Source organism: Latilactobacillus sp. VITA-14, from assembly GCF_046580785.1.
Lineage (GTDB): Bacteria > Bacillota > Bacilli > Lactobacillales > Lactobacillaceae > Latilactobacillus > Latilactobacillus curvatus.
On record NZ_JBJKTM010000007.1, the window covers coordinates 1 to 57,671 of the forward strand.

Genomic DNA, 57,671 nt, shown 5'->3' on the forward strand with positions numbered 1-57,671 from the left:
TTCATAAGAAATTGTTGACGGTGATCGGTTCAGCCGAACGCCCATTTGGATATTGGACAGCCCTAGTTCACAAAAGGTTTCAATTTTAATTCGTTCGGAATAGGTTATACTAGACAAAAGATCAGCTCCTAAAAGATGGGTTTGTGGTAAACACCATTTTAAAGGAAGCTGATCTTTTTTGTCCGAACAGCGTTCGGATTAATTTTACAATCTACCAACTACGCAAAACTGATTGTAATGGTGCCGTTTGGTCATCTTGTTTCAAGTCGTTTAATAATGCCTTAATCATTGTAATTGCTCGATGCCCACGTTCCTGTCCACCTGCATACCATTTCATATTCAATCGTCCCTTACTCTTAATCAACTGTTGAGACAATCATAACGCTTATCTACATCATTGACAAATAACTAAAAAGGAACTATAACTAGTGTGAATTATTGTTATTTGGAGGGGTATAAATGATAAGTCAATCAATTGCAAAAGAAAACATCCATACACTTTACAACAGTCTAATGGCGCATCCGGATAAATCAAATGCATTGTTAGATATTACCGATGTTTTACTACAGGTCTACCTCAAAATTGATACGGTTAAGAATCCCGAGGCACTCGTCAATCGCCTGGCCAATTACATCTATAGTGTTGGCTTTGGCAAGATTCATCTCACCAAGGATGAAGAACACCTATTGATTGATTTAGGCGCGTTTGGCCAACGTGCTGGTTGGAACGGCGTTTATCGCGGTGATTATACTGCCAAAGCCGATTTTTTCAGCTATGCCGATGAACATAAATATGCTAGAAATTAAAAGAATGTGACGGAAGTCTGGGATTTCCCGAGCACGCTTAGACGATTAGATTTGACCATCAGAAAAGGGATTGAGACAAACACAACGTTTGTCTCAATCCCTTTTTTAGGCAAGAATATTGCCAATCCCATGTAATCCTGCGCGGTTGATAATCGTAAATTCAGTCGGTTGTAAATCAGTTTGTTCAGTGACGATTGGATTCAACTGGTCAATCGTAAACGGCGAAGTAAACTGAAAGCCGTCACCGTACTGATTAAAATAAGTCACAGTATCCCCCAGCACGCTTTTCAATTGCTCAGAATCGATTGCCCGCGTCACTGTCATCAAATACGCACGATTATTATCGCCCGTCAAAGTGGTGCTCGTAAAAAATTTAAAATAGTCTTTCATACTCATCACTGATCCCCCCAATCTTTAATCAACGTTATTATAACGCTTTCAAAAAAGCAATTACAGTATCTTTCGTCAATTCCATTATAATCCACCATCATTGCAATTCATCTTCGGTAGCCCTACAATGTGGGGGATTCCTAAAAGGAGATTGGATTGATGAATACTTTATTTTATGTTTCTGGTGCTAGCTCACTTAGCGCACATATCTTACTTGAGAAGAGTCGGCTACCCTACACCGTTACGCCCGTTAACTTAGATACCCATACCACATCACTTGGTGATTATCATCAACTCAATCCGAAGAATTACATCCCAGCCTTACAAACTGAATCGGGCGATTTCATGACTGAATGCGCCGTTATTTTGGAATACATTAGTCACCAAAGTTCGCTGCCATTAATGGCGGACTATGCCACTGAACAGTACTGGCAACAACGCATGTGGTTGAATTACATCGCCACCGAATTGCATAAGAACTTCATCTCACCATTTCGTAAAGGCAATTGGCTCCCCAATACACCCGAAAGCCAAGATTTAGTCCGTTCACGGGTTTTCCCACGGCTCGCTTATATTGAAAAAGCGTTAGCGGGCCAGTCCTTCTTAGTTGCTAATCAATTCAGTGCTCCTGATGCTTATCTATTCGTCATGACCAATTGGTGTCGACGACTCGCATTTTCATTGACTGACTTCCCTAATCTGGACCGTTTTGATCAACACATGCGACAAGACCCAGCCATGCAATCCGTCCTCAAACAAGAAGGCAAACCACATTCATCGAAAGCTTAACCACCAAAAAAGGAATCAGCAGTCGCTGATTCCTTTTTTTGATGATTTACATCACATTAATCGTGACGTCAATATTGCCACGAGTTGCCTTTGAGTATGGGCAAATTTCGTCTGCTTTTTTGAGATACTTCATTGTTTCTTCTTCTGATAAACCTTCGATGTGACCGAAAAGATCAACACCAATATAATAATTGGCAGGGCCATCACTATAAAGGGAAACGGTCGCCTTAATCGTGGGTTCGCCTTTAATATGTTCTTGGTTAAGGACAACATCTAAGGCACTGTTAAAGCAAGAACTATAGCCGGCTGCAAAGAGTTGCTCTGGATTTGTACTCTTCCCTGATGGGTCTGTCCCTGGTGACTTGATTACATATTTCTTTGCTTGATCGGGTGAATAAACGAAGCCATTGCGGCCCCCTTCATTAATCATCGTTGTTTCATATTGTTTTGCCATTTAAGGTCCCTCTTTCTTTTATTGAATACCCTCACTTTAGCACAGCAAAATTCAGAACCATAATGATTTGTTTATACAAAAAGACGCCAGCCCAAAAATAGATTTTGGACTTGCGCCTTTCTTGTTAATCCTCAGGCTATAACTGGCTGATTATTCACACGCTATTTAATATAAGCCGTCTTGTAGCTCCATTGTGCGCCAGCTGTGTTATGCACAACGCCTTTGACCTTTGGATTCTTCAAGTATGCCGTATCATTTTGATAGAGTGGTGTAATCCCTTGGACTTTATTCATGACTTGCGCAGCTGTCACGAGGTCCGCCCAACGTTTGTCAGGATCGTTCGCATCGGCATTCATTGCGCGGTCAAGGGCAGCTTTGTATTCTGGATTGTCGAAGCCACCGGTATTACTTGCAGCCCCTGGTAACATGATTTCTAAAAACGAAATTGGGTCTTTGAAATCTGCCCCCCAACCTGCGAGTAATAAATCATAGTCGCCTTTTTTATCACGACTCGCTGAAACTTGGCTTGGCACGGTCTTTAATGTCAACTTGAATCCTGGTAAGACTTTTTCAAGTTGACCTTTGAGATATTGACCAACATATGACGCGTTGGCATCATCGGAATTAAGCGTTAAGGTGAGGGCAACTTTCTTTTGACCAGTCGATTTCAATGCTTCATGCCAATGTTTAAGCGCTAATTTTTGATTGTAATCCACGGTATCTGGCACGGCTTGTGATTTAGCAAAGTCCACCTTCTTAGGGGAATCGGCTAAGCCCACTGGCACGAAACCAGTAATATCGTTTTTCTTCGAACCGAATAGCCGGTTATTCAACGTCTTACGATTAATCGCTAACGAAATCGCCAATCTAAAGTCTTGGTTATTCAAAAGTGCTTTTTTCTGTTCATCTACTGATTTGAAGTTGTATTTAATGTAGTTCGTCAACGCATAAGGATATCTGTGGAATGCTTTATCATCCCGATAATTATCAATTTGTTGATTATCCAACTGGGTTAAATCCAGTTTCTTTTCCTGATAAAGATAAAGCGCGGTGCTGGTATTTTCTAACACGGTATAGTTGACTTGGTCTAATTTTACCTTTTTGCGATCCCAATATTGATTGTTCTTCACAAATTGCCACTTCTCACTCGTCCCATTCCAGTTAACTAACTTAAACGGACCAGAGTACACCATGTATTTCGCGTTTGTCGCATACTTCTTACCATATTTTTCAACCACTTTTTGATCCTGTGGGGCAAATAATGGATAAGCCATCAAGGTTTTCATGTAAGCCACAGGTGTGGATAATGTGACTTCCAACGTGTGCTCATCCACTGCCCGTATGCCGAGTTGGTCTGGTGCCATCTCACCTTTTGCAATCGCTGAGGCATTTTGGATATTACTGAAAAGGTTTGTATAAGGTGATTTGGTTTCTGGTTTCAATGTCCGTTGCCATGAATAGACAAAATCTTGCGCCCGAATCGGGTCACCATTACTGAACTTGGCATCACGCAGTTTAAATGTCCACGTCTTACCATCAGCTGAAACTGAACTCGATTTCGCTAAGCCTGGTTCAATTTTACCGTTCTCACCAAGCCGGAATAAACTTTCATAAATGTTCCCTGTTTGACCATATCCCGTTGAAGTCGAGATATCAATGGTATCTAGTGGTGCTTGCGCGCCAAGCTGAAGAACCTGTTTGGCTTGCACCCCCGAAACTTGGCATAATAAGAACACCCCGAATATAAAAATTGCACTAACACTAAGTTTTAAGAACTGCCGCCCTTTTTGCATGACACGCCTCCTTACATTTAATAAGTAGATTATACCAAATCATCAGTCAAAAGTTAAATAATAAGCCTAAAAAAGCGCCGACAAAATTAATTTTGCCGGCGCTTTTGGTTTAAACGTGCTCTGTAAGTCATACCCTTCCGGTTAACCCTAAACGTGCTTTTCAAACCACGTTCCTGCGTTTAGCGCTGTGAATCAAATCATCGACTGCGTCGCTAATTCGCTTCCCTGTGCTAATGCTCAAAAGTTGACCAGCTTGAACGCACTCTTATCCGAAACGTGCTTTCAAAAGCATACTGCTGTGCTTAGCTACACAAGTCAAATGATTGCTTTCAGCAATCATTCGTCTTGTTAGGCTAATGCTCGCAGTATACCCGCTTTTGACGCACTCTTTAGTTCATTATTTCAAACAATTGTTTTCTGAATTCTGGACCATACATGACTGCTCCGACTGGGATGGCGAAGTCTAGTGCTTCGTTAATTTTAGTCGTCCAGGTTGGTCCGAAGCCCCCCACAGAGTTCAATAAATTGAATGCCTTCTGCCTTCAATTGCTTAGCGACTTCAATAATTGAACCATCTTCTTTAGCGCGTGGATCGAACCCGACGGTAATCATCTCGCACGTTCCCATTGGATTACGGTTAATCACCGTATTTTATTCAGGTGAAAAGTCTGGTGAAAAATAGAAAAACGCCCATTTATGCAAATTTGCTAATGCCATTGTTTCGTCCTCCTTGTTTGCTTTCATCATAGAGAACAATCATGATAGAGGCAATTTTACTGCCTCTTACAGCCAGCCATTATGCCGTGCAATCTGAATTGCTTCAACGCGGTTGCTTGCATCCAATTTGCTTAAAATCGTCGACATGTAATTGCGAACCGTTCCATCCGATAAAAATAATGATTCGGCGGCTTGTTTCGTACTCAACCCATTAGCAATCGCACGCAATACTTCCGTTTCCCGCTCAGACAGTGGATTCTTCGTTTGCGTTGTCAGCCCAACAACTAATTCTGGCGCATAAACAACTTTGCCCTTCATGACCGAATGAATCGCCACAATCAAGTCATCACTCGGGCCATCTTTTAATAGATACCCTGCCACTTCGGTGCTGATAGCCTGCTTGAAATAACTCGGTTGGGCAAAAGTCGTCAGAATAATCACCTTAATCTGTGGCTGACGCGTATGTAGTTGGCGCGCAATCTCAAGCCCTGTCATGCCCGGCATCTCAATATCTAACAAAACAACATCTGGTTGGAGGGTTTCAATCTGATCAAGTGCGACTTGTCCATTGACGGCGGTTCCGACCATCGTCAAATCATCCTCTAAATCCAGAATGCCCGCTAAAGCGGTATTCAATAGTTGCTGGTCTTCTGCCAAATAAAGTTTAATCATGCCCTTCCCTCCATCTTAAGTGGCACCGTCATCGTCAACTGTGTGCCCCGGCGACCATCGACCATCAACTCTCCATCAATCGTTTCTAACCGTTCGCGCATGCCCACAATCCCATGACTCTTATATTGATCTTCGCTTCTCAATCCGCGACCATTATCTTCAATCTGCATCTGAAAAGTCGTTGCGGTTCGATTAAAAACCACGTAACACTCCGTTGCCTGACTGTAGCGAACTATATTGGTCACGGCTTCATGTAAACATTGCGCAAGCACTTGTTGATTTTGTTGTGGAATCCCTTCAAGTTGGTCTTCATTTTTAGTCAGCAGTAAAATGCCTGCAACGCTGAGATTCCGTTCTTGATTGATCAATTCCTCAGCAACGGTCACTTGGCGTAAACCAGCGACAATCTCACGCACTATTTTTAAATTCTGACGGGAGGCTTGTTCAATCTCGAGTAGTTGTTCGGGTACCGCGTCCGGTTTTTTCGCCAATAATTTACGTGCATATTCCGCTTTTAGCGTAATCATTGAAAATGACTGACCTAAATTATCGTGTAAATCCCGTGCAATTCGTTGCCGTTCGTTCTGCTTAATCATATCGGTTAATCGCTGATTGGTCTGCGTTAATTGGCGATTTTTCCGATTAAAACGCTGAATCGAGCTAGCCGCAAATGGTGAAAAGATGCAGAACAAGCCGTACACCATTAAGCCAATCAGATCATCGCGTCCCATATGACCACCATAATACCAATATAGGGTGACCGCTGGTATGATTAGTGACAACAGATAAGCGTAGTAATAGCGCCAGAAACTTCGGCGGCGCATGGGAATCGAACCAAACACCCAGGCAGTATAAATATTCAGATAAAACGCCTGGATAATGACTGCTAAAATCGCACTGGTCACCATTTGTAAGATAATCCAGAATGTGCGATACCGCGATGCGACATACCCATTGCGATAAGCCACCAAGAAAATCAGAATCAAGCCCATAATCGCTTGCTGCTTAACCGTTTGATACGGAAACGCATAACCAATTGGAAAGAGCAAGAAAATCAACCAAACATATGGAAATAAGCCATATTGGGGTGGCATGGCAATGTAGCGTTTAAAAAAATTCATGCATGCATCGCTCCTCTTTTATGATGGTTTAAGTATACGACAATTGCCAGTAATAACCCAGCCCAGAGCAACGTGATGCCATATTCACCCAAGTGTGCGGGTTGATGCGCAATCAGCGCTTGGCCAATATGATTAATCGGATAAACCGGCAAATGCTTGCCAATCACGCGAGCTGTTTTGGGCATTATTTCTGTTGGCCACCATAATCCCCCTAAAATTGCTAAGGGGAAAGCTAACAAATTAGACACCAGTTGAATCTGATTTTCATCTTTTAAAAATGAAATTAAACAAAGGGGGATGCTGGCAAACCACAACCAGCCCGCCGTTAATAACCAACTGGACCACACTAAATGAATTTGATTACTAATCCCAGCAACTATGAAAATGACGCCGATCGTTAAAGCATTGATTAAGCCTAAGTTCAACAACTTAGCCCCATAATAAGTCCGATGACTGGTTGGTGATAAATCAATTAAGGAAACCAAGCCATCCCGTGCGTCATTATAAAGTAATGTCGATAAAGTAAACGTGTTGCTGAGAACTAAACTATAGGTCGCCATACTGACCATGTATTGTCGATTGAATGCTGCATTCATCACACCCTGTTTCATTACTTTCGTAAACAAGAGATAAAACGCAATCGGCATTAAGAGTGAAAAAATAACAAAGCGTGGATTACGCCAATATGCGCGTTTAAAGTCTATTTTTGTTTGTACCATCATTGTTTGCATTTTTTAGTCCTCCATCATTTCGCTATAAATTTCATTTAATGAGCTTGCTTGAACCTGCACATCATGAACCTGGATCCCCATCATTGGTGCTAATTGACTTAAGATCGGATCGCTCTTGGTAACTTGCAACAGCACCTTGGCCCCAGTCTTCGTCACGCGGATCACGCCTGGCCATTTTGCAAAAGTAGCTGCTGGTAAATCAGTCGTAAAACGAATCTGCGTTCCTTTAAATTGTTGTTGTAATGTTGCCAAGTCACCATCGAATTGGAACTGGCCATCTTTCAATAATAAAATCCGGGTTGCAATGTGTTCAATTTCCTCTAAATAATGCGACGTGACAATAATCGTCTTGCCGGCTTCTTTTAACTGTTCAATTTGCTGCCAGAATTTTTGTCGGCTGCCAACATCCATTCCAACGGTCGGTTCATCCAAAAATAGCAAATCCGGATTGCCTGCCATGGCTAAAGCAAAGGAGAGGCGGCGTAATTGACCCCCTGAAAGTTGGGACACCATCTTATGAGCCTGTGCCTTCAAATCAGCTAGCGTTAATAATTCAGCGACTGACCGTGGCTGTTGATAATAACTGCAAACCAATTCTAATTCTTCGATGACACTGACCCGATCCAGTCGGACATTTCCTTGCATCATCGCACCCAATAAGTTGAAATGTTCTTTCTCCGTTGGCTTCTGACCTAAAATCCGAATCTCGCCAGCCGTTGGTTGGAGTCAGCCTAAAATTAAATTAATCAATGTTGACTTGCCGGCGCCGTTTGCACCCACTAAGCCAACAATCTCACCAGGTTGAACACTTAAGTCTACCTGATTTAAAACAACTTGTTGTTCGAATTGCATTGTCACTTGTTTAATTTCAATCATTGTCATCACCTCATTTAATAACCCTAGTATAGAAGTGATTCCGTTTTGTCGTTAGACGATTTTGTCATGACTTACAGATGACAAGTGTCATGTCTTTGGTGTTAAAATAAAGCTGATTCGTTTTAACTCGGAGGTTTTAATTATGACACCAAGCCAACCAGCAGCACCATCATTTTTTACGAACCGGTCTACCCAAGCCATCGCGCAAGATTTATTAGGAACTCACTTGCTTTATACCAGCCACCAAGGCACACTTGGCGGCCTCATTGTGGAAGCAGAAGCCTATGTCGGCACCGATGACACTGCCGCGCATGCTTACAATGGGCGCCGCACACCCTTTAGCGAGCCGCTCTATCATGAGCCTGGTACAATTTATATCTATCAATTACGCGGTTTCTTTCTATTTGATATCGTGACCCAAGCAGTGGATCAACCACAAGGCGTCTTGATTCGCGCCATCGAACCGACCCACGGCATTGAACAAATGCGCCTCAATCGCCCGAAACCTGGCGTCGAACTGACTAACGGCCCCGGTAAATTAATGGGCGCCCTCGGCATTCACGATAAACAACTGACTTTTCAAAATGTGGCGGACGCCCCTTTAATGATTGATTTAGCGCATCGTCGCCACCCCAAATCAATTGTCACCGCGCCACGAATCGGGGTCAATTATAAAGCAGCGAGTGGTCAACTTCCTTATCGCTATTATGTCGCTGGTAACCCGTATGTGAGTGGTCTGCCTAAGCGCCAGTGGGACTTAGAACAACATGGTTGGCAATTTTAGCGCCAATGTCAATTTTTAATTGAAAACGATTTCAACAATGCTATAATAATCTTGTGAATTAAATAATTAAGTTAGAAGGTCATTGCATAAAAATTAAAGCAGCTGTTGTTGAACAACAAGGCGCACCATTTGTCATTAAAGATAACATCGAACTCGCACCACTCCACCCAGACGACGTTCAAGTCCACATGGTGGCTAGTGGGATTTGTCACTCAGACGAAGCGCTTCGTAAAGGCGACGCCATTATTGGCTATCCAATCGTCCTCGGCCACGAAGGTTCCGGGATTATTGAAAAAGTCGGTTCAAACGTTCAAAGTTTAAAAGTTGGCGACCATGTCGTTCTCTCATTCTACGCATGTGGCATCTGTGAAAACTGTCTCAAAGGCGTTCCAACACAATACCTCAACTACGCAGAAAATAACTTATCCGGCGTGCGCCCTGATGGTAGTTCCCACTTTACTGAAAATGACCATCACGTTGCCGATATGTTCGATCAATCTTCATTCACAACCACAACCGTTATCCGCGAACGAAATGCGGTTAAAGTCCCTGACGATTTAGACTTACGCAAACTCGGACCACTCGGTTGTGGATACGTGACCGGTAGTGGCACTGTTTTAAATACTTTAAAACCAAAGCCTGGCGACACAATCGCCGTCTTCGGGACTGGTGCTGTTGGACTCGCAGCCATGATGGCCGGTAAAATTTCGGGCTGTACGAAAGTGATCGCTGTCGATATCATCGACGACCGGCTCGCACTCGCTAAAGAACTCGGTGCAACCGATACGATTAACAGTCGTCAAACAGACGACGTTGTCGCAGCAATCCAAGCCCTCACAAATGGGCGCGGCGTGAACTTCTGTGTCGATACCACGGGGATTACACCAGTCATGGAAGATTCAATTAAGGCGCTTTGCCAAGGTGGGGTGTCAGCAACAATTGCCGTAACCCCAAACCACATCGATCTTGATACTTGGAACGACTTATGTGTCAACGACAAATCCGTCGTCGGCGTCAACATGGGTGACTCCATTCCGCAAATCGACGTCCCTCGTTTAATCAAATTCTACCGTCAAGGCATGTTTCCCTTTGATAAAACCGAAAAATTTTATCAATTCGAAGACATCAACACTGCCAACGAAGCCTCTATTAAAGGTGAAACAATCAAACCCGTTTTGATTATTGACCCGGACTATCAATTCTAAGCAATCAAAAAGACCGCTTATTCAGCGGTCTTTTTTAATTTTTCTGACGCCAATAATGGCCAAGTGTTATCAACATCATCAAGACGATTATTCCTCTGAGTAACCAAAGACCCAATAGCGCGCCAAACACGATGGTAACTGCAGACACTAATGGCTTTTGGAAAATAAACGCAAACCCTAATATAATAATCAATACTGGCATGCAGTCCAGCTCCTTTTCTTTTTGAAAATTGCATGTTAAATTTAAAGCAATCATATGAAGTGAGGTGTTAGTAGTGCCAGCTATTCCCGATAATCTACTTGCCGCGACCATGGGGCGTAAACTCGCTACGGTTCGTCGTGCGCAAGGCTTGTCCCAACATCAATTAGCCCAGGATATTTGTTTGCAACCGATGATTAGTCATATTGAAAACGGCACTTATATTCCAAACGCCATTTTGTTAGCAAAACTCTGCGAACGGCTTAATATGCCGTTAGAACAAGCGCTGTTAAGTCATTATCCCGAAATTGATCAACAACCCGAATTTAATCAACAAATTAAACAACTGTGCAATGCACACGATTATCGCGGTATGTTAGATTATTTGGATACAACTGGCTTGGCCGAACACCTTGAACTGGCGACCGATTTACAGACCTACTACTACTATCATGGCATCGCAGTATTCCAAGAACTTCATACAACCACGGATAGTTTACGGGAACTACAAATGGCACTCGACTATACGTTTACACCGCGCCAACAAGTTTTAACGCCTACTGAGATTTTGATTCTCAGTAGTATCAGCTTTATTAAGAGTACGCCCCATACTAATCAAACTGACTTCGAACACGTCCTCGCAATTGTGAATGCAGGGCGGTTCACGCACTATGACGAGAACATTAATATCTTATTCTACCTGTATAGTCTGGCACTCTATCAAGATCACCACTTTCAAAAAGCTTTTGCCATCGCCAATCAAGGAATTGACTGGCTCAGCAATCATGATTCACACTACATGTTAGTTGACTTATTCTTGCTAGTCGCCTGTACAATAAAAAAAGAGCTACGACAAAAAATTGACTTTTGTCGTAGCTCTTTTTTGAAATTCTATATGGCTCATTCTACTGCGCTAATAATTGTCCAATTCTTGATTTAAATTCAGTTAAGAAACGCGGCGTATCAACTTGTACACAAACCGCCGTCCGCGTTGCTGGATCATCTAGGCGGGCATTATCCCCAATTGTTCGTCCACGTGACGGGCCTTCTATCTCAGTCTTCAAGTTCAATGGGAAAGTCGTGACTAAGCTAGGATCGATTGCAACAGCGACTGCTAAGGGATCATGTAAGGCACAGCCGTGTAAATGGGGAGAAGTGACTTCATAGGCTTTGATATAGTAATCAACCATATCGGCATAAGCTTTGGCTGCTGGTGTACCGAGTGCGCGCCATTCTGCCGTATCGGTGCGTGTAAAAAGTGTGCGCAACGTGACATCAAGGCCCACCATCGTCACCGGCAAACCACTCTTAAAGAGTAAGTCCGCTGCTTCAGGGTCTTGACTGATATTAGCTTCAGCAAATGGAGACACATTACCACAAACTGTTAAGGCGCCACCCATAATCACGATTTGACCAACTTTCTTCAAAGTTAGTAAATCTTTTTGAATCGCTAACGCTAAATTCGTCATCGGGCCAGTTGCCACGATGCTCAAGTCAGCCCCATACGCCTGACAAGCACGTAATATAAAATCAACGGCTGATTCAGTTGCCATTTCCGGATGGGGCTCTGTCAGATGAATCTCACCAACGCCGTCTTGACCATGAATTTCCGCACTAATTGGTAAGACGCTAAAATCATGCGTCGTCGTCGAATGCCCAGCCCCTAAATAAACTGGAATGTCTGGATGACCTAATAAATGTAAAATTTGTTGACTATTCACAACGCTTCGTTCAGTCAAAACGTTGCCGTATTCTGAGGTAATCCCGATTAAATCGACTTCTGATGATCCCAATGCATAAGCAATTGCTAACGCATCATCAATCCCAGTATCTAAATCCAAAATCATTTTTTGTGCCACGCCAAGCCCTCCTCAATAATCATGCAAAATAATGTACACCACAAGTGTACCCCATTATCGGGGACGGGTAAATTAATAATCTAAGGATTAAACTCAAAAAAGACAAGTAGATTATTCTACTCGCCCTTTTCGATGATTCAGTTTAGACCATTGATTTCATGATGCATTAAAATCGTTTGACCATCTGACTGAGTCTTATTTTGGAGCCGATCTAATAACAACTTAGCAACTGCCAATCCAATCGCTTCTGTTGGCGGTTGAATCGATAGGATTGGCAACTGTCCAAATTGATGTTCATCGGCATAATCATAGTGACCAAATAGTAAATCTTGGCCAATCCGAATACCATTTTCTGATAAATAAGTGAGCGCACCAAAGGCCATATTATCATTGCTGACAAATAAAGCTGTAATACCTTCGGCTAATAATGCTTGGGCACCGCGGTACCCGCTAGTCCGAGAATAGTCACCTTCAAAAACATGTAACTGTCTGTCTGGATAAGCTGCCATCGTCTGTTTAGCACCTGCCAGTCGTTCACGGGCAACATAATCATCCTGATTAGCGGCAATCATCCCAATATTCTGGTGTCCGAGATCAATAATTTGTTGCATCACTTGTGCCACACTTGCGCGATCATCTAATAAAATCGAATCAACATTGCGTAGCTGATTTGGGTTATTAATCGTCACAACCGGAATATCAAGTGCCGCTAGTCGTTCCATTCCTTGCCATTCTTCACCTGCTAAGAAAACAATTAAGCCATCAATCGAATGCGCCATTAAATAATCAATTTTTTGATCAATTAACGCTGGTTGGTCACTAAAACCACTCAATAATAAACTATACCCTTGTTGCTCAACGCGTTGTTCTATTCCAGAAACAACTTCCGCGCCAAATCGACTTGAAATACTATTCATCAATAAACCAATTGAAAAACTTTGATTGTTCTTCAATCCTTTAGCGATAATATTTTGTTTGTAATCGAGTTGCTCAATGGCCGCTGCAATCTTGGCTTGATTAGCTGCTTTAAGCTGTTGCCCATTCAGATACCGTGAAACAGTTCCGACCGAGACTCCGGCCAATTCAGCGACTTCTCTAACAGATGACATTCTTATTCCCCGCTTATATCGATAAAGTGATTTTCTCCGCTAAATCAGCAACCATAATAGTCGCTGCTTGCGCACGTTTCACCTGATTATCAATATCCATGTAATTAAAATCAGCAGCAGGTAGTTCGAAAGTAATGCTCTTTTCTTCACCTGGTTGGAAGGCATTCTTTTGGAAAGCTTTTAACAGCTTCGTTCGTTGAATAACTGCTCCACCAGTTAATTTGACAAATAATAAACTACTTTCTTGACCTACAAACTGTCCGTTATTTTTTACTTTAACAGTTACAACTAGTTTGTCAACCATTTGCTTAACCGCTAATTGTCGATAATCAAATTGGTCGTAACTAAGTCCGTAACCAAATGGATATAACGGTTGGCCAACCTCATCATAGTAATCATCTTGTTTAGCAGCATCGCGTTGATAGTAGTAAGCCGGTAGTTGCTGGGTATTGCGCGGGTAAGACACACTCAACTTACCACTTGGATTATTAAGTCCCACTAAAGTTTCAGCAATTGTGCGACCACCTTGTTGACCAGGAAACCAAGCAATCAATACAGCATCTGCAAGTTCATTTACCAGTGTTAAATCGTATGGCCGGCCTTGCACCATGACACATGCAATTGGCTTGCCTAGTGCTTTCAATTGCTTGAGCAGCACTTCTTGTTGGCCCCCCAGACTAAGTGATGCGACATCAACATTTTCACCAGAATCCATGTTGATGCCTTTTGAACTCACTGCCCCGTTACTTAGGAAGGCCATATCAAAATTACGTGCACTGGAACCACCTAATACAGGGATGATTAAATCGGCATCGCGCGCAAGCTCAACTGCTTTGGCAATTGCCTCTTCTTGATGAATTGAATTACGCACCTCACAGCCTAATGCATACACGACTTCCGACTCGGGAAACATTTCTTGAATCGCTTGATAAATTGTTTGCGCTTGACGCGCTGAACTTTATGCTGCTGTATAATCCCCCAAGAGATTATATAATTCATCAGCATTGGGGCCAACCACCGCAATCTTTTGTGGCTGATTCCGGATTGGTAAAAGCCCATTGTTCTTAACAAGCGTCATGCTTTCACGTGCCACTTGCAGATTCAGCGCATCAGATTTTCCAAGTAAGGCCGTCAATTGCACATTCGGGGCTTGTACATAGGGTTGTTCAAACAGACCCAACAGGAATTTCAACGCTAGTACTTGGCCAGCAGCATTATCTAAGGCAGCTTCGTCTACTAGGCCATTTTCAATGGCTTGATCAAGCGTTAGGAATGTCTGATCCCATAAACTTAGATCGACACCTGCATTTAAGGCTGCCGCCGCAGCTTCTGGTTGTGTTTCAAAGATTCCTGATAACCGATCAAGCGCAACACCATCTGCCATCACAATCCCTTGAAACCCATTTACATCCCGTAAATCTTGAGTCAACAACGGCTGATTGATATGACACGGTACCCCATCCACATCGTTATAAGCAGCCATCACACCTGCCGCATTCTTGACACTACTCAAAAGGGGTTCATAGACGTCTGAAAATTCACGTTGGCCAATTGTGACGGTGCCTGAATTATGGCCACCCAAGGCTTCACCTTGCGCAATACAGTGTTTCAATACAACACTAATGGCATCAGTCGTTCGCGGTTTAGCAGGTTGGTCTAAGAAAGCAACATCACTTTGAATTAAATCCCCTTGAAAACCCGCCACAACGGCTTCACTCATTCGCGCCGCTAAAATGGGATCTTCACCAAAACATTCTTCTGAACGGCCCCAACGTGGATCTTTGACCAAATCAAGCGTCGAAACAAGCGCTAGGTTAACGCCTTTAAGCGCTAGTTCTTGTGCCATCAAATGCGATGATTGCTGCATTAACCGCGTATTAAACATATTGCCGCGGCCAATATTAGTTGGATACGAGATTCCTTCAAGCCCTTGATGGCCATGAGGACATTCTTCAACAATTAATGCTGGAATCCCCCAGCGTGAATGCGCCATGACATATTCTTGAACTTTATTAGCAACTCGCCAACTATCCTGTGCACGAACGCCATTTTCAAAGTTCACTTTTGACCATGGATCTGCGCGAAATAAACCATAAAGTGCACCGACACCGCCGCCCCATTCAACATGCGCCTTGAATTTTTCTGTAAACGTTAATGACTGAGAATCTTCGAAAGTTTCCCATCCATAAAGATGTTGATTCACTTGACCAATTTTTTCCTGCGTACTCATGCGTGAAAGTAAATCAGTGACCCGCTCACGAATGGTCAGCGCTGCGTCTTGATATGGATACTGCATTTCAAAAACCTCATTCCTCAGTTAATATTTTGTTACTTGCAATGACAAATGGGAAGAATAAAAAGACATCTAAACCAATTAATAAGATGGTTAAAATCGCTGCTCAGTAATCACCGCCAGTTGCCAAGAAAGATTGAATAACAGGCGGTGTAATCCATGGTGCAGCCGCTACCGTTTTACTAATCAAACCTAAGCTTGTTGCAAAATAAGCAATCACTAAATTGATTGATGGCATGATGGCACATGGAATCATGAAGATTGGGTTCATAACAACTGGTAACCCGAACATAACAGGTTCTGTAATATTGAAGAAACAAGTTGTTAACCCTAATTTAGTAACTTGCCGTTGATCTTTCCGCCATGAAGCCCATAAGATGGCAATCACTAACGGTAAGATACAACCGCCCCCACCAATCAAGCCGAACGCATTTGTAAAAGGTTCTGTAATAATATTTGGAATCGCATGTCCTGCTGAAAAGGCCGCCATATTTTCTTGAATGGCTTGTAGCAATGGTGCTTGGCGAACTGGTGCTAAAATGCTAGAACCATGCATTCCAAAGACCCATAAGAAATCTGAGAAGAATTGTAAGAATAACGTCCCTGGTACAGATAATACAAACGATTTTAGTGGCGTTTGAATCGCAAGGTCGATTAATTGAGGGACGTTCAACCCGGTTGTCACATTTAAAATAAATACAAAAATAGCAAAAATCAAAACAACCAAGACTTCTGGGACCAATGAATTAAACGAGGTTGCAACTGCTGGTGGCACGCCTTCTGGCATCTTGATTCGTATTTTTTCAAACTTTGTAAAACGAATGAATAACTCCGTACTAATCAATGCTGCTAACATCGCTGTTGCAAGTCCTGATGACGAGGTTAAACTTTGCAAGAAAACGCCTGTTGCTTCCGCCGTTTTCCCATTTGCTAAAGTGACGGTACTCGTCACAGGCATCAAAATAAACATTGTTGCCAAACTTAAAATACCAGCATGAACTGCACTAAATGCAGGATCGTTCACTTTCCCAGAGCGAACATAATGCGTTGCTAAATTAGCACCGATGTTATAACAGACCACAATTGATAAAATACTCATCGTCCCATTATTCACAATTGTTGCTAGGTCAGCTAATCCGCTTAAATCAACAATCTTTTGAACAGCGGCGTTTGAGAAAATTAGCGCATTTAATAAAACCATAAGCGAGACTGCCATAACAAGTGGCATTGTCACAATGAAGCTATCCCGAATTGCAATTAGATGCCGCTGATTATTGGTTTAGAAATAAACGGCAACATCTTTTCTGACAGTTTATCTACGAATTTCACAGTCATTTCTCCCTTTATTGAATAGAATTGAACCGGTTCAATTTCATATAATAGCACGCGATTATCATTTTGACAATAGCGCTTACAAATATAGCCTAAAAAAGATTGAGTCCTCCTCATGAACAACTCAATCTTTAAACCATTGACAAAGGCCACCTATTCCTAGGTGGCCTTCTAATTAATTTCGCATATTAAATTCTTACATAATGTCAGGTAGCCAGTCACTAATTGGCTACGCATACTAGCATCGAATGGCTAGTGGAGATGACGTGTGATTCACGTCGCTTTTATTTTTGGGTTAATTCAATTATGTCTAAATTCTTGTGTTTCTAAATATCTTCTCGTTTAAACAGCGTAAGCCGCCTCTTTACACTACTTGTAACTCCATGGTTACTCCAGTTGATTAAAGTCTTCAAATAATACTTGATACTACAGTGATAAGTGCTGATTAACTTTCCTAAGTATACCATATTTTCAGTTCGAACACAAAATGACCATAATCTTTCTGAAAAGAGGCTTTCCATTTGACCAAAATTGACCTTTGCTGTAAAATTTAATTTATAGACTACAGAGTGATTCTACTCTGGCTTATATAAGGAGGCAATTCAATGTTAGTACCGACAGTTATCGAACAAACATCTCGTGGCGAACGTGCTTACGATATTTACTCTCGTTTACTAAAAGACCGGATTATCATGTTATCTGGTGAAGTGAACGACCAAATGGCTAACACAATCATTGCGCAATTATTATTCTTGGACGCGCAAGATTCAGATAAGGACATCTCAATCTACATTAACTCACCTGGTGGTTCTGTGACCGCAGGGTTAGCCATCATGGATACGATGAACTTCATCAAGTCTGATGTCCAAACAATCGCAATGGGGATGGCTGCTTCTATGGCCAGTGTTTTACTTTCAGCTGGGACAAAAGGCAAACGTTTTGCATTGCCTAACTCAACTGTCTTGATTCACCAACCTTTAGGTGGTGCACAAGGCCAACAAACTGAAATTGAAATCGCAGCACGCGAAATTTTGAAGACTCGGAAACGTTTAAACCAAATTTTGGCAGACAACTCAGGCCAAACCTTCGAAAAATTACAAGCTGACACTGATCGTGATAACTACATGACAGCCCAAGAAGCAAAAGACTACGGCTTGATTGACGATATTATGGTCAACCAACCAAAATAGAGTAGATAATAAACCGGTTCTCTTCTGAGGATTAGTAAAAAAAGGGCTAGATCAAGTTGATCTAGCCCTTTTTTATACCAAATTTGTTATACTGGCAGTATCTTAAAGGAGGGTCTTCCATGGATATTAGTGTGATTAAAAGCGAGAATGTGACAACCACCGGCGGTATTACAATTGGTCAGCCAGATGCACCATTAACATCAATTGAATTTATCAACGCCGCTTGTCCCTATTGCCGCAAGTGGTTTTTAAAATCCGAAGAAACGATGACTGAAGCAGTCAAAGCTGGTCGGCTAAAACGTATTATCAAACCTTTTGATAAGGATAAAGAGGATCTACAACTGGGGAATTTAGCCCATACCTATTTACCTTTTGATCAACCCGAAATAGTGCTGCAAACACTATCATTCTTGTTTACACATCAAAAAACATGGCGTAATGATCTGACACCAGATGAATTTAAAAAATACATCGATCAAAATCTCAAATTAACGCCACAAGATAATGCAGAAAATTTAACCGCAATTATTGCTGAAGCCAATCGTGCCAATATTAAATTCGTCCCGACCATCATTCTTGGTGACCATATCTTTGATGAATCAATTGACATGACTGACTTAAGTCAACTACTAAAATAAAAAACAGGTGTCCTCCCTCGGGGCACCTGTTTTTGTATGTACGATAAAGGGTTCCAAAAAATTCAATGTACCATCAAATCTTTTGGAACCCTTTATCCGTCATTTTATGAAAAACGTGCATTATTCATTTGAATCGCATTCAAATGATGTTCAACTTCATTCATTTCTTGACGTAATTCATGATACTTATCGCTTGAGAAATCGAGATAGTTTGTGCAAGCACCAACCCGTTCGTAGATTTCTTCTTTTTGACTTTCTGCTTTTTCAGTTAAGGTAACGTCAACTCGGCGTTCATCGTTTGATGCACGATTCCGGCTTACCCAACCATCAGCTTCTAACCGTTTCAAAAGCGGTGTTAGTGTCCCACTATCAAGTTCTAAATGGTGCCCTAATTCTTTCACTGACATCTTGCCATGTTCCCACAATGCAAGCATTGCGATGAATTGTGGATATGTTAATCCGTAAGGTTTTAATACCTTACCGTAGAAGTGATTGTAAGCCTTTTGTGCGCGGTAAATCGAAAAACAGAGTTGTTCATCTAATAATACTGGTTTAACCATATAATTTCCCTCCATAAAATGTCCTTCAGTTATTGTACTTAATTATATTGTACAAGTCAAACATTGTGCACTACCTATTTATTTTGCCCCTTATCCATTCCCCTGTTGGTGGGCTTCGGCAAGTTGATTCAATTTTCTGAGCCGGTGATTAATCCCCGACTTCGAAATTGCCCCACTCGGCATTTTTTCCCCAAGTTCCTTCAACGTAATATCTGGAAATTCCAAACGGAGTAGCGCAATCTCACGCAACTTCGCCGGTAAATTATCTAATCCGACGGTGTCGCGCAAGTATTCGATATTTTCAATTTGTTTTGTAGCAGCATCAATTGTCTTATTCATATTTGCGGTTTCACAATTGACTAAGCGATTAACCGAATTACGCATATCCCGCACAATCCGAATGTCTTCAAACTTCAACATCGCGTTGGTAGCACCAATTACTTGTAGAAAATCAGCAATTTTTTCAGCCTCTTTCAGATAAGTGATGTACCCACTCCGTCGGAAAGTCGTTTTGGCATTTAAGCCAAAACGATTCATCATGCGCGCAATATCTTGATTATGCTCTTCGTACAATGAATAGATTTCCAGATGGTACCGGCTTGTTTCAGGATTATTCACTGAGCCACCGGCTAGAAAAGCGCCCCGCAAATAAGAACGGACGCGCTGATCTTCATTAATGACATCTTCTGACACCTTTGTATGAATGGTAAAACCGTCCTCCTCAACAATATCAAGGTCTTTTAAAACGGTATTGGTATCATACTTTAAGCGCACGATGTATTGATTATTCTTTTTTAACTTCATTTTGCGACGTACTAGTAATTCGGATTCAACTTGATAATTTTGTTTCAATAAACTATAAATTCGGCGAGCAATCGCCGGATTCTCAGTTTGAACGTTTAAAACAAATTGGTGATTCATCAAGCTCAGTGACCCATTCATCCGAATTAAAGCGGCTAATTCCGCTCGTGCATGTTCAGGATGCACTTCAAGTTGCGTCAGTTCTTTCTTCACTTCACTTGCATATGAGGCCACGATTATTCACCTCGCTTAGCTGTATTGACCTGGAAAGCAAGATTCATAATTTCACTCGCTACTTTTTGTCCATTATGGAACACACCATGATCTTTCAACTTCAAAAAGTTATCGGAAATCACTCGACAACCCAATCCTCGTAAGCCATCAAAGTCATGTTCAACCGGCCAGAGAATTTCGTCGTACTTTTGATGATCCAAATAGTTTTCAGGGACTTGTGCGGTATTAACCAAAACCGTGTCCACGAAGTTCTGACCAAGATGATCATTCAACACGCGGACGTGATCGGCATCGGTAAAGTGTTCCGTTTCCCCTTTTTGCGTCATGATATTACAAATGTAAATCACTTCCGCCTTAGTTTGCTTGACTGCCGCACCTAAGTTTTTAATCATTAGATTCGGTAAAATACTGGTAAACAAACTGCCGGGTCCTAAGACAACCACATCGGCAGCCAAAATCGCATCAACCACTTGTTGAACGGCTTCGGGTGCTGCAGTATCATCTTGATCCGTTTTTGAGACCCAAACACGCTTAATCTGCTTGCGTGCTGCAGTAATCTCAGATTCCCCTGTTAACTGGGTGCCATCTTTAAATTCAGCATTCAACGACAGCGCAACATTGGCCGCAGGATAAATATGACCGTCAACCGCCATCATTTCTGATAACCGTTGAACAGCATCAAAAATACCTGATTCCATTTCAGATAACGCCGCAATAATTAAATTACCAATCGCATGCCCTGAGAAAAAGGCATCGTGTGATTTAAAGCGGTATTGGAAAATATCGAGCGTTAACTGTGGTAAATCTGACAAGGCGACTAATACATTCCGAATATCACCAGGTGGTACCACGTTAATGTAATCGCGAATAACGCCGGATGAACCGCCATCGTCGGCAACCGTGACAATTGCCGTAGCATCCGCATTCTGTTCACGGAGACTCTTTAAGATAACGGGTAGTCCAGTGCCGCCACCAATCACAACGACTTTTGGTCGTCGCCCTTTAATGACCCGGATAATCCGATTAGTAGCTGTCATGACCGGTTAACCGTTTCCTTGCGTTTCTTCATATCCCGGTGGGTCACGTCAACCGGATAATCGAACGATAAATCATCAGCCAATCGTTGGGCAAGCGCTACTGAACGGTGTTGCCCGCCGGTACAGCCAATCGCAATTGTCACACTTGTTTTGCCTTCCTTGAGATAACCTGGCATGATGTCTTTTAACAGCCCACTAAATTGTTCGTAGAACTTTTCAGTCGCTGGCTGCGCCATTACATAGTCTCTAACCGGTTGGTCTAAACCGTTTAATTCCTTAAATGCTGGCACATAGTATGGGTTCGGTAAGAAACGGACATCCATAACGATATCCGCATCAATTGGTAAACCGTATTTAAACCCAAATGACATCACTTCAATATGGAATGACGGATTATCTGACGTCTTGAAGACATGAAAAATCTTTTCTCTTAATTGTCGTGGTGACATGGTTGAAGTATCCACCACCATCTGTGCTCGATTGCGAATTTCAGTTAACAGGCGCCGTTCTTTTTGAATACCGTCCATTAAACGCCCCTCCATCGCTAGTGGGTGGGAACGGCGTGTTTCCTTGTATCGCGAAACCAATTCCTCATCTGATGCATCCAAGAAGAGAATCTTAGTCGTCACGAATTGGGTATTATCAAGGCTAGCAAGCATTTCAATGATCTCATCGTAAAAAGCACGTGAGCGCAAATCAATCACTAATGCAATCTTAGTCACTTTGCCGGACTCCTTAACCAATTCCCAAAACTTAGGTAGCAATGTCGGTGGCATATTATCGACACAAAAATAACCTAGATCTTCAAAACTTTGCATGGCAACGGTTTTCCCGGCACCACTCATCCCTGTAATCACTACTAAGTTCAATGTATCTGTCATCAGACCACCCCTTAAGTTTTCGCTTTTATCATTGTAACATTCCTGGTGTGTCATTGAAAGCTGTCGAAACTCTCGACACGTGTTATTTAATGCTATTAAACCGAGTTCATTCCTAATGTCCAGGCATTTGAAAGAGCTTATTTTTTCCATAAAAAAAATTGCAGAACAATCAAATTGTTCTGCAATCATTAAATTTAGAGACTATAAACGTCTTGCAAATGCGATGATGATGGCATTAATCCCAAAGAAAGCAAAGTAAAAACCAACTAGGGTCACCATTGTTACGGCAGTCACCACTGGATCCATTAACAATAAGATCCCAACGATTACGCCTAAGATATTCAGAATCATCGAAACGATGTATAGGCCTGTGTTAAATTGCTTGAGATGGCCGACATTCAATAATGCCACAATTGAATCGAACAAGAACCAGAATGCAAAGATATAACCTAAAGCAGCCACTCCAGCTGGAATATTCAAGATAAACAAAATTCCCAAAATGACATCGACAATGGCATCGACCAACATTAACGTTGCGCGCATCCCTGTCTCTTGACGTAACCGACTATATGCACTGATTTTGGCAATTCCCCGAATAATCGCCGCAATCGCAATCACGATTACCAAACCAGATAATGTCTTACCTGGTTGATTAAACAAGCAATATGCAACGATTAAGAAAATAATCCCCGTCATAAATTCTGACCAATCAAAGTGCCATTCATTTTTTCTAAACATTCCCAATCACCTCTCGTTGTTAATACCTTTATGATACTTTTTTTACGGACAATCTACAACTAAATTTGACAAAACAAAAAGCGGGCGGTTAAGACAGCAATCATTCTGTCTTAACCGCCCGCTTTTTAAACACATTCTATCAACCATCTTCTGGTTAATCCTGAGCGGCAATTGTGCGTGCTGTATCGCGTTCTAAAACAGGTTTTAAATATTGGCCTGTATAGCTTTCACTGACGTTGGCAATTTCTTCTGGCGTACCGGTCGCGACAATTGTCCCGCCTTTATCGCCGCCTTCTGGTCCTAAGTCAATGATGTGATCGGCAGTCTTAATAACATCTAAGTTATGTTCAATCACTAAGATCGTGTTACCTTCTTCAACTAACCGTTCCAAAACGCCCAACAAGCGCTTGATATCGTCGGTATGCAAGCCAGTCGTTGGTTCATCGAGGATGTATAAATTCTTACCCGTTGATTGTTTCTGTAATTCAGAGGCCAACTTCATCCGTTGGGCTTCTCCACCCGATAAGGTTGTGGCAGACTGGCCCAATGTGACGTAGCCTAAGCCGACATCCACAATCGTTTGTAACTTGCGGGCAATCTTGGGAATGTTTGCGAAGAAGACTGTGGCTTCACCGACCGTCATGTCTAAGATTTCGGCAATGTTCTTGCCCTTATAGACGACTTCCAAGGTTTCTGAATTATAGCGACTGCCATGACAGACTTCACACGGCACATACACGTCTGGTAAGAAATTCATTTCAATCTTGATAATGCCGTCACCCTTGCAAGCTTCACAGCGGCCACCTTTAACGTTAAAACTAAAACGGCCTTTTTTATAACCGCGTAGTTTGGCTTCATTGGTTTGCGCAAACAAATCACGAATATTGTCAAAGACGCCGGTGTACGTTGCTGGATTACTCCGCGGTGTCCGACCAATTGGACTTTGATCAATATTAATCAGTTTTTCAAGATTCTGATAACCTGTAATTGTTTTATATTGACCTGGTTTTGCTGAGTTACGGTTCATCTTTTGTGCCAAAGCTTTTTTCAAAATCGTATTGACTAAGGTTGACTTACCTGAACCTGAAACACCAGTAACCGCGACAAATTCACCTAATGGGAAATCAACCGTCAGATTCTTCAAGTTATTTTCAGCCGCACCGGTCACGCGAATCTTCTTGCCATTGCCTTGACGCCGTTTTAGCGGTACTGGAATATATTCGGAACCGGCTAAATAACGGCCCGTCAATGATTTCGGATTATGTTCGACTTCAGTTGGGGTCCCAGCGGCCATCACTTCACCACCGAGTTCACCAGCGCCGGGCCCGATGTCGATCAGGTAATCAGCCGCGCGCATTGTATCTTCATCATGTTCAACAACAATTAATGTATTGCCTAAGTCGCGCATCTTCTTCAGTGACCCGATCAAACGGTCATTATCACGTTGATGCAAACCAATTGACGGTTCATCGAGGATGTAGAGCACGCCAGATAAGTTCGAACCAATTTGCGTGGCTAAACGAATCCGTTGGGCTTCCCCACCAGAAAGGGTCCCGGCTGACCGACTGAGCGTTAAATAATCCAGACCGACGTTAATCAAGAAAGTTAACCGATCATGCACTTCTTTCAAGATTGGTTTGGCAACCACACTGTCTTTTTCAGAAAGTTCAAGTTGATCGAAGAATGGTAAAGCTTCTTTGATAGCGTTGTCTGAAACGGCAGCGATATCTTGGCCGCCCACTTTAACAGCCAAAGCTTGTCGATTTAAACGAGCACCATGACAGGTTTGACACGTTAATTCAGTCATATACGTCCGCATTTGCGTCCGTGTGAAATCACTATTGGTTTCACGATAACGGCGGTCAATATTGGCTAATACACCTTCAAACGGCACGTCCACATCACGCACACCACCGAAATCATTTTCATAATGGAAGTGGAAGTTCTTACCCTGAGAACCATTTAAGATAATGTCTTTTTGGCGTGGTGTTAATTTGCTAAATGGTCGATCCATGTCAATTTTAAATGACTTGCAAGCTTGTTCGAGCATCTGTGGATAATATTGAGAGCTAATTGGATTCCAAGGCGCAATGGCTCCTTCGCGCAATGTCTTGCTGGTATCAGGAATCACTAAATCCATATCGACTTCTAGCTTAACCCCTAAACCATCACAGTCTGGGCAGGCCCCAAACGGTGCGTTGAACGAGAACAAGCGGGGTTCTAACGCTCCCACCGTAAAGCCACAGATTGGGCAGGCATAGTGTTCTGAGAAAAGTAGTTGTTCGCCACCGATGATATCGGCAGTCGCATACCCTTCTGATAAGCGCAGAGCCGCTTCGAACGAGTCAAATAAACGGGACCGGACACCGTCTTTGACGACGATTCGATCCACCACGATATTAATGTCGTGTTTTGTATTCTTATCCAATTCGATATCGGCACTAACGTCCATGACTTCACTATCGACTTGAACACGGACATAGCCTTCTCGTTGGATTTTTTCAAATACTTTTTTATGTTGCCCTTTTTTGCCACGAATAATCGGTGACATCACCTGGAGTTTCGTCTTCTCAGGTAACGCTAAGACACGATCAACCATCTGTTCAACGGATTGACTACTAATTTCAGTCCCATCGTTCGGACAGATTGGATGACCGACCCGCGCCCATAAAAGCCGGAGATAATCATTAATTTCCGTGACTGTCCCGACTGTCGAACGCGGATTTTTAGACGTTGTTTTTTGGTCGATCGAAATCGCAGGACTGAGCCCATCAATTGAATCAACATCCGGTTTATCCATTTGGCCTAAGAATTGGCGCGCATAAGCCGATAAACTCTCGACGTAGCGCCGTTGTCCTTCGGCATATAATGTATCAAACGCTAACGAACTCTTCCCAGAGCCCGACAATCCCGTCACAACCACCAGTTTATCCCGTGGAATTGTAACATCAATATCTTTTAAATTATGCGCTCTTGCGCCATGAATGACGATCTTATCATTTGCCATGCTTTACCTCTTTTAATCAATTTCACTCTTAATCTCTAAGATGGTATCCCGTAACGTAGCTGCCTGTTCGAAGTCCAGTTTCTTGGCCGCATTCCGCATTTGTTCAGATAACCGTTCTACCATTTCTAGTTTTTCAGCTTTCGACATACTATCGAAATCAATCTCGTTGGTCATCTTGACTTCTTCAGGGTGTTCGACTGATTGAACAACCGAAATCGCATCCCGAACTGGTTTGATAATCGTCTTCGGCGTCATGTGATGTGCTTCGTTGTAGGCTTCTTGAATCGAACGCCGCCGCTTGGTTTCATCCATTGCATTGCGCATCGAATCGGTAATCTTATCGGCATACAAAAGGACTTGCCCGTTTTGATTTCGAGAAGCACGGCCGATTGTTTGAATCAATGAGCGCTCGCTCCGCAAGAAACCTTCTTTATCGGCATCCAAAATCGCCACTAACGAGACTTCAGGGACGTCAATCCCTTCCCGCAACAAGTTAATCCCAATTAAGACGTCAAACTTACCAAGCCGTAAATCACGGATAATTTCCGTTCGTTCCAAAGTCTTGATATCACTATGCAAGTAACGGACTTTAATCCCCAGTTCTTTGAGATAGTCAGTTAAATCTTCCGCCATCTTCTTGGTTAACGTTGTAATAAAGACGCGTTCGTTCTTTTCAATCCGATCATTAATTTCGCCGACCAAATCATCAATCTGGCCCATAATCGGCCGGACCTCAATATTCGGATCTAACAAGCCAGTTGGTCGAATAATCTGATCGACCTGAATATCGGTTTGTTCAGCTTCATAAGGGCCTGGAGTCGCAGAAACGTACATGATTTCATTGACGTGTTCTTCGAATTCAGGTAGCGTCAAAGGCCGATTATCAAGCGCACTTGGTAATCGGAACCCATAATCGATTAACATTTGCTTCCGGGCACGATCCCCGTTATACATCCCGCGAATTTGCGGCATCGTTACATGGGATTCATCAATCATCATGATTGAATCTTTCGGGAAGAAATCGAGCAACGTATAAGGTGGTTCCCCCGCCGCACGATCCTCCATGTGCCGTGAATAGTTTTCGATCCCCGAGCAATAGCCCATTTCTTGCATCATCTCAAGATCGTAATTCGTTCGTTGTTCCAAACGTTGGGCTTCCAACAACTTGCCGTCCGCCTTCAATTCCGTTAGTCGGCCTTCTAATTCAGCCTTGATACTCTTAATGGCTTTTTCCATCTTTTCTTCACTAGTCATGAAATGCGTTGCTGGGAAAATCGCAACATGTTCGCGTTCACCAATGACTTCACCGGTTAGCGCGTCAACTTCAACGATTCGATCAATCTCATCGCCGAAGAATTCAACCCGCAACGCATGATCATCACGTGAAGCCGGGAAAATCTCGACCACGTCACCACGGACGCGGAAACGGCCCCGTTGGAAATCAATGTCGTTCCGTTCAAATTGAATATCCACCAATTGACGCAATAAGTCATTGCGCTCAATCTCCATCCCTGGCCGTAACGAAAGGACGTGATCTTGATATTCATTCGGATCACCTAAGCCGAAAATACATGAAACCGACGCAACCACAATCACATCGTTGCGTTCCAACAGCGCACTGGTTGCTGAATGCCGTAGTTTGTCGATTTCGTCGTTAATACTCGAATCTTTTTCGATGTAGGTATCACTTGAAGGCACATAAGCTTCTGGTTGGTAATAATCGTAGTAACTGACAAAATATTCTACCGCGTTATTCGGGAAAAATTGCTTAAACTCGGCATAGAGCTGGCCTGCCAAAGTCTTATTATGCGAAATGATCAATGTTGGTTTGTTTAAATTCTTGATGACGTTCGACATCGTAAAGGTCTTCCCGGTCCCAGTCGCCCCCATCAAGACTTGTGCTTTTGCACCCGCCTCGAAGTTCTTAGTTAACGTTTCAATTGCCGCTGGTTGGTCCCCAGCTGGTTCATAGGGCGCCACTAAATCAAATTGGTTATCATTCTGTCGTTCAATCATCAAAAGCCTCCATTACCATTTGCTAGCGATAAAAGAAGACGCCGGGTAGAAGTTGCCCTCCACCATAACGTCTACTTACCGATTTTATAAAGAATAATATTCCTTGTCCTTTAAGTCATTCACTATTCTACCACACCGAACATACTTTCGCCAGAGTGCTGATTAAAGAGTGCGTCATTAAGCGGTTATCCTTTGAGGATTAGCCTAACCAGACGGATTAGCGACGCAGTCGATGATGCGCTGGTGTAGCTAACCGGAAAAGGATGCTTAATGAAAGCACGTTTTAACTAAAGTGTGGGAACGTGCTGTTGTCAGTAGATTCCTGCGCTTTGCTACACTTGTCAAATCGCCGCTTATAGCGTCAATTCGCCAAGTTAGGCAAATGCTCTGAATCTGAGCGACTGACAACGGCACTCTATTCCGCTAGCGTCTGTCTCACTAATTGGGTTAGCTTCCCTCGATCTGCGAAGTCTTCACTCAGTAAATCTGGCAAGATTTCTTGGATGAAATAACGGGCGCATGCGAGATTTTGGTATTGCATAATCGTTTTTAAACTTTCCGCAAAAATTTCTAGAAAAGCATTCTCAGGATTACCTTTTTCAATTTCACCAAAAGACTCGTAGAGTAAATCAATCTTATCGGCAACGGCTAATAATTGCCCTTCCAAAGTTTCATCTTTTCCTTCACTCAAACGACGTTGATACCGTTCTTGTAAGAAATCTGGAATTTCATTTTTAATGAAGTTAGCGGTTAATGAACTTTCGACATTGGCCAACATCATCCGCAATTCATGCGTTGCGTATTTGACCGGCGTCTTAATATCGCCGATAAACCGTTCCGTATAATCGTGGTTCAGTGCGCGTTCGTACAGCACTTGCCAATTAATCGTTTGCCCATTTTCTTCTTCAATATCGCCTAATAATTGCGCAATTTCTGCTACTTTAAAGGAGTGCGCTGCAACGGAATGTTCTTGATATTTAAACAATCCTGGTGCGCGATTTAGTGTCTCCAAATTATTCAAACCTTGCAAATATTGATGCATACCCATACCAAACTACCTCCCTTTTCTTACAAAAATAGACCGACTAACGCAGTAGTCCGTCTATTTGCTGTTCTTTATTATAGGTAAGTTATCCTGAAATGTAAAACAGAAGCCCTATCTATTTTACAAGTTCATGAATTGCTTTTTCGAAGTTTGCTAACTTCAAATCAGCTGTTGCGGCATCATCAGCGGATGTCCCCACATAGAATTTCACTTTTGGTTCAGTCCCACTTGGGCGAATCGCAATCCAAGTGCCATCTTCTAAGTGATATTTCAGAACATTAGATGTTGGTAAATTGATGGGTTCAGTATGACCGTCCGCAAAAGTTTCTGTTTGTGTTTGGAAGTCTTCTGCTGAAGCGACTTTGATGCCGGCAAATTCAACTGGGCTTTCTTCACGACATTTAACCATCAAGTCAGCCATTTGTTGTGGGCCATTGACCCCTTCGAAATCAACTGCAGTCGTTTGTTCAGCGAAGTAGCCGTATTCCGCATATAATTCTTGAATGCCATCATACAAAGTCTTACCGTTTGACTTGTAATAAGCTGCAACTTCCGCTAATAAGACCAATGTTTGAATCGCATCTTTATCGCGAACGAATGGTTTCACTAAGTAGCCATAGCTTTCTTCGAAACCAAACATGAAGGTGTTTTCGTCTGTGTCTTCAAAGTGTTGAATTTGTTCAGCGATAAATTTGAAGCCGGTTAAGACATCAATCATCTTCACATTGTAGCTCGCTGCAATCTTCGTTGCCAATTCTGTTGACACGATTGACTTAACAGCCGCTGCATTGGCTGGTAATGTGCCAGCATCTTTACTAGCTTGTAAAATATAACGTAATAAAACAGAAGCGATTTGGTTCCCAGTCATCAATTGGTAACTCCCGTCTGGTTGACGCACAGCGGCGCCCAAACGGTCAGCATCTGGATCAGTCGCAATCAACAAGTCAGCTTGTTGTGCTTTCCCGAGCTCAATCGCCATATCGAATGTTTGTGGGAATTCTGGATTAGGGAATGGTGTCGTTGCAAATTCTGGATCAGCAACTGCTTGTTCAGCGACCATTGTAAATTGTTCAAAGCCTGCTTGACGCAATGCGCGTTCACCAAGTACTTTCCCGGTCCCATGAAGTGGGGTGTAAATCAATGACATGGTCTTGCCGACTGTGTCGACCAATTCTTGATTAATCGTGACTTGCTTAACTTCAGCTAAGTAAGCTTGATCCACATTTTCGCCAATCAAAGTCATTAAGCCGGCTTCGCGCAATGTGCTTTCATCAGCCACTTCAATCGCAAATAAATCGGTTACTTTGCGAATATAACTTGTGATTAAATCGGATTCCTTAGGTGGCATTTGCGCGCCGTCTTCGCCATAAATCTTGTAACCATTGTATTGTTTAGGATTATGACTTGCTGTAATCATGATACCGGCATAGGTATGTAAGTGCCGTACGGTAAATGATAATTCAGGTGTTGGGCGTAAGGCATCAAAAACAAACGTTGGGATTTGATGTTGACCTAAGACCCGCGCTGCTTCGTGCGCAAATGTTTCAGATTGATAACGTGAATCAAAACTGATAGCCACACCGCGTTTTTTAGTCGCTTCTGGTAATGTTTCCATGAATTGAGCGAGGCCTTCTGTGGCTTGACGCACCGTATAAATGTTCATGCAGTTGATCCCAGGGCCTAAAATACCGCGCATCCCAGCTGTCCCAAATTCCATTGGAACGCTAAATGCTTTTTCTAATGCATCATGGTCGTTTGCCATTTCGTTAAGTGCTTTTTTTAAAGGTAAATCCATTTCTGTTTGATTATTCCAAATTGCATAATTATCTTGCCAGCTCATTGTGTAACCCCCGCATTTTAGTCTAAAAGCTAGTTCTAAGTATACCATAATCAACCGCTTTCCTAAAGCATCGGTTGTACGGTAATGCGCACCAAGCTAATTGTCTGGGTCGATTATTTAATAATGCTTGTCCTTCTAAAAATTAAAATTTTTCCCAAAATAAAAAACGGCCGACTAAAATTTAGTCGACCGCTAGAAATGTGCGTCATAAGCCACATTTTTAGGTTAATCCTCAAAAATAAAATCGTTTCGAACGCACTCTAATCGTGCTTCCTCGAACTGTCTTTTCTGGTTAACCCTGAATGTCAAACGATTGCTACCGCAATCCTTCGCCATTCTGTGTTAATCCTCGGAAGCTAACCGGCTGCCGTCTCACTCTAGATACTTTGTAAGTATTTAAATACTTCTTGGCCTGCTATGCCGCCGTCGCCAACTGCTGTTGTAATTTGACGAAGATCTTTTTCACGAACGTCACCAATTGCGTAGATACCTGGAACACTGGTTGCCATGTGGTCATCCGTTTTAATCCAACCGGCATCCGTTAGAATCCCTAGATCACCAAAGGCACTAGTCATTGGTTCAATCCCTACATAGATGAAGACTCCACTTGCAGCAACTTCTTTGGTTTCACCAGTTGCCTTATCAATGTAAGTGACACCGGTTACCTTCTTGTCGTCACCTTCAATAGTTGTCACTTGTGCATTCCAGATGAAGTCCATCTTGTCGTTAGCAAATGCACGATCTTGTAAAATCTTTTGAGCGCGTAGTTCATCACGACGATGAATGACTGTCACCTTGCTGGCTAATTGCGTCAAGTAGAGGCCTTCTTCAATCGCTGAATCGCCCCCACCAATGACCACGACTTCTTTATTCTTAAAGAAGGCACCATCACAGACCGCACAGTATGAGACACCACGACCGCCGAATTCATCTTCACCGGGGATCCCAATCTTCTTGTGTTCTGAACCCGTTGCAATGATGATTGAACGCGCTTCGAAATCGCCTTCGTCAGTGTGCACAATCTTCATCTCGCCTTGCAGTTCAATCGAGTTGACCGTACCATAGCCGTATTCAGCACCAAATTGAGTGGCGCTGGCATACATCTTTTCGCCTAGTTCAGGACCAAGGATTGATTTAAAGCCGGGATAGTTTTCGACCTCTGCTGTATTATTCATTTGGCCCCCGTAAATTCCGCGGTCCAACATCAATACAGATAAATTCGCACGTGAGGCGTATAAAGCAGCGGTCATCCCACCAGGTCCTGCGCCAATCACAATTACATCATAACTTTTAGCCATGTCTATTATCCCCTTACTTTTAAAAAGTGCTCGTTCTTCATAGAATGTATCTTACCCGTTATGTAAAAAAAAGTCTACCAAACTGTTTTACCAGTTTGATGGACTTGTTGGTTTCAATTCTTGTAATAATTCAGTGGCTTCGGCATCGAAATCCGAATCGTCACTCTGTAAATAAGCAGTCGCTAATTCATAGCTAGCCTGCGTCTGATTTAAAAAGGCATACGCCGTTGCTAAAAAATATTGTAACTCAGGATGACTCTGATAGTTGGCGGTTGGAATTTCTTCCAGAACGGTCGCCGCACCATGATAGTCGCCAACCGATTCCAAACAAATCGCTAATTGGCACACCACAAAGATGTAATCATCTTTGGTCTTAGCCAGCGACTTTGCCCGTTGTAAACACGTTAATGCGCGCGTGTACTGAAATCGTTCAAACGCCTGCATCCCTCTGTCAAAATAAAACTCACAAGTTGGTCTTACAGATACCAAATCGCCCATAAAGTAATCGGTTCTCCTTTAGCCTTTTTCTCAACGCTAATCATCATAACACACTCTGATGATGGGTGCGATACCCATTCAAAATAATGCCGCTTTATTCGTTAAAAAGTTTTAGACTTCATCAAAATCGATTTCAGGTTTACCTGAACGCCGCATTAAATACGCAATTTCAGTCTTAATATCACAATCTTCATACAATACATTATAGATGGCCCGTATGATTGGCATATCAACAGAACGTTGTTGAGCCAATTCATAGGCTGCTTTACATGTTGCGACCCCTTCGACGACCATCCCCATATTGGCTAGCACATCAGCTAATTTTTGACCTTTACCAAGTGCATTTCCCGCACGCCAGTTTCTTGAGTGAACACTGGTCCCAGTCACGATTAAATCCCCAACACCGGATAATCCGATAAAGGTTAATGGGTTAGCCCCCATAGCAACGCCTAAGCGGGAAATTTCAGCTAAGCCACGCGTCATCAAGGCGGCCTTCGTATTATCTCCATAACCAAGCCCGTTTAAAGCGCCCGCGCCAAGTGCAATGACGTTTTTCAAAGCAGCTCCCATCTCAACACCAACCACATCAGGGTTGGTATATAAGCGGAAATAATCATTCATGAAAATCTCTTGGATCCATTGGGCTTGAATCAAGTCACTTGATGCGGCAGTTAAGGTAGTAATATCTTTTTGTGCGACATCTTCAGCATGACTAGGACCCGATAAAACAACAATCCCATTGCGGTTGGTTTCTGGAATGGCTTCTGTCAAGACTTCTGAAATCCGTTTGTGCGTGCCTTGTTCAAGCCCTTTTGAAGCCGTCACAATCACGGGTTTCACTTTTTTCGCAATCATCATAGGAACAATCTGTTCCGCCACCGCACGAATCGCTTGTGTTGGAATGACAAACAAGACAACGTCAACTTGGTCAAGTGCAACGTTAAGATCAATCGTTGCGTGTAACTGGGGATCAATTTTAAAATCTGGTAAATAATGTGTATTGGTATGCTGTTCATTTATTTCAGCGACTTTTTTAGGATCATTGCCCCACAACTCAACTTGGTGGCCATTTTCCACTAATAAGTTTGCTAAGATGGTCCCCCATGAACCGGCCCCTAAAACTGCAATTTTTACTGTCATCTGATAATTCTCCTTTTAAACAAATCCCTATTTCTGTTCTTTTGCTTGATTGCCGGTTAAATAATCCGGTAACTGACTGTGCTTACGCCGCCAAATCCAAAGACCAATTGCACCAAAGAATAAGACGAGTGAGACAATCTGCGATACCCGCAATGGACCGATGAATAAACTATCAGTCCGCATGCCTTCAATGAAGAACCGGCCAAACGAATACCAAATTAAATAGCTAAATAAGATTTCGCCTTGTTTAAACCAACCAGTTCGATGGCGAATGCTCATGATGATAATAAACCCTAATACATTCCATGCTGATTCATATAAGAATGTCGGCTGACGATACGCACCATCAATTAACATCTGTTGGATCACCCAATCAGGTAAGTGTAACGATTGGAGAAAGTGTAATGTTGTTGGCGCCCCATAGGCTTCTTGGTTCATAAAGTTGCCCCAACGTCCGATTGCTTGTGCGATCATCACGGTTGGTGCCGCAATATCCAACACTAACCAAGGCGATAGTGCATGACGCCGACAATAGATAATGAACACAATGGCAGCTGCAATCAGTCCACCGTAAATCGCGATCCCGCCGTGCCAAATCTGAATAATTTCGCCGGGATTGGCTTGGTAATACGACCATTCAAAAACGACGTAATACAGTCGGGCCCCAATTAAGGCAAATGGTAATGCCCATAAAATTAAATTTAAAATATCATCTTCACTGACATTGCGCCGTTTAGCTTCCTGTAATGCCAATCCAACGGCTAAAACGACCCCAGTTGCGATAATCACACCATACCAGTGGATCTCCAATGCGCCCAATCGTAATGCAATCGGATTTAATGCGCCTAATAGTAGATTCAAATTATTCGCTCCTTTTGTAAATGTGCTTTCATCAAAACGTACTTTTCAAGCTAACTTTCTGCGCTTAGCGTCGTGAAGCAAACAATCGACTGCGTCGCTTATCGCTTCACTGTGCTAATGCGCAAAAGTTGGACAAGCTTGAATGCACTCTTATCCGAAACGTGCTCCGTAAGCCATATCCTTCCGGTTACCCCTGAATGTCAAACGATTACTGACGCAATCCTTCGCCATTCTGTGTTAAACCTCAGGATATACCCGGCTTACTGCGCACTCTAAAAAAGACTAGTTTGCATACTGTCTTTCTAACAGTATAGCTCAAACTAGTCATTAGACCTACCATATTTAACGAACTTTTCTGACTTTTAACTATTCTTCTTCATCTGAATTGGCTTCAATTAACTTGCCTAGATTGGCTTCGAAGGTCTTCGTTGCATCATAGCCCATTGATTTAGCCCGGAAGTTCATTGCCGCCACTTCAATAATGATGGCCAAGTTCCGCCCGACTTTAACGGGCACGGTAATCTTCGGTACAGGGACGTCGAAAATCATTTGTTCTTCGGTATCTGAACCTAAGCGATCGTATTTCTTATCCTGTGACCAATTTTGCAAGTGGACAATTAACGAAATTGACGTTTCAGCCCGCACCGCACCAGCGCCAAAGAGGTTCATCACATCAATAATCCCGATGCCCCGAATTTCAAGCAAGTGACGCAAAATTGCAGGTGCTTCACCGACCACGGTTTGTTCATCTTGTTGATAAACGTCGACCCGATCATCAGCAATCAACCGATGACCCCGTTTGACTAATTCCAATGCTGTTTCGCTCTTCCCAACACCTGAATCGCCAGTAATTAAAACACCTAAACCGTAAATATCGACTAACACACCATGCATTGAGCGCCGTTCAGCTAGCTTCCCTTCCAAATAATCGGTTACTAAACTCGACAAACGCGTTGTCGATAAATTCGACCCCAACACGGGAATCCCCGCTTCTTCAGCTGCTTTAAGCATTTCCATTGGTGGTTCTAATTGGCGCGAGACCAAGAAACAGGGCGTATCTTCAGAAGCCATCCGACGCATAATCATTAACCGTTCTTCTGGTGTCATATTTTGCGTAAATGAAACTTCCGTCCGTCCAAATAATTGCACCCGCTCGTAAGGGTAGTAATTAAAGTAGCCCGTTAATTCGAGTCCTGGACGGGAAATATCACTCACCGTCACTGCTTTATTTTTTAAATGTGCTTCACCGGCATAAACTTGTAATTTTAAATCGGTGACTAGTTTTTGAATTGAAACACTATCAGCCATGAGTTACCCGTCCTTCATTTTCACTTATATCCTCTATCATATTGCTTTTAAGGTGATTTTTCAACTTTAATGTAGGCGTTTTCTTATCTAAACAAAAAAAAACGGGACCAATATCAATCTTAATTGACGTCAGGCCCGCTAACTTTTTAATAACGCTCTCTCACAAATTGATTTGTAATAATCGTATTGGCAATTGATAAAATGATAGCCACGATCACGGCTGCTCCAAAACTTGTAAAGCTAAAGTGGGCGCCGACGAAAACAGCGGTCAATTCTAACATAATCCCGTTAATCACGACACTAAACAAACCGAATGTTAAAAACGTAATTGGAAATGAGAGTAAGCTCAACAATGGTTTAATAAAGATGTTTAAAATCGATAACACAATGCTGGCGACTAACGCAATCCAAATGTTTTCAACATAGAATAAATTGGGCAATAAGCCAGAAATCGCAATGAATAACAAAGTATCAACAATTACGCGTGTCCAATACCGCATTAGAAATCACTCCAGTCATCATCGTCTACTTTGACATCACGGGCTTCCTTTCGTTGACGGCTACCTTGATGTGCTGTTTCTTGATAAGAATAGCCTTGGTAGTCATGGCGCCAGTCCGCATGCCGTGGACGTCTACTTGGGCCAGCAATTGCCCGGTAGATGAAGCTGACAATTAACCCAATCACAATCAGTGGTAGCGCAAATTTTAATAATAACAGTAGCGAGCCAATCACGAGACTAAACACGCCAACTGCCGCCATAATGGCGATAATGACTAATAAAATCATTAAAAAAGGCATTAAAACTCACTCCATTCACTTTCAGAATCATGTTTACTCTGACGTGGCCGTTCTGGAATCACCATCGCTAAGATGATGTAGACCACAATCCCAGGGAACGCTGCTGAAAACATTGAGAATACAACATATAGAATTCGAACTAATGTCGCATCAATATTAAAATACTCAGCAATCCCGCCCATTACACCAGAAATCATTTTGTTATCTCTTGATTTATAAAGTCTTTTCCCCATTGTTAAAACCCACCATTCCTTAATTTTTTAGTTATCGTTGTCTTTCAATAAAATATTACCAGTTGTCGTGCTTAATGTTAAACGAGTTGCCTGTTCATTGTCGTTACGGCCAAGTTGTAACATTTGATTCCCCGTACTTTGCCGTTGTTCGATGGTTTGGGTGTTTGCAAGCCGATTTTTAATCATCCCAAAACGCGTGCGGGCATCAACAGTCATTGCCAAAGTTTGTGGTAAAGCTGTCTTGATTGTGCCATTCACAGATTTTGCTTTTAGATGTTGTAAATCAGTTGTCGTCAAAGTGTTCTTGATATCCCCGTTGACCGTTGAAACACTCGCATTTAAAACTTGCGCTTGAATCAATAGGTTACCGTTGACGGTTGTTGCGAGTAAATCATCGTAACGGCCTTGATCAAAGGTAATGCCACCGTTGACGTTTTCAGCTTCCACCATTGCAGCGTTGGTGCTGATTAACGTTAATTCACCGTTAGTCGTCTTCAAGTAAATATCCCGGCCGGTAAAGCCATCTAATTCAACATCCCCGTTCAATAACTTCACATTCGTTTGTAAGTAGTTATTGGCTGGTAAGTAGAACGTTAAGTCCGCTTGAATCCGTTTATTCGGCACTTGGAAGACCAAGTCGGCATCAGTCACATCAATTGTACTGCGCGCTTCAAAAGCAGCCAATGGTGTTGCTTCTGCCATTTTACCATATAACTTCACTTGCGCTGCGACTTTGACTTCTGGACGATCCCAGATTTGGAAATGTACACTACCGTTAGCCACTTTGACGTTAATCATTTCTGGTGTTACGTCAGAATAAACGAATTCATGGCTGAACTTTTCAGTTGCCAAACCAGGCACCTTAAAGTTTACTTCTTTCCAATCCACATTATCCATGACTGTTTTGGCAGTATTCTTCACGAACTTACCAAAGTGTGTGCTAGCTTCGCCTAACTTATCGCTCAATTCATCAAATGTTTCACTGGCATTTTCTTTCCAGTCATCTGATAAGCCTAATTTTTCTGACCATTGATTTTTGGTCATTTGGCGGCGTTCTTTTTCGATTTGGTTGAGTTCATCCGTCAGTGCTTCGCGTTTGGCTTCCAACTCGTCGATTTCAGCTTGCTTTTGTAATAAGCCAGCCTTGAGTGTTTGCCGTTCGGTTGCTTTTTCACTGCTTAAACTATCTAAATCTTCCATCGTATCAAGGACAGTGACTTGTTCTTGATCAGCGTGCATTGCTTGCTTCAAATCTTGCAACTGCCGGTTAACGCCGGAAAGGTTAACGGTTAATTCGTGTGCCTTTTCTTCAATTGCGCTTTTATCAGCGGTTGGTTGTTCAGTTTGCTCCGTTGCTGTTTCAGTTGGATTTGATTTTACATCTTGGTCATTTTTGGCTAAATTTTCTAATAAGACTAATGCTTCTTCTGAAGTTAAAATACCTTGGTTCACTAAGTCTAAAATTCGTTGACGTTCATTCATTGTTTTGACCTCCATTGATCATTCGTTGTACTGTTTCACTTGACTATGATTCTATTATGCCGATTTTACAGTCGATTGTCATAGGTCCAAAGGTTGATTTTTATTTAGGTATCAAGAGTGAGAACAAAAAAAGTGCAGGACAAAATTATTTTTGTCCTGCGCTTTTTTGCTTAAACGATTTGTCCTATGTAAGGTTCGCCGGCGACAAATTGGAAATCAAAGGTTGCTAATTCATCCACACTGGTTAGACATTGGGTAATCCCTTTAGCCAACATTAGGTTGATGGGATTGGCTTGTAAATCATCTTCACAAACAAAGATGATTGGTTTATGACAGGCATTCAAGTAGCCGGCTTCAAACGCCGTTCCCGTATCTTCGTCTTGCATATCCCATAACACAACTGCCATGTCTGCTAAATCCATTGCTGTGATGTCGTTTTGATACGTTTGGTTGGCCCATTCGTAACCCCCGAACATGCCTTCTGGATCATGATCTTCTGTCACACCCTTGTATTGATGCTCCTGTGGACTATGAATATAACCAATCGTTGGGTTTTGTTTTAAAGCCGCGTGTGCGCGTTCCACTAATGAGGCCTGTTTAGGTGTAAACCAACCGCCAGCTAAGTATATTTGTTTTTGCATTATGATTCTCCCACTAAAAAAGCGACGAGCAAGTCGACCTTGTCATCGCTTTTTAAAATTTTTAATTGAATTGTTTAGAATTCATCTTCTTGTGCATTGGAGTTTAATTCCACTACCTTACCGGTTCTGAGGTAGACAATCCATTCACAGATGTTTGTCACGTAATCGCCAATCCGTTCGAGGTAGCTTGCAACTAACATGTAGTCCATGCTCCCAACGACGGTTTCTGAATCACGTTGCATTTCTTTGATACAGTCGTCATAAATATTGTCTGAATAAGCATTGATTGCAACATCTTCATCGGCAATTTTGATGGCCTTCTTACGATCTTCTTTGACGTAAGCGTCCAATACCTCTTCAACCATTTGTTTAACTTTGTCTGCCATATCCGCAATATCTTTTTCGATATCAGGGACACGGGTATTACCCTTGACCCGAATCGTTGATTTCGCGATTGAAACGGCGTGGTCACCCATCCGTTCTAAATCTGAACTAGCCTTCATGATTGTGACAATCACGCGAAGGTCAGTTGAGACCGGTTGTTGAAGTGCGATTAACTCAAAACTCTTACGTTCCAAATCCGTTTCCCGTTCATTAATCTTATGATCGTCAGCAATCACCTCGCGTGCGAGTTGCTTATCGTGATTAATGAAGGCTTTAACAGATTTATAGATGGCTTCGTTGACCATCATCCCCATTTCGGAGAAGCGAACGTGTAAATCATTTAACTCATCTTCAAAAAGTCGTCTCATTATGGTTTCCCTTCTTTCTTAGCCAAAACGGCCACTGATGTAATCTTCCGTTTCTTTTTCGGTTGGGTTTAAGAAAATCTTCTTCGTTGGTGCGTATTCAATCAATTCACCTTGTAAAAAGAATGCTGTCTTATCCGAAATACGAGAAGCCTGATGCATATTATGCGTCACCATTATAATGGTATACTGTTGGCGCAATTCTAGCAACATATTTTCAATTTTAGCACTCGAAATAGGGTCTAGCGCAGAAGTCGGTTCATCCATTAAGATCACTTTCGGTTTCACAGCTAACACCCGAGCGATACAAACCCGCTGTTGTTGACCACCAGAAAGTGATAAAGCACTTTCGTGTAACTTATCTTTGACGTCGTCCCAAACGGCCGCTTGTTTCAAACTACTTTCAACGGCTTCATCTAAGACGCGATGATCTTTAACACCGGATAAACGTAAGCCGTAAACAACATTGTCATAGATTGAAAATGGAAATGGGTTCGGTTGTTGGAACACCATGCCAACTTCTTTCCGTAACTTAACGGTATCCATCTCAGGCGCATAAATATCTTGGCCATTCAATAAGAATTTACCGGTCACCTTCGCCGAGTCGATTAAATCATTCATTCGATTCAAGCAGCGCAAGTAGGTTGATTTTCCACAACCAGATGGCCCGATGAGCGCCGTAATTTCATTTTCAACAAAATCCATATTAATCCCTTTTAAGGCCTCATTCTTACCATAGAATAGATGCACATCTGAGGATTCAATAATCTTATTTGCCACGGGGCAAACCTCCTTGCGTCCTAGCCAAAGTGACCAGAAACATAATCTTCGGCCGCTTTAATCTTCGGCCGGGTAAACATTTTACGTGTTTCGTCGAATTCAAGTGCGTGCCCTGAATGGAAAAAGGCCGTGTAATCACTGATTCGTGCTGCTTGTTGCATGTTATGCGTCACAATGATGACTGTAAATTCTTCTTTTAAGCGAATCAATGTTTCTTCAACCGTGTTCGTTGAAATTGGATCAAGGGCTGAAGCCGGTTCGTCCAATAATAAAATATCGGGTTTCATCGCAATTGCCCGGGCAATACATAACCGTTGTTGTTGCCCACCAGATAGTGCCAATGCGCTCTTTCCTAATGAATCTTTGACTTGATCCCACAAAGCAGCTTGTTTTAGTGACGTTTCAACCACTTCATCCAGATACTTTTTGTCTTTTTGTCCATGTTGTTTCAAGGCAAAAGTGATGTTGTCATAGATTGATTTGGCAAATGGATTAGGCCGTTGGAACACCATGCCGATATGTTCCCGCATCTTATACACATCAACGTCATCGCTATTGATGTTCAAGCCCCGGTACATAATCTTACCGGTCACACGTGTATTAGCAATATTGTCATTCATCCGGTTTAAACTCCGAAGATAGGTTGACTTTCCTGAACCAGAAGCGCCGATTAACGCGGTAATTCGATAACGTTCAAATTGCAATGATGCATCGTGCATCGCGCGTTTGTCGCCGTAATAGACGTTTAAATCTTCAGTTGATAAGGCAATTTCATGTTTTGGTTCATCTAAATGTTTGATGTGCGTTTTTGTTAAATCGTAATCTGCCATTATTTTCTCCTATGCTGCTGTCATTTTACGGTAGACACGCTTGCCGATGACCCGTGCTAACCAGTTAAATAGTAAAACGGCGATGATTAAGACGGCAGATGCGCCAGCAGAAACCGCAGTCGCATCCGGCATAATCCCTTCCGAGTTAATCTTCCAAATGTGCACCGCTAATGTTTCCGCAGGTCGCAATGGATTCAACGGACTCGCGATGTACATTGGGTTCCAGTTGGTAAAATCAAGTGATGGGGCACTTTGTCCAGCTGTATAAATCAAGGCAGCCGCTTCACCAAAGACCCGGCCAGCGCCTAAAATCATCCCGGTAATAATGTTGGGTAACGCTTCTGGAATCACGACATGCTTAACCGTTTCATAACGCGATAAACCAAGTGCAAGACCTGCTTCACGTTGTGTGAAGTGAATTGATTTTAAAGCATCTTCCACATTCCGCGTTAACAACGGTAAATTGAAAACGGTCAAGGCTAAAGCACCCGCTAAGATTGAAAAGCCTAGCTTAAACTGGATAACAAAGACCAAGAAACCGAATAATCCGACCACGACGGATGGTAAGGAACTTAACACTTCAATCGCGGTCCGAACAACATTCGTCACCCAGTTCTTCGGCGCATATTCTGCGAGATAGATGCCGGCACCAATTGATAACGGTACTGAAATCACCATCGCCAAAATTAATAGATAGAATGAATTAAACAGTTGGACGCCAATCCCGCCACCTTTAGTAAAGGTTTGCGCAGGTTTCGTTAAAAACTGCCACGTCACGTGTGGTAATCCGCGCACCAAGATATAGCCGAGCAAACTTGCTAATAATAATACGATCAAACCAGCGATGAGGGTTAGCACACCGGTGGCAACTTTATCCCATTTTTTTGCATCCATTAGCGACCCATTGCTCCCTTCCGACCAATTAAACGAACTAATAAGTTAAATAGTAGTGACATCAATAATAAGAGTAACGCCAATGACCAAAGCGCATTATTGGCTAATGAACCCATGACCGTATTCCCAATGCCCATCGTTAACACACTCGTTAACGTTGAGGCTGGGGTAATTAAGTTATGTGGTAATAACGCAGCGTTCCCGATGACCATTTGGACGGCCAATGCTTCACCAAACGCCCGGGCCATCCCGAAAACAACCCCGGTTAAAATCCCTGGTGTGGCTGCTTTTAAAACGACTTTCCATGTTGTTTGCCAACGCGTTGCACCTAAAGCGAGTGAGGCTTCGCGATAATGCCGTGGCACACTCTTGAGTGCATCGACTGTCATCGATGTCACAGTTGGTAGAATCATGACGAACAAAACACAAGTCCCGGCAAGAATCCCAAAGCCACTGCCACCAAACAAATGACGGACAGCTGGTACAATCACGGATAATCCGATAAACCCGTAAACAACTGATGGAATCCCAACGAGCAATTCCATCACTGGTTGCAATAATTTTTCACCCCGCTTAGGTGAGATTTCAGTCATAAAAATCCCAGCGCCAATTGCAAACGGTGTTGCTAATAAAGCCGCTAAGAAAGTCACTCCAAATGACCCCATAATCATTGGTAAGGCGCCCACTTCTGGTCGACCATGACTATCTTTCAAACTTGGATTCCAATTAGACTGCGTTAAAAAGCGGCCTAGATTGATTTTATCTTTAAAGAAGGTCGCTAACCCTTTTGAAGCGACGAAGTAGAAAATGGCGAGCACGATGAACACGATTAAACTAATACAGAATAAACTGATTAATTTGCCCCGTGTTTCACTTTTGGCTGCGCGTGATTTCTTAAGTAAACTTGCTTTAATTGGATCCATAATTGGCCCCCTACTTAACCTTTGTAATTGTGCCATCAACCGACCGTTCAACCGTCATCTTAGCAACTGGAATATAGCCCATCTTGCCGACTTGTTTATGTTGAACCTCATCTGATAAGACATACGCCAAGAAACGTTTTGTTAACCCAGTTGGTTGCCCCTTGGTGTAAACATGTTCATATGACCAGATTGGCCATGCATTAGTCATCACGTTTTCATCGGTTGGTGCAATGCCGTTTAATTTAACCGTTGCAATCGAATCATCTACGTATGAAAAAGCAAGATAACTGATGGCCCCTGGCGTGTTCGCTACAATTGATCGCACCATCCCCGTTGAATCTTGTTCTTGAGCGGGTTTAGTCTTGCGCGACTTCATCACCCATTGTTCAAACGTCGTCCGCGTCCCACTACCTTGGGCTCGGTTTACTAAAACAACCGGCTGATCTGGTCCACCAACGGCTTGCCAGTTATCAATTTCGCCACTAAAAATCTTCGCGAGTTGCGTCAATGTCAAGTTTTTAATCCCTAATTGCTTATTAATGACTGGGGTAATGCCGACAACAGCCACGCGATGATCGACCAGCTTGTCCGCTTTAATGCCAGCCTTTTCTTCAGCAAATAAATCAGAATTCCCCATCTGTACAGCGCCAGATTGAATCTGACTCAAGCCAGTCCCAGAACCGCCCCCCTGGACGTTAATGAACTGACCGCTGTGATCAGCACTGTATTGTTCAGCTAACGCTTCAATCAGCGGCTGAAGGGCTGATGAGCCGACCGCCGTTACGGACTGACCATTTTGTTTAGACTGGCAACCAGCCAATAGTAATAAACTGAATGTGACTAATAAGCCAATAACATTACGTTTGCGCATGTTAATCCTCCACGAATTCCATTTAAACCTCGTAAGTTCCATTATAAAAAAGGTTTGTAAAAACTAAGCCTATCAAATGTAAATTTTGTGTAAATCAAGCGTTTGGTAGCTTCAAAATGAATTCACTACCGACACCTAATTGACTCTCTACGGTCAACTGCCCCTCTAAACTGGCGGTAATCTCGCTAGCAATTGCTAGTCCAAGGCCGGTCCCGCTCTTATGGGTCGCGCGCGCTTGATCAACCCGATAGAATCGTTCAAAAATTCTTTCTTGTAGGTCACTTGGAATGCCCAAACCGGTATCGACAACGCGGATAACAATTTGATCTTTTTCAAGTTGCACGGCAATCACCAACGAGCCGTTTTGTTTATTATACGTGATGGCGTTAGCGATTAGGTTTTTCAAGATTTGATTAAACTTCATTTTCTGAATTCTAATCGCTAAATCCGTTGGAATATCAACGGAGACGTGTAACTGCTTTTGTTGTGCCTTTTGTTGCATCAGTTCGAGATTAGCCTGCACCAATTCACATACATTCACAAGTTGCTCTTGCGATTGGTCCTTACGATCTAGATGCGAAAGCGCCAAAATATCTTGAATCAGCGCAGTTAATCGCGTGCTTTCGTCATAGATGATTTGTAAGAATTGCTTTTGCGTGGCAGGATCTTCCGCCGCACCAGCTAACAACGTCTCAGCAAAGCCTGTAATAGCCGTCACCGGCGTCTTCAATTCATGACTCACATTGCTGACAAAATCCAACTGCATCTGCTCAACGCGCCGGACATCGGTTAAATCATATAAAATGACTAATGCTTGGAATTTCGATTTAACCGTATTGAGTTGGACAACATTCGCATCCACAAACCGTTCTTGATTTTGAATCAACTGAATTTCTTGGTGATGACTCTTTCGGTACCTAAAAGTGTGCTCAATCATCCGTGTTAATTCATACGTCTTGATATCATCAATATAGGGGTGTTTCTCAGTAACAATCGTCGTCTCCAATAACCGATCCATTGCTTCATTGTGCAAAACGACTTCACGATTTTCGTTAATCACCATGACGCCGACCGGTAAATGGTCAATTAGGCGGTCAAAACTGCCCTGTTGCATGGCAATCTTCTGCCGCATATGCCGCATATCACCATTTAATTTATTAATTTCTTGCGCGAGGATATATAATGACGCATCTTTTTGAAAAATAATCGGTTCGGGCACTTCTTCATGCCGAATATGATGAATATTAGCGACTAAAATTTTCAAGTGGTCAAAGAAATGACGGCGTTGCCGCCAGAAACGGTATAGAAAAATCCAGCTACCGATTAAATAGACAATCGTGACCGATAAAGCAATCTTCGGCCACGTATGCCAGAACTGTTGCCGAGGCACTACTAAGACAAAGTTGGGCCGATCTGCTTGGTGTGCGTAAAACAAATACGGTTGCTTATTAACTGTTTGCCGCGTACTAAAATTGGCGGCAGAATGATTCCGATTGACAATATCCGTCGCTGCTTTTTGCAACTTTGTTTTATTCGGCGATTTTGGCGTCAAAACTTGTAAGCCGTTTTGGCGTAACCACTTTTGCCGATCAAACTGTGGTTGTTTGATGATTAGCGCATAGTCGGCACCCCGTTCCTTTAACATCGCGTCTTGTTGTTGGGCAATCACCAAATTGACAAGCACAATAAAACCTATGTAAACAGCCACTAAAATAGTGGCTAGCTGATAAAATCTAAATTGATCATGTTTGGTCATGGTCGGGGTCCTCCAATTGATAACCGAAACCACGCACCGTTTTTAAGTAAACTGGATGACGCGGATCTGTTTCGATTTTTTCCCGTAAATGACTGACTTGAATATCAACCATTCGCGTTTCGGCTGGATAATCAAAGCCCCACACCGCATTTAAGAGTTTCTCACGGCTTTGAACCTTGTTAATCCGATGCATAAAGTAAACAAGGAGTTCGAACTCCTTAGGCGTTAAATGGAGCTTCTGAGTGCCCTTTTTAGCCACAACTTCGCCTTCATCGACCATTAAGTCCCCTACTTGTAAAATATCACTAGGGTGCGTTTCAACGACTGCTACAGGCTGTGCCGTCCGCCGTTCAATTGCCCGAATCCGCGCGATAATTTCGCGTGGACTAAATGGTTTAGTGACATAGTCGTCTGCCCCCACTTCGAGGCCGACAATTTTATCGGTTTCGCTATCCTTAGCCGTTAGAATCATAATCGGCGTTTTTAACTTTGCCTCCCGAATCTTCTTGGTAACGGTAATTCCGTCTAGCTTAGGCAACATTAAATCTAAAATAATAAAATCAAACGACTGCTGTAAAGCCATCGTCAGCGCTTGTGCACCGTCAGTTGCCGTCATCACTTTAAAATGTTCTTGTTCCAGGTTATAGCGTAATAATGTCAAGATTGCTGGTTCATCGTCTACCACTAAAATTGTCTTCATTCATGCCACCCTTTATTTACTTAATTCTCTGGGAATAATACAACGCCTAACTCATGTGGTGCATCAGCAAAAATTGCGCCTTCAGCCATCCGGAACTCACCGTTTAAATCTTGAACCTTTAAATGGCAATACGTTGGCTGACTTTGAATCGCCCGATAAAAATTATCGTTATTTGAGACAGCCTCGCCATTACATTCAACAATTGTATCGCCAACGACCAACCCCATTTTAGCAGCCGGCGTTTCGCGTAAAATCCCTAAGATAAAGACGCCATCGTAGGGTTTCGTAAAGTGCAACTGCCGTTCATGGGCACTGCGTCTACTCAACCGCCATTGTAATGCACAGCTTAGTACTAGCGCAACTGTTAACATGCCAATAATCCAGTTCGGAAATGCAACGGCAATTAACCCAAACCCAACTAACAACAAGCCAAAGATCAAATAGCTATTGGCATTTTTAGTAACAACTGATTTCATTAAGCCTTTGACTGCTTTCAAACTAAATCCCAATAACAATGGCAAGATTACCAAGCTATATGATTGATGCCCGATATTTAAGACCGGCCAAAAACCCAAACTTGGCATATCAATTGCCCCTGGCACTAAGAAAAAGACCGGCGCAATATAAATTTGTCGACTCATAAAGAAGGCCGTCAACCGCCCTCGCTTGCTAGTCATCACACGCGGTGTCACAGTTGCCTCGGCATCCCAACGTTGTAAAACACTATTGATGACGGTCACTAACCCAATAATCACCAATAATTCAGCCAAAAGACTTGCTTGACCTTCCATCTGATATTGGGGCCATATGAATGTTGCACCAGCGTAGACCAAAGCACTGATTAAAAAGGTTGCCGATACGTTTTGCCATCTAGCAGCCACTAGCAAACTCAAAATAGCGATTAGTTGATAGACCAGCCACCATTGCATATTAACCATCGCCCCTAACACTAAGGTACAGCAACTTAAGACTAGCCCTGCGAGTAGCCCATGGCCCACAAAATGGCCCACTTCTATCCATCGTGGATTAATCGCAATTCTAAAGGTCTTCCGTTCCAAGCTAATTCGTCTATGCGCTAACCAGCCAGCATACACAATCGCTAACCATAAAAGTGGTGCCGTTAGTAATGGTCGCAAAATATTAATGATCATCGTCAATTCAACAAACCCCCAGCGTCTATATTTAAATACCGTGCGTGTTTCCAACGACACACGCTCGATTTCCAGCTGCCGAATTTCGCAGTTATCCCAATCAGTATAGCATTTTGCCCCCTTAACTGCCTAGGGTTCAAAAAAAAAGAGTGACGAACAATTTAATGTTCGCCACTCTTTCACTAATTTAGTTTAAATTTTAAGGAAACGACGCATTGAGATGACAGAACCTAATGCCCCAATCACAATCCCAATCACAGCCATTGTTAAATCAAGTTGGAATAAGAAAATTCCTGGTTTCAACATTGAATAACCGGCTGAAGCCATGCTGAGTGCCATATGACGATAAACCCAACCATAACCTAAGTCGATTACAATAATGGGAATAATTACCCCAAGTAATCCAACCCAAGCCCCTTCAAAAAGGAATGGCCAGCGAATATACGCGTTAGTTGCCCCAACTAAACGCATAATTCCGATTTCGTCGCGCCGCGATAAAATCGTAATCCGAATTGTATTGGAAATCAAGAACACTGCCACAAAGAGCAATAATAAAGTAAAACCAACGCCCCATTTACGGACGCTACTCATTACCTTGAACAACTTCTTAGCGTTGTTCCCACCATAAGTGGCATCATAAACGTATTTCAATTTTTTCGCTTGTTTAGCGACTTTAATCGTTTGACTTGGTTTTGTCGTACTTACTGTGTAAACATCGTACAACGGATTATCGTCTCCGGTAAACATCTTAAATGATTGACCGTAACTGCCAACAACCTTGTTTAATTCCTTTTTACGACTTGAATACGTCACTTCTTTAACAGACGCCATTTTTTCAAGTTTCTTTTGTAGCTGATCTTTTTGTTTACTTGTTGTGCCCCGTTCAATCATAACCCGCACGTGCACATCATTTTCAATATCTTGTGAAATCTTGTTAAAGTTGAAGATCATCGCAAAGAAAATCCCGACTAATAACAACGTTACGGTAACTGCACTAACAGCTGCGATTGACATCCAGCCATTTCGTTTTAAACTCTTAAAACTATCGTTGAGATGACGCTTCAATGTTCTAATCTTCATAGCCGTAGTCACCTTCTTTTTCATCACGAACTAAGCGACCGTCTTCAATCGCTAAGACACGATGGGTCCGTTCGTTCACCATTTGTTTGTTATGGGTTGCCATTAAGACAATCGTCCCACGTTCATTAATTGCTTCTAAAATATCCATAATACCATCTGACGTTTCAGGATCTAGATTCCCCGTTGGTTCATCGGCAATCAACACATCTGGCCGGTTCACAATCGCACGTGCAACCGCGACCCGTTGTTGTTCCCCACCAGAAAGTTCATTTGGAAAGCGACGAATTTCACCCTTCAAGCCAACTAGTTCGAGCACTTCTAATACACGATCTTTGATTGCTTGAGGTTCTGCCTCGATCGCTTCCATGGCGTATGCCACGTTTTCAAACACCGTTAAACGTGGTAATAACTTGAAATCTTGGAAAACAACACCCATCTTACGGCGTAAGTATGGGACATCGTGATCCTTCATACCGATTAAATCAAAACCAGCGACTTCGATTTCACCACTCGTTGCTTTTAATTGATGGTACAACATCTTAATGAATGTTGATTTACCAGCACCACTGGGACCAACAATATAAGCAAATTCGCCGGGTTCAATCGTTAGCGAAAGATCCTTAATTGCTGTCACGCCATTTGGATACTTTTTTGACACATTTGTCATTCGAATCAATTGGGGACACTCCTTTTTTTGTCGTTATCATTATTTATTGTCAATGAAAACCGCAATCTTTTATATTATAGCATGCTATTTATTCAAATAATCACAATTTGATTACATTTATATTTCAATTTCTTTGCAGCTAGTCGGGATTCTTCTGACTCAACTGCCATTGCAGATAGGCATACATAAATGGATCCAAATCGCCATCCATGACTGCTTGCCCGTTTCCGGTTTCGTAGTCGGTCCGGTGGTCTTTAACCATCGTGTACGGATGGAATACGTATGAGCGAATCTGTGAGCCCCAGCCAATTTCAAGCTGTTCGCCCTTAATAGCAGCCGCTTTTTTCGCCTGTTCTTCTTGTTCTTTTTGATACAATTTAGCCTTCAACATATTCATCGCAGTTTCGCGGTTTTGCAATTGCGACCGTTGCGCCTGTGATGAAACAACAATCCCAGTTGGTAAATGCGTTAACCGCACGGCTGATGATGTTTTATTGATATGTTGCCCACCAGCCCCGCTTGAACGGAAGACGTCAATTCGTAAGTCTTCGGTGCGGACTTCGATATCAATCGAATCATCCAATTCCGGCATCACATCGACTGAACAAAACGAGGTGTGGCGGCGCCCAGCTGAATCAAACGGTGAAATTCGTACAAGCCGATGGACCCCTTTTTCAGAACGTAACATGCCATACGCGTTGTGCCCTTTAATCATCAAGGTCACACTCTTAATCCCAGCTTCTTCACCGGCCTGGTAATCTTCTGTTTCAACGGTAAAGCCGTGTGCATCTGCCCAGCGTAAGTACATCCGCAAAAGCATTGAACCCCAATCCTGAGATTCCGTACCACCAGCACCAGGATGCAATTCAACAATCGCGTTATTGCTATCGTAGTCGCCCGATAGTAATTGTCCGAGTTCATATTGTTGCATCTGAGCTTGAACAGCCGTCAAATCAGCTTCAAAACTCGTCTGGAGTTCAGCATCGGGTTCTTCTTGTAATAGCTCTAATGTCACTTGTAGCTCTTCTGATTGCGCTTGAAGTTGCATAAAGGAGTCGTATTTTTCCTTTATGGCGTTATTTTGATCAATTAACTGTTGGGCTGCTTTTTGATCCGACCAGAAATCGGGATCCGCCATTTGCGCTTCATTTTGCGCGATGCTTTCTTGCAGGCCATCTAAGTCAAAGTGACCCCCTAAATTGCGTTATTTTAGCTTCAATTGCTTCTAAAAGATGTTTTGCTTCACTTAATTCCATATTTTAGTCCCTCCACTATTTTTTCCCATTAAAAAATGGCTAAGTTAACTACCTCAGCCATTTTCTACGCGTTAGCGTCGAATATTTTGACGGATTTCCGCCTTCATGAAGAGCCGGGTTGTATCGTAATCGATGTCGCTGATCATTTCTTCAAACATCCGGTAACCTTCTTCTTGATATTCAACCAATGGATTCATTTGACCGTAGCCCCGTAATCCGATTGAGTTGCGTAATTGATCCATTGCATCGATATGATCGGTCCAGCGTTCATCTACCACACGGAGGATAACGACTTTTTCGAATTCGAGCATTTGATCTGCATCTGCTAATTGTTTTTGTTTTGTTGCGTAATTCTTTTCTGCAAAGGTCATCAATAATGATTCGATTTCTTCAGCAGTCTTACCTTGTAATTTTTCAATTGGTAATTCTTCTTCACTGACCATTGAAGTTGTGGCAAATGCGTGGATTGCTTCTAATTCCCAGCTCCCCATTTCACCTTGTGTATGCAATTGCACAATCCGTTTAACGGTTCTTGAAATCATTGGCATGATAACTTCTTTCAAATTATCTTCTGCCATGATGACCTGCATCCGTTGTTTATAGATGACTTCACGTTGTTCACGCATCACATCATCGTATTGAAGGGTTTGTTTACGTGTATCGTAGTTATTCCCTTCAACCCGTTTTTGTGCGGCTTCAACTTGACGCGTAATCATCTTACTTTGGATCACCGCATCGTCATCTGAAATCTTCATCCGGTCTAGGAAGGCTTTAATCCGTTCTGAACCGAAACGTTTCATCAAGTCATCTTCCAATGACATGTAGAATTGTGTGACACCAGGATCCCCTTGACGACCAGCACGGCCTCGAAGTTGGTTATCAATCCGGCGTGATTCATGACGTTCAGTCCCAATAACAGCCAAACCGCCTAAATCCGTCACACCAGGTCCTAATTTAATATCAGTCCCACGACCAGCCATATTAGTAGCGATAGTGACCGCACCACGTTGACCAGCATTCATGATAATTTCAGCTTCTTTAAAGTGATTCTTAGCATTCAAAACAGCGTGTGGCACGTTATTTTCATCTAGTAATCGCGATAGTAATTCTGAAGATTCAACCGCAACGGTCCCAACCAATACTGGTTGGCCCTTAGTATAACGTTCCTTGATATCTTCAATAACCGCCTTAAATTTACTTTCCAAAGTTGGATAAAGCACATCTGGTTTATCGATTCGGGCAATTGGGCGGTTAGTTGGAATTGAGATAACTTCCATGTTGTAAATTTCGCGGAATTCTTCTTCTTCGGTCTTCGCCGTCCCAGTCATCCCTGATAACTTGTTGTACATTCTAAAATAATTTTGGTATGTGATATTCGCCATTGTTTTGGTTTCATCTTGGATTTCAACGCCTTCTTTGGCTTCAATCGCTTGATGTAATCCATCTGAATAACGACGACCATCCATCACACGACCTGTAAATTGGTCAACAATTAGGACTTCGCCTTCTTGAACCACATAATCAATGTCTTTTAACATGATATAGTTGGCCCGTAATGATTCGTCCAAATGATGCGTCAAGGCTGTATTTTCAGTGTCATATAAATTGTCCAAGCCGAAGTTAGCCTCAGCTTTTTCAATCCCTGATTCTGTTAGACTGATGGTCTTTGTTGGCCAATCAATCTTATAGTCAGTTTCTTCTTTTAGAGTTTTAACAAAACGATCAGCACGGATATAAAGTGCTGTTGACTTTTCAGCTTGACCAGAAATAATCAATGGTGTCCGCGCTTCATCAATTAAAATTGAATCCACTTCATCGACAATGGCAAAGTTCAATGGTCGTTGAACCATTTCTTCTTTGTAAACCACCATGTTATCGCGCAAGTAATCAAACCCAAGTTCACTATTCGTTGAATAAGTGATATCTGAGTTGTATGCGTCGCGTTTTTCTTCTGGTGTCTTAGCATTTAAGTTTAACCCAACAGAAAGACCGAGCCAGTTATATAATTCACCCATTTCCGTTGCATCACGACTTGAAAGGTATTCGTTGACGGTAACAACGTGAACGCCTTTACCAGCCAATGCATTTAAATAAACAGGCATGGTAGCCGTTAAGGTTTTCCCTTCACCAGTTTTCATTTCAGCGATGTTACCTTCGTGTAGCGTAATCCCACCAATAATTTGTACTCGGAACGGGAATAACCCTAAAACACGTTTAGCACCTTCACGCGCAACCGCAAAAGCTTCTGGTAAAATATCGTCTAATGTTTCACCATTTGCTAATCTTGTTTTGAATTCTGGGGTCTTAGCTTGCAACGCTTCATCAGATAAATTACTATATTCATCTTCATAGCTTTGAACTTGATCGGCAATTTTGCCCATTCGCGCTACTTCACGTTTATCGCTTTCTACCCATGTTTTTAGAAAGTTTGCCATGTGCGTCAATTCTCCTCTAGAAATACGTTTGAGTTCTTAAATAGCGATTTCTTATATAGTCAATATGATTACTAACAATTCATTTTACCATTTATTACAATCAAATAAAACCCTGTCACAGTAAACAATCCAGCCAATTCAGTAAAAAATTAACCCCATTATCTATATGGCTACAAAAAAAGGGCTGAGCGCAACTCATCGTTGTCCCAGCCCTAACTTAACGTTCACTTATTCATCAGTTTCAATCAAACCGTAACGACCATCTTGACGTTTATAAACAATGCTTGTACCGTTTGTTTCTGAATCTTCGAAGATGAAGAACTCATGGCCTAGCATATTCATTTGTAAGATTGCTTCTTCACTATCCATTGGTTTCAATGAAACGCGTTTTGTTCGAACGACTTGCATTGATTCTTCTGGTAATGCTTCTGCTTCTGGAACCGTTAATTCCATACCTTTAATCCCGCGTTCACGTGATTTACGGTTAATCTTTGTTTTAAATTTACGAATTTGTCTTTCTAATTTATCAGTAACTAGGTCGACGCTACCATACATATCAGGCGATGTTTCTTCTGCTCTTAATACAAGGTATGGTAATGGAATGGTGACTTCCACCTTAGCGGTTTTATCGGAGTACACTTTTAAATTAACGTGTGCAGTTGCGGTCGCTGAATCATCGAAATATTTTTCGAGTTTGCTGATTTTCTTTTCAACATAACTCCGAATTGCGTCAGTTACCTCAATATTTTCACCACGAACATTAAAACTTAGCATATGAATTCTCCCCTTTCACAAATACCCCCTGTGGGCACTTGTCGCTCGGAACTCAATTCTTTCCCGAGGCTTTGTTACTGACTTCATTATATATAATTTGCGCGTAACACACAAATAATATGGTCCTAGTGGACTAAAGTAATTGCGTGAATTGGCAGCGTTTGGTATCGCTTGCGGAGACACTGCTGAGCATGCCATAACGTGCGCCCAGTGGTATAAATATCATCCAACAAAATTAACTGTTGCACCTTGGAACCCAACAGCATGTTCTGCGCGCATTTAAAAAATTGCGGCGTTGCTAAGCGCTCTGCACGATTTTTTTGTGCTTGTCCTTTTTCAGTTGGTAGCTTCTGCAACAATGGGGTCAGTGGAAAACAGTCCTCGTATAAGCCTACCACCGGATTGAATCCGCGGCTTTGCAAATGTGTTGGATCAGTCGGGACTGGGATATACGCCGTTTGCCGTTGCACAGGAAAATTTTCTCGAATCAGCCGTTGAAATACGTGACGTAATCGATAATCCCCCTGTCCCTTATAGCGTTGAAAATACTGTTGCATTGGTTCGTTGTATGTTAACAACGCTCGATTAGTAAATTGTTCGCCTGGATACAGTTGCTGCCATCTCTGGCAATCCGGACACACCCCCTGGGTTGTCATTTGCCGACCACATCCTGAACAACACTGCGGCCCAATCCGTTCAAACTGTGCCATGCAACGTGAACAGATCATCGCCGGATAGACTGGTCGCAATGAACAAATCAATGCAATGGAGGGTTGTTCAAGGATAACTGCCGCACACATTAAACAGTGGATTGTAATCGCCGTCCTTTTCGATTTTGTCGTTTAATTTGTTGACACGCACGCTGAATAGCGACCGTGTAATCCGCGTAGAAAAAATAAACCGGATTGGCAGCATGCTCTTGCTGTCGTCCGGCTCGGCCAGCAATCTGTACAAGCACTGATTCAGTGAAGACCACGTGTTCTGCACCAAGAACAAACACCGCAATATTTTTAAACGTTACGCCTCGTTCTAGAACTGTCGTCGTAATCAGCACGTCCCCGCATCCTGCTCTAAAGGCCGCTATCTTGTCTAATTGATTAGGATCGCCAGCATGTACCGTGTTCACTGTAATGTGTGGCAATGCCCGAACAACGCTCTGCTGAACCGCCTCTAAATCCCTTACCTGTGGCACAAATAATAATAAGCGTTGTTCTTGAAGACACTTCCTGAGTAAGTTGCGCATCACGGATGGTAACTGATGCCGTTTAACTGAACGCCGCCACGTAAACAAGGGATAGCAATGCGGTTCAGGTAATAAGTGACCATGAAAGCGAATTGGTAGCTCACTACCCGTTAAATCCCCTGTATTAATCGCATGGCGCAACTTTACAGTTGGTGTCGCCGTCAGATAGATCAATGCACAGCATGGCTTACACGCCTGTTTAACAGCCATCTCAAGCTGGGGATTATTGACAAATGGGAACGCATCAACCTCATCGACAATGACAGTGTCAAATGCCTGATAAAACTTAAATAACTGATGGGTTGTACAAACAACTAACGGCGTATACCGGTAAGGCGCAGTCTGTTCCCCATGCATCAGCATGATTGGTGTGTTAGCAAACGCTGCTTGCAAGCGCGGATAGAGTTCTAAACAAACCGCCACCCGCGGCGCAGCAACACACACACGCTGCCCATTAGCTAAAGCCGTCGCAATGCCTTGAAATAACATCTCAGTTTTACCAGCACCGGTCACTGCAGTTAAGACATGGCGTTGTTGCTTGGTAATGACCGCAACAATCTGCTTTGCGGCTTGTGCTTGAAAAGGGGTTAGTGTCCCCGACCAAGTTAGCGGTTCTACGATCGACTCAAACAGATTGCATTCAGGCACGTAAACCAACTGATCCCCTTCCACTAACCGCCCAAAGGTCAAGCAAGCAGCACAATAATACCGACCATCAGGTAAGCGAGCTTGCTCTTTCACCACTTGTCCACACCGTTGACATACCAGACGCTGATTAACTATTTGAAACGCTAGTCGCTGTTTAATCTGTGGTAAACTATAATTATTCATAACGGTACTCAATTGGGTGGCACTCCACTGACGACCATAAGCAAGTTGTTTTGCCATCATTTCACCTTCCACCCTTAGTTCCGTTAAATCCAGCTTATTTTTTCAAGGAGTCCGGTATGCAAAGTTATTTTACCGTTCAAAAAGACGGCGAATTTGAACTCGAAATCAAAAAGTCACGCTTCATCTGTCATGTTGCGCGTGTCACAGACGAAACCGCAGCACAAGCGTTCATCGCACAAGTTCGCAAAGCAAATCTGAAGGCCAATCATAATTGTTTCGCCTACCAATTAGGTTTAACGGCCAATATTCAAAAACAAAGTGACGATGGCGAGCCAAGTGGCACAGCCGGCGTGCCAATGTTAGAAGTACTGCGCCAGATGCAGCTCACTAATCTGTGTGTCGTTGTCACCCGCTATTTTGGTGGCATCAAACTTGGTACTGGTGGTCTTATTCGAGCATACAGTCACGCCACTTCGGCCGGACTTGAACACCTCGGTATTGTCCAAGGTATCGAACAAACCGCTTGTCAGATTACAATTGACTACGCTCAATTTGACACTGTGCAAAATTTACTTAGCCAATTAAACCTCACTGCCGAAGACATCCAATATACGACTAACATTCAAATGACCGTCTGGTTAGCGACTACAGCAGTTAGTGATTTACAACAACAATTAACCGAACGCCTCAACGGCCAATTACAATTCGACCTTGGCCCTCAACAATTCAACGAAGTCCCCATTAGCACACAGGATTTACACCAGATTCGCTACCAATAACGCAAGAAAAGGATTAGCCAATGGCTAATCCTTTTCTTCATTCTTCGGTTTTAATAATCGTTTTAAAAGCATCAATAATGGGCGGCGATTGTCACCAAGTAACCCAATTGATTCAACAAATAATTCTAAGCCAATTAAGACGGCTACCGTCAATGCCAAGCTTCCCCAGAGTGTCGATAGTGGGTAGAGCAATGAAATCAACGAGAAGACCAATGCCAGTCCATAAATCACGAGAACCGTTTGGCGATGTGATAAACCAAGTTGCATCAAACGATGGTGTAAATGATGTTTATCTGCTTGTGAAATGGGCTTTTTATTCAAAATTCGGCGCAACATTGCGTAAATTGTATCCGTAATTGGTACACCGAGAATAATAACTGGAATCAATAACGTAATGAACGTCACGTTTTTTAAACCTTTGAGCGATAAGACCGCAATCATAAAACCAATGAATAAGGCCCCGGTATCCCCCAAGAAAATCTTCGCTGGATGGAAGTTATGTGGTAAGAAACCGATTAATGCAGCGACCAAACAAAAAATCATGATTGAGACGCTGACATTGGTGATTGATAAG

The 57,671-nt window shown here is 42.6% G+C and carries 61 protein-coding genes and 2 pseudogenes (1 of these 63 running past the window's edge); 8 read left to right on the forward strand and 55 right to left on the reverse strand.

Annotated features, from left to right (window positions below):
• Positions 1-117: helix-turn-helix domain-containing protein (locus ACF1X7_RS04310; protein ID WP_143788021.1), on the reverse strand; the 117-nt coding region annotated here is incomplete at its 3' end.
• 94 nt (positions 118-211) lie between these two features.
• Positions 212-337, reverse strand: coding sequence for a hypothetical protein (locus ACF1X7_RS04315; RefSeq protein WP_411162455.1), 126 nt, complete (start codon positions 335-337; stop codon positions 212-214).
• A gap of 122 nt (positions 338-459) precedes the next feature.
• Here ACF1X7_RS04315 and ACF1X7_RS04320 point away from each other — a divergent pair, with 122 nt between their 5' ends.
• Positions 460-807, forward strand: coding sequence for a bacteriocin immunity protein (locus tag ACF1X7_RS04320; protein ID WP_039098174.1), 348 nt, complete (start codon positions 460-462; stop codon positions 805-807).
• A 105-nt stretch (positions 808-912) separates the two neighbouring features.
• On the opposite strand, the gene ACF1X7_RS04325 is transcribed toward ACF1X7_RS04320, so the two are convergent.
• Positions 913-1,203: a hypothetical protein gene (locus ACF1X7_RS04325; RefSeq protein ID WP_064776975.1), complete on the reverse strand. Its 291-nt coding sequence runs from the start codon at positions 1,201-1,203 to the stop codon at positions 913-915.
• Positions 1,204-1,356: 153 nt separating this feature from the next.
• On the opposite strand from ACF1X7_RS04325, the gene ACF1X7_RS04330 reads away from it, so the two are divergent.
• Positions 1,357-1,986 (forward strand): glutathione binding-like protein, encoded by a 630-nt coding sequence (locus ACF1X7_RS04330; protein WP_064776974.1) that lies wholly within the window; start codon positions 1,357-1,359, stop codon positions 1,984-1,986.
• Positions 1,987-2,032: 46 nt separating this feature from the next.
• Here ACF1X7_RS04330 and ACF1X7_RS04335 read toward each other — a convergent pair whose 3' ends face one another.
• The 10 genes and pseudogenes from ACF1X7_RS04335 to ACF1X7_RS04380 all read right to left on the reverse strand — a co-directional run bounded on the left by ACF1X7_RS04335 (position 2,033) and on the right by ACF1X7_RS04380 (position 8,350).
• The gene (locus ACF1X7_RS04335) at positions 2,033-2,440 is read right to left on the reverse strand and encodes an organic hydroperoxide resistance protein (protein ID WP_004265904.1); all 408 of its coding nucleotides are present in this window, start codon (positions 2,438-2,440) and stop codon (positions 2,033-2,035) included.
• Positions 2,441-2,601: 161 nt separating this feature from the next.
• Complete coding sequence (locus ACF1X7_RS04340; RefSeq protein ID WP_411162456.1) at positions 2,602-4,233, reverse strand: peptide ABC transporter substrate-binding protein; 1,632 nt, start codon at positions 4,231-4,233, stop codon at positions 2,602-2,604.
• Positions 4,234-4,622: 389 nt separating this feature from the next.
• Positions 4,623-4,745, reverse strand: coding sequence for a DUF6506 family protein (locus ACF1X7_RS04345; RefSeq protein WP_237753378.1), 123 nt, complete (start codon positions 4,743-4,745; stop codon positions 4,623-4,625).
• Positions 4,714-4,845, reverse strand: coding sequence for a DUF6506 family protein (locus ACF1X7_RS04350; protein ID WP_250636853.1), 132 nt, complete (start codon positions 4,843-4,845; stop codon positions 4,714-4,716). Before ACF1X7_RS04350 ends, ACF1X7_RS04345 begins: the two co-directional genes overlap by 32 nt.
• A gap of 171 nt (positions 4,846-5,016) precedes the next feature.
• Positions 5,017-5,622, reverse strand: a complete 606-nt coding sequence (locus ACF1X7_RS04355) for a response regulator transcription factor (protein ID WP_004265884.1) — start codon at positions 5,620-5,622, stop codon at positions 5,017-5,019.
• Positions 5,619-6,743, reverse strand: coding sequence for a sensor histidine kinase (locus ACF1X7_RS04360; RefSeq protein ID WP_411162457.1), 1,125 nt, complete (start codon positions 6,741-6,743; stop codon positions 5,619-5,621). The genes ACF1X7_RS04355 and ACF1X7_RS04360 overlap by 4 nt, the downstream gene beginning before the upstream one ends.
• Complete coding sequence (locus ACF1X7_RS04365; RefSeq protein WP_064776971.1) at positions 6,740-7,474, reverse strand: ABC transporter permease; 735 nt, start codon at positions 7,472-7,474, stop codon at positions 6,740-6,742. Before ACF1X7_RS04365 ends, ACF1X7_RS04360 begins: the two co-directional genes overlap by 4 nt.
• 3 nt (positions 7,475-7,477) lie before the next feature.
• The gene (locus ACF1X7_RS04370; protein ID WP_261384226.1) at positions 7,478-7,885 is read right to left on the reverse strand and encodes a DUF4162 domain-containing protein; all 408 of its coding nucleotides are present in this window, start codon (positions 7,883-7,885) and stop codon (positions 7,478-7,480) included.
• A gap of 18 nt (positions 7,886-7,903) precedes the next feature.
• Positions 7,904-8,185, reverse strand: a pseudogene (locus ACF1X7_RS04375) (ATP-binding cassette domain-containing protein); the annotation flags it as partial.
• A gap of 15 nt (positions 8,186-8,200) precedes the next feature.
• Positions 8,201-8,350, reverse strand: a complete 150-nt coding sequence (locus tag ACF1X7_RS04380; protein WP_333780829.1) for an ATP-binding cassette domain-containing protein — start codon at positions 8,348-8,350, stop codon at positions 8,201-8,203.
• Between the two features lie 142 nt (positions 8,351-8,492).
• On the opposite strand from ACF1X7_RS04380, the gene ACF1X7_RS04385 reads away from it, so the two are divergent.
• Both ACF1X7_RS04385 and ACF1X7_RS04390 read left to right on the forward strand, forming a co-directional pair.
• Complete coding sequence (locus tag ACF1X7_RS04385) at positions 8,493-9,134, forward strand: DNA-3-methyladenine glycosylase (RefSeq protein WP_056966841.1); 642 nt, start codon at positions 8,493-8,495, stop codon at positions 9,132-9,134.
• A gap of 86 nt (positions 9,135-9,220) precedes the next feature.
• Complete coding sequence (locus tag ACF1X7_RS04390; RefSeq protein ID WP_411162467.1) at positions 9,221-10,339, forward strand: NAD(P)-dependent alcohol dehydrogenase; 1,119 nt, start codon at positions 9,221-9,223, stop codon at positions 10,337-10,339.
• 34 nt (positions 10,340-10,373) lie between these two features.
• Here the strand turns inward: ACF1X7_RS04390 and ACF1X7_RS04395 are convergent, their stop codons facing one another.
• On the reverse strand, positions 10,374-10,541 hold the full coding sequence (locus ACF1X7_RS04395) for a hypothetical protein (protein WP_004265902.1): 168 nt from the start codon (positions 10,539-10,541) through the stop codon (positions 10,374-10,376).
• A 73-nt stretch (positions 10,542-10,614) separates the two neighbouring features.
• Here ACF1X7_RS04395 and ACF1X7_RS04400 point away from each other — a divergent pair, with 73 nt between their 5' ends.
• On the forward strand, positions 10,615-11,478 hold the full coding sequence (locus ACF1X7_RS04400; RefSeq protein WP_411162458.1) for a helix-turn-helix domain-containing protein: 864 nt from the start codon (positions 10,615-10,617) through the stop codon (positions 11,476-11,478).
• Here ACF1X7_RS04400 and ACF1X7_RS04405 read toward each other — a convergent pair.
• From ACF1X7_RS04405 to ACF1X7_RS04425, 5 genes and pseudogenes are all read right to left on the reverse strand, one after another.
• Entirely contained in the window at positions 11,444-12,385 is a 942-nt protein-coding gene (locus ACF1X7_RS04405) for a nucleoside hydrolase (protein WP_081273025.1), read from the reverse strand. The genes ACF1X7_RS04400 and ACF1X7_RS04405 overlap by 35 nt on opposite strands.
• Before the next feature lie 149 nt (positions 12,386-12,534).
• Positions 12,535-13,506: a LacI family DNA-binding transcriptional regulator gene (locus ACF1X7_RS04410; RefSeq protein WP_221276729.1), complete on the reverse strand. Its 972-nt coding sequence runs from the start codon at positions 13,504-13,506 to the stop codon at positions 12,535-12,537.
• A 13-nt stretch (positions 13,507-13,519) separates the two neighbouring features.
• Positions 13,520-14,440, reverse strand: coding sequence for a glycoside hydrolase family 3 C-terminal domain-containing protein (locus ACF1X7_RS04415; protein WP_411162468.1), 921 nt, complete (start codon positions 14,438-14,440; stop codon positions 13,520-13,522).
• A gap of 24 nt (positions 14,441-14,464) precedes the next feature.
• Positions 14,465-15,802, reverse strand: coding sequence for a glycoside hydrolase family 3 protein (locus tag ACF1X7_RS04420; protein ID WP_411162459.1), 1,338 nt, complete (start codon positions 15,800-15,802; stop codon positions 14,465-14,467).
• Between the two features lie 10 nt (positions 15,803-15,812).
• Positions 15,813-17,128 (reverse strand): annotated as a pseudogene (locus ACF1X7_RS04425) (PTS sugar transporter subunit IIC).
• 608 nt (positions 17,129-17,736) lie between these two features.
• On the opposite strand from ACF1X7_RS04425, the gene clpP reads away from it, so the two are divergent.
• Both clpP and ACF1X7_RS04435 read left to right on the forward strand, forming a co-directional pair.
• Positions 17,737-18,321 carry an ATP-dependent Clp endopeptidase proteolytic subunit ClpP gene (gene clpP / locus ACF1X7_RS04430; protein ID WP_004265909.1) on the forward strand — a complete coding sequence of 195 codons (585 nt, stop codon included), beginning with the start codon at positions 17,737-17,739 and terminating at the stop codon, positions 18,319-18,321.
• Between the two features lie 119 nt (positions 18,322-18,440).
• The gene (locus ACF1X7_RS04435) at positions 18,441-18,959 is read left to right on the forward strand and encodes a DsbA family protein (RefSeq protein ID WP_076801048.1); all 519 of its coding nucleotides are present in this window, start codon (positions 18,441-18,443) and stop codon (positions 18,957-18,959) included.
• Between the two features lie 104 nt (positions 18,960-19,063).
• Here ACF1X7_RS04435 and ACF1X7_RS04440 read toward each other — a convergent pair whose 3' ends face one another.
• The 35 genes from ACF1X7_RS04440 to ACF1X7_RS04610 form a co-directional block, all read right to left on the reverse strand.
• Positions 19,064-19,519, reverse strand: a complete 456-nt coding sequence (locus tag ACF1X7_RS04440; RefSeq protein WP_411162460.1) for a MarR family winged helix-turn-helix transcriptional regulator — start codon at positions 19,517-19,519, stop codon at positions 19,064-19,066.
• 90 nt (positions 19,520-19,609) lie between these two features.
• The gene (gene whiA / locus ACF1X7_RS04445; protein WP_004265894.1) at positions 19,610-20,554 is read right to left on the reverse strand and encodes a DNA-binding protein WhiA; all 945 of its coding nucleotides are present in this window, start codon (positions 20,552-20,554) and stop codon (positions 19,610-19,612) included.
• A gap of 2 nt (positions 20,555-20,556) precedes the next feature.
• Complete coding sequence (locus tag ACF1X7_RS04450) at positions 20,557-21,591, reverse strand: uridine diphosphate-N-acetylglucosamine-binding protein YvcK (protein WP_039098449.1); 1,035 nt, start codon at positions 21,589-21,591, stop codon at positions 20,557-20,559.
• A complete protein-coding gene (gene rapZ, locus ACF1X7_RS04455; RefSeq protein WP_039098450.1) occupies positions 21,588-22,472 on the reverse strand; it encodes an RNase adapter RapZ in 885 nt (294 codons plus the stop codon). The genes ACF1X7_RS04450 and rapZ overlap by 4 nt, the downstream gene beginning before the upstream one ends.
• A gap of 201 nt (positions 22,473-22,673) precedes the next feature.
• Positions 22,674-23,210 (reverse strand): HdeD family acid-resistance protein, encoded by a 537-nt coding sequence (locus ACF1X7_RS04460; protein ID WP_004265944.1) that lies wholly within the window; start codon positions 23,208-23,210, stop codon positions 22,674-22,676.
• 154 nt (positions 23,211-23,364) lie between these two features.
• On the reverse strand, positions 23,365-26,217 hold the full coding sequence (uvrA, locus tag ACF1X7_RS04465; RefSeq protein WP_039099544.1) for an excinuclease ABC subunit UvrA: 2,853 nt from the start codon (positions 26,215-26,217) through the stop codon (positions 23,365-23,367).
• A gap of 12 nt (positions 26,218-26,229) precedes the next feature.
• Positions 26,230-28,233: an excinuclease ABC subunit UvrB gene (gene uvrB / locus ACF1X7_RS04470; protein WP_004265948.1), complete on the reverse strand. Its 2,004-nt coding sequence runs from the start codon at positions 28,231-28,233 to the stop codon at positions 26,230-26,232.
• 415 nt (positions 28,234-28,648) lie between these two features.
• On the reverse strand, positions 28,649-29,281 hold the full coding sequence (locus tag ACF1X7_RS04475; protein WP_039099205.1) for a YfbR-like 5'-deoxynucleotidase: 633 nt from the start codon (positions 29,279-29,281) through the stop codon (positions 28,649-28,651).
• A gap of 112 nt (positions 29,282-29,393) precedes the next feature.
• Positions 29,394-31,118, reverse strand: coding sequence for a phospho-sugar mutase (locus ACF1X7_RS04480; protein ID WP_004265958.1), 1,725 nt, complete (start codon positions 31,116-31,118; stop codon positions 29,394-29,396).
• Positions 31,119-31,495: 377 nt separating this feature from the next.
• On the reverse strand, positions 31,496-32,416 hold the full coding sequence (gene trxB / locus ACF1X7_RS04485; protein WP_064776963.1) for a thioredoxin-disulfide reductase: 921 nt from the start codon (positions 32,414-32,416) through the stop codon (positions 31,496-31,498).
• Between the two features lie 87 nt (positions 32,417-32,503).
• Positions 32,504-32,914, reverse strand: coding sequence for a hypothetical protein (locus ACF1X7_RS04490; RefSeq protein ID WP_039099209.1), 411 nt, complete (start codon positions 32,912-32,914; stop codon positions 32,504-32,506).
• Between the two features lie 111 nt (positions 32,915-33,025).
• The gene (locus tag ACF1X7_RS04495) at positions 33,026-34,054 is read right to left on the reverse strand and encodes an NAD(P)H-dependent glycerol-3-phosphate dehydrogenase (protein ID WP_411162461.1); all 1,029 of its coding nucleotides are present in this window, start codon (positions 34,052-34,054) and stop codon (positions 33,026-33,028) included.
• Between the two features lie 27 nt (positions 34,055-34,081).
• On the reverse strand, positions 34,082-34,915 hold the full coding sequence (gene lgt / locus ACF1X7_RS04500; protein ID WP_004265937.1) for a prolipoprotein diacylglyceryl transferase: 834 nt from the start codon (positions 34,913-34,915) through the stop codon (positions 34,082-34,084).
• Positions 34,916-35,281: 366 nt separating this feature from the next.
• Positions 35,282-36,223, reverse strand: coding sequence for an HPr(Ser) kinase/phosphatase (hprK, locus tag ACF1X7_RS04505; protein ID WP_004265923.1), 942 nt, complete (start codon positions 36,221-36,223; stop codon positions 35,282-35,284).
• 146 nt (positions 36,224-36,369) lie between these two features.
• Positions 36,370-36,723: a phage holin family protein gene (locus tag ACF1X7_RS04510; protein ID WP_004265953.1), complete on the reverse strand. Its 354-nt coding sequence runs from the start codon at positions 36,721-36,723 to the stop codon at positions 36,370-36,372.
• Positions 36,723-37,022 carry a hypothetical protein gene (locus ACF1X7_RS04515; RefSeq protein ID WP_064776962.1) on the reverse strand — a complete coding sequence of 100 codons (300 nt, stop codon included), beginning with the start codon at positions 37,020-37,022 and terminating at the stop codon, positions 36,723-36,725. Before ACF1X7_RS04515 ends, ACF1X7_RS04510 begins: the two co-directional genes overlap by 1 nt.
• Positions 37,022-37,255 (reverse strand): PspC domain-containing protein, encoded by a 234-nt coding sequence (locus tag ACF1X7_RS04520; protein ID WP_039099334.1) that lies wholly within the window; start codon positions 37,253-37,255, stop codon positions 37,022-37,024. The genes ACF1X7_RS04515 and ACF1X7_RS04520 overlap by 1 nt, the downstream gene beginning before the upstream one ends.
• A gap of 27 nt (positions 37,256-37,282) precedes the next feature.
• Entirely contained in the window at positions 37,283-38,737 is a 1,455-nt protein-coding gene (gene liaX / locus ACF1X7_RS04525) for a daptomycin-sensing surface protein LiaX (RefSeq protein ID WP_411162462.1), read from the reverse strand.
• 170 nt (positions 38,738-38,907) lie between these two features.
• Positions 38,908-39,378: a nucleoside 2-deoxyribosyltransferase gene (locus ACF1X7_RS04530; RefSeq protein ID WP_064776960.1), complete on the reverse strand. Its 471-nt coding sequence runs from the start codon at positions 39,376-39,378 to the stop codon at positions 38,908-38,910.
• A gap of 74 nt (positions 39,379-39,452) precedes the next feature.
• Positions 39,453-40,130, reverse strand: a complete 678-nt coding sequence (phoU, locus tag ACF1X7_RS04535) for a phosphate signaling complex protein PhoU (protein ID WP_039099339.1) — start codon at positions 40,128-40,130, stop codon at positions 39,453-39,455.
• Between the two features lie 18 nt (positions 40,131-40,148).
• Positions 40,149-40,907 (reverse strand): phosphate ABC transporter ATP-binding protein PstB, encoded by a 759-nt coding sequence (gene pstB / locus ACF1X7_RS04540; protein WP_004270242.1) that lies wholly within the window; start codon positions 40,905-40,907, stop codon positions 40,149-40,151.
• 20 nt (positions 40,908-40,927) lie between these two features.
• Positions 40,928-41,737 (reverse strand): phosphate ABC transporter ATP-binding protein PstB, encoded by an 810-nt coding sequence (gene pstB / locus ACF1X7_RS04545; RefSeq protein ID WP_411162463.1) that lies wholly within the window; start codon positions 41,735-41,737, stop codon positions 40,928-40,930.
• Positions 41,738-41,746: 9 nt separating this feature from the next.
• The gene (gene pstA / locus ACF1X7_RS04550) at positions 41,747-42,631 is read right to left on the reverse strand and encodes a phosphate ABC transporter permease PstA (protein ID WP_004270246.1); all 885 of its coding nucleotides are present in this window, start codon (positions 42,629-42,631) and stop codon (positions 41,747-41,749) included.
• Positions 42,631-43,554, reverse strand: coding sequence for a phosphate ABC transporter permease subunit PstC (pstC, locus tag ACF1X7_RS04555; RefSeq protein ID WP_004270247.1), 924 nt, complete (start codon positions 43,552-43,554; stop codon positions 42,631-42,633). The genes pstA and pstC overlap by 1 nt, the downstream gene beginning before the upstream one ends.
• A gap of 10 nt (positions 43,555-43,564) precedes the next feature.
• Entirely contained in the window at positions 43,565-44,425 is an 861-nt protein-coding gene (locus ACF1X7_RS04560; RefSeq protein WP_039099342.1) for a phosphate ABC transporter substrate-binding protein PstS family protein, read from the reverse strand.
• A 94-nt stretch (positions 44,426-44,519) separates the two neighbouring features.
• Positions 44,520-46,181 carry a two-component system histidine kinase PnpS gene (gene pnpS / locus ACF1X7_RS04565; RefSeq protein ID WP_064776958.1) on the reverse strand — a complete coding sequence of 554 codons (1,662 nt, stop codon included), beginning with the start codon at positions 46,179-46,181 and terminating at the stop codon, positions 44,520-44,522.
• On the reverse strand, positions 46,168-46,881 hold the full coding sequence (locus tag ACF1X7_RS04570; protein ID WP_039099344.1) for a response regulator transcription factor: 714 nt from the start codon (positions 46,879-46,881) through the stop codon (positions 46,168-46,170). The genes pnpS and ACF1X7_RS04570 overlap by 14 nt, the downstream gene beginning before the upstream one ends.
• Positions 46,882-46,901: 20 nt before the next feature.
• Positions 46,902-48,032: a PDZ domain-containing protein gene (locus ACF1X7_RS04575; protein ID WP_237753423.1), complete on the reverse strand. Its 1,131-nt coding sequence runs from the start codon at positions 48,030-48,032 to the stop codon at positions 46,902-46,904.
• Positions 48,033-48,224: 192 nt separating this feature from the next.
• Positions 48,225-49,112: a permease-like cell division protein FtsX gene (ftsX, locus tag ACF1X7_RS04580; RefSeq protein WP_004270230.1), complete on the reverse strand. Its 888-nt coding sequence runs from the start codon at positions 49,110-49,112 to the stop codon at positions 48,225-48,227.
• Positions 49,102-49,788: a cell division ATP-binding protein FtsE gene (gene ftsE, locus ACF1X7_RS04585; RefSeq protein ID WP_411162464.1), complete on the reverse strand. Its 687-nt coding sequence runs from the start codon at positions 49,786-49,788 to the stop codon at positions 49,102-49,104. Before ftsE ends, ftsX begins: the two co-directional genes overlap by 11 nt.
• 130 nt (positions 49,789-49,918) lie before the next feature.
• Positions 49,919-51,035, reverse strand: a protein-coding gene (gene prfB / locus ACF1X7_RS04590) for a peptide chain release factor 2 (protein ID WP_099048118.1) whose coding sequence is annotated in 2 segments (ribosomal slippage) — positions 49,919-50,962 and positions 50,964-51,035 — 1,116 coding nt in all. Because the reading frame shifts where the segments join, the coding sequence is not laid out codon by codon here.
• 71 nt (positions 51,036-51,106) lie between these two features.
• Positions 51,107-53,470: a preprotein translocase subunit SecA gene (gene secA / locus ACF1X7_RS04595; protein WP_004270228.1), complete on the reverse strand. Its 2,364-nt coding sequence runs from the start codon at positions 53,468-53,470 to the stop codon at positions 51,107-51,109.
• Positions 53,471-53,698: 228 nt separating this feature from the next.
• The gene (hpf, locus tag ACF1X7_RS04600) at positions 53,699-54,244 is read right to left on the reverse strand and encodes a ribosome hibernation-promoting factor, HPF/YfiA family (protein WP_004270226.1); all 546 of its coding nucleotides are present in this window, start codon (positions 54,242-54,244) and stop codon (positions 53,699-53,701) included.
• Between the two features lie 125 nt (positions 54,245-54,369).
• Complete coding sequence (locus ACF1X7_RS04605) at positions 54,370-54,954, reverse strand: ComF family protein (RefSeq protein ID WP_052202761.1); 585 nt, start codon at positions 54,952-54,954, stop codon at positions 54,370-54,372.
• An 89-nt stretch (positions 54,955-55,043) separates the two neighbouring features.
• Positions 55,044-56,378 (reverse strand): DEAD/DEAH box helicase, encoded by a 1,335-nt coding sequence (locus tag ACF1X7_RS04610; RefSeq protein WP_100069772.1) that lies wholly within the window; start codon positions 56,376-56,378, stop codon positions 55,044-55,046.
• 56 nt (positions 56,379-56,434) lie between these two features.
• Here ACF1X7_RS04610 and ACF1X7_RS04615 point away from each other — a divergent pair, with 56 nt between their 5' ends.
• Positions 56,435-57,097, forward strand: a complete 663-nt coding sequence (locus tag ACF1X7_RS04615; RefSeq protein ID WP_039099348.1) for a YigZ family protein — start codon at positions 56,435-56,437, stop codon at positions 57,095-57,097.
• A 24-nt stretch (positions 57,098-57,121) separates the two neighbouring features.
• Here ACF1X7_RS04615 and ACF1X7_RS04620 read toward each other — a convergent pair whose 3' ends face one another.
• Positions 57,122-57,671: the 3' portion of a glycosyltransferase family 4 protein gene (locus tag ACF1X7_RS04620; RefSeq protein WP_004270225.1), read on the reverse strand. Its footprint extends 539 nt past the window's final position; 550 of the gene's 1,089 nt are visible here — the last part of the coding sequence; the start codon falls outside the window, past its right edge; its stop codon occupies positions 57,122-57,124.

Excerpts from the sequence above, each read along its gene's own strand:
- ACF1X7_RS04315 (WP_411162455.1), bottom strand. The coding sequence starts at position 337 with ATGAAATGGTATGCAGGTGGACAGGAACGTGGGCATCGAGCAATTACA.
- ACF1X7_RS04320 (WP_039098174.1), top strand. The coding sequence starts at position 460 with ATGATAAGTCAATCAATTGCAAAAGAAAACATCCATACACTTTACAAC.
- ACF1X7_RS04325 (WP_064776975.1), bottom strand. The coding sequence starts at position 1,203 with ATGAGTATGAAAGACTATTTTAAATTTTTTACGAGCACCACTTTGACG.
- ACF1X7_RS04330 (WP_064776974.1), top strand. The coding sequence starts at position 1,357 with ATGAATACTTTATTTTATGTTTCTGGTGCTAGCTCACTTAGCGCACAT.
- ACF1X7_RS04335 (WP_004265904.1), bottom strand. The coding sequence starts at position 2,440 with ATGGCAAAACAATATGAAACAACGATGATTAATGAAGGGGGCCGCAAT.
- ACF1X7_RS04340 (WP_411162456.1), bottom strand. The coding sequence starts at position 4,233 with ATGCAAAAAGGGCGGCAGTTCTTAAAACTTAGTGTTAGTGCAATTTTT.
- ACF1X7_RS04350 (WP_250636853.1), bottom strand. The coding sequence starts at position 4,845 with ATGATTACCGTCGGGTTCGATCCACGCGCTAAAGAAGATGGTTCAATT.
- ACF1X7_RS04355 (WP_004265884.1), bottom strand. The coding sequence starts at position 5,622 with ATGATTAAACTTTATTTGGCAGAAGACCAGCAACTATTGAATACCGCT.
- ACF1X7_RS04360 (WP_411162457.1), bottom strand. The coding sequence starts at position 6,743 with ATGAATTTTTTTAAACGCTACATTGCCATGCCACCCCAATATGGCTTA.
- ACF1X7_RS04365 (WP_064776971.1), bottom strand. The coding sequence starts at position 7,474 with ATGCAAACAATGATGGTACAAACAAAAATAGACTTTAAACGCGCATAT.
- ACF1X7_RS04370 (WP_261384226.1), bottom strand. The coding sequence starts at position 7,885 with ATGGATGTTGGCAGCCGACAAAAATTCTGGCAGCAAATTGAACAGTTA.
- ACF1X7_RS04380 (WP_333780829.1), bottom strand. The coding sequence starts at position 8,350 with ATGATTGAAATTAAACAAGTGACAATGCAATTCGAACAACAAGTTGTT.
- ACF1X7_RS04385 (WP_056966841.1), top strand. The coding sequence starts at position 8,493 with ATGACACCAAGCCAACCAGCAGCACCATCATTTTTTACGAACCGGTCT.
- ACF1X7_RS04395 (WP_004265902.1), bottom strand. The coding sequence starts at position 10,541 with ATGCCAGTATTGATTATTATATTAGGGTTTGCGTTTATTTTCCAAAAG.
- ACF1X7_RS04405 (WP_081273025.1), bottom strand. The coding sequence starts at position 12,385 with ATGATTTTGGATTTAGATACTGGGATTGATGATGCGTTAGCAATTGCT.
- ACF1X7_RS04410 (WP_221276729.1), bottom strand. The coding sequence starts at position 13,506 with ATGTCATCTGTTAGAGAAGTCGCTGAATTGGCCGGAGTCTCGGTCGGA.
- ACF1X7_RS04420 (WP_411162459.1), bottom strand. The coding sequence starts at position 15,802 with ATGCAGTATCCATATCAAGACGCAGCGCTGACCATTCGTGAGCGGGTC.
- clpP (WP_004265909.1), top strand. The coding sequence starts at position 17,737 with ATGTTAGTACCGACAGTTATCGAACAAACATCTCGTGGCGAACGTGCT.
- ACF1X7_RS04435 (WP_076801048.1), top strand. The coding sequence starts at position 18,441 with ATGGATATTAGTGTGATTAAAAGCGAGAATGTGACAACCACCGGCGGT.
- ACF1X7_RS04440 (WP_411162460.1), bottom strand. The coding sequence starts at position 19,519 with ATGGTTAAACCAGTATTATTAGATGAACAACTCTGTTTTTCGATTTAC.
- ACF1X7_RS04450 (WP_039098449.1), bottom strand. The coding sequence starts at position 21,591 with ATGACAGCTACTAATCGGATTATCCGGGTCATTAAAGGGCGACGACCA.
- rapZ (WP_039098450.1), bottom strand. The coding sequence starts at position 22,472 with ATGACAGATACATTGAACTTAGTAGTGATTACAGGGATGAGTGGTGCC.
- ACF1X7_RS04460 (WP_004265944.1), bottom strand. The coding sequence starts at position 23,210 with ATGTTTAGAAAAAATGAATGGCACTTTGATTGGTCAGAATTTATGACG.
- uvrA (WP_039099544.1), bottom strand. The coding sequence starts at position 26,217 with ATGGCAAATGATAAGATCGTCATTCATGGCGCAAGAGCGCATAATTTA.
- uvrB (WP_004265948.1), bottom strand. The coding sequence starts at position 28,233 with ATGATTGAACGACAGAATGATAACCAATTTGATTTAGTGGCGCCCTAT.
- ACF1X7_RS04475 (WP_039099205.1), bottom strand. The coding sequence starts at position 29,281 with ATGGGTATGCATCAATATTTGCAAGGTTTGAATAATTTGGAGACACTA.
- ACF1X7_RS04480 (WP_004265958.1), bottom strand. The coding sequence starts at position 31,118 with ATGAGCTGGCAAGATAATTATGCAATTTGGAATAATCAAACAGAAATG.
- trxB (WP_064776963.1), bottom strand. The coding sequence starts at position 32,416 with ATGGCTAAAAGTTATGATGTAATTGTGATTGGCGCAGGACCTGGTGGG.
- ACF1X7_RS04490 (WP_039099209.1), bottom strand. The coding sequence starts at position 32,914 with ATGGGCGATTTGGTATCTGTAAGACCAACTTGTGAGTTTTATTTTGAC.
- ACF1X7_RS04495 (WP_411162461.1), bottom strand. The coding sequence starts at position 34,054 with ATGACAGTAAAAATTGCAGTTTTAGGGGCCGGTTCATGGGGGACCATC.
- hprK (WP_004265923.1), bottom strand. The coding sequence starts at position 36,223 with ATGGCTGATAGTGTTTCAATTCAAAAACTAGTCACCGATTTAAAATTA.
- ACF1X7_RS04510 (WP_004265953.1), bottom strand. The coding sequence starts at position 36,723 with ATGCGGTATTGGACACGCGTAATTGTTGATACTTTGTTATTCATTGCG.
- ACF1X7_RS04515 (WP_064776962.1), bottom strand. The coding sequence starts at position 37,022 with ATGCCTTTTTTAATGATTTTATTAGTCATTATCGCCATTATGGCGGCA.
- ACF1X7_RS04520 (WP_039099334.1), bottom strand. The coding sequence starts at position 37,255 with ATGGGGAAAAGACTTTATAAATCAAGAGATAACAAAATGATTTCTGGT.
- liaX (WP_411162462.1), bottom strand. The coding sequence starts at position 38,737 with ATGAATGAACGTCAACGAATTTTAGACTTAGTGAACCAAGGTATTTTA.
- ACF1X7_RS04530 (WP_064776960.1), bottom strand. The coding sequence starts at position 39,378 with ATGCAAAAACAAATATACTTAGCTGGCGGTTGGTTTACACCTAAACAG.
- phoU (WP_039099339.1), bottom strand. The coding sequence starts at position 40,130 with ATGAGACGACTTTTTGAAGATGAGTTAAATGATTTACACGTTCGCTTC.
- pstB (WP_411162463.1), bottom strand. The coding sequence starts at position 41,737 with ATGGCAGATTACGATTTAACAAAAACGCACATCAAACATTTAGATGAA.
- pstA (WP_004270246.1), bottom strand. The coding sequence starts at position 42,631 with ATGGATGCAAAAAAATGGGATAAAGTTGCCACCGGTGTGCTAACCCTC.
- pstC (WP_004270247.1), bottom strand. The coding sequence starts at position 43,554 with ATGGATCCAATTAAAGCAAGTTTACTTAAGAAATCACGCGCAGCCAAA.
- ACF1X7_RS04560 (WP_039099342.1), bottom strand. The coding sequence starts at position 44,425 with ATGCGCAAACGTAATGTTATTGGCTTATTAGTCACATTCAGTTTATTA.
- pnpS (WP_064776958.1), bottom strand. The coding sequence starts at position 46,181 with ATGACCAAACATGATCAATTTAGATTTTATCAGCTAGCCACTATTTTA.
- ACF1X7_RS04570 (WP_039099344.1), bottom strand. The coding sequence starts at position 46,881 with ATGAAGACAATTTTAGTGGTAGACGATGAACCAGCAATCTTGACATTA.
- ACF1X7_RS04575 (WP_237753423.1), bottom strand. The coding sequence starts at position 48,032 with ATGATCATTAATATTTTGCGACCATTACTAACGGCACCACTTTTATGG.
- ftsX (WP_004270230.1), bottom strand. The coding sequence starts at position 49,112 with ATGAAGATTAGAACATTGAAGCGTCATCTCAACGATAGTTTTAAGAGT.
- secA (WP_004270228.1), bottom strand. The coding sequence starts at position 53,470 with ATGGCAAACTTTCTAAAAACATGGGTAGAAAGCGATAAACGTGAAGTA.
- hpf (WP_004270226.1), bottom strand. The coding sequence starts at position 54,244 with ATGCTAAGTTTTAATGTTCGTGGTGAAAATATTGAGGTAACTGACGCA.
- ACF1X7_RS04605 (WP_052202761.1), bottom strand. The coding sequence starts at position 54,954 with ATGGCACAGTTTGAACGGATTGGGCCGCAGTGTTGTTCAGGATGTGGT.
- ACF1X7_RS04610 (WP_100069772.1), bottom strand. The coding sequence starts at position 56,378 with ATGATGGCAAAACAACTTGCTTATGGTCGTCAGTGGAGTGCCACCCAA.
- ACF1X7_RS04615 (WP_039099348.1), top strand. The coding sequence starts at position 56,435 with ATGCAAAGTTATTTTACCGTTCAAAAAGACGGCGAATTTGAACTCGAA.